Origin of the sequence: Paenarthrobacter sp. NPDC092416, assembly GCF_044755025.1 — a bacterium.
Taxonomy (GTDB): domain Bacteria; phylum Actinomycetota; class Actinomycetes; order Actinomycetales; family Micrococcaceae; genus Arthrobacter.
The window spans coordinates 56,190-98,409 of record NZ_JBIVQG010000015.1; the positions used below are offsets into that span (position 1 = coordinate 56,190).

Genomic DNA, 42,220 nt, shown 5'->3' on the forward strand with positions numbered 1-42,220 from the left:
CCGGGGCTTCAGCGACAGCTCACTCGCATCGCCCCCAGGGCCATAACAAACAGTCGGGGTTCGCCGCTCCGGCCATATTCTGGTGCGACGTTAGCTGCCATGATGGTCGTCACATCGTGCGGACCCACCGCGAAGATCCGGTACTCAAATGAGGAACGACATCATGCCCATCACCGTAGCCACCACAGATTCCGTCCCCCGATCCATACTCCGCCGAGTCGTCATCGCCAGCGGGCTCGGCACCTTGCTGGAGTACTTCGACTACGCCAGCTACAGCTACCTCGCGACCACCATCGCAATGGTCTTCTTTCCCCCGGAGGACCGCGCTGTTGCCCTGATGAGCACCTTCGCAGTGTTCGCGCTCTCGTTCCTTGTACGCCCTCTCGGGGCCTTCGTTTGGGGCAGCCTCGGCGACAAAATCGGCCGTAAGAGCATCCTCGCCACGACCATCATCCTCATGTCCGGGGCGACCTTCCTCATCGGATTCATTCCGAACTACGCCACCATCGGCATCGCAGCACCCATCCTGCTCCTCCTACTCCGCGTGACACAGAGTTTCTCTGCCTCCGGCGAGTACGCCGGCGCGGGCACCTTCGTCGCCGAGTACGCCCCCTCAGCCAAGCGCGGACTGCTCACCAGCGTCGTTCCGATAGCAGCAGCCGCCGGGTTCCTGGCTGCGTCGCTCATGGCCACCGTCCTCTATGCCAGCACCTCACCGGAGTTCATGCAGGAGTGGGGCTGGAGAATTCCTTTCCTCATCGCAGGCCCGCTCGGCATCGTTGGCCTCTGGCTCCGCCTGCGTCTGGAAGACACTCCGCAGTTCCGCCGGGTGCTGGAACTCGAAAAGAAACAGCGCCAGATACCCGCTGATCAGCAACCTGACTCGAAACGCTGGTCCGAGACGCGCCAGAGCCTCCCGTCGATGTTCAAGGCACTGCTCGTCATGTCACTCAACGCCGGAGCATACTACCTCCTGCTCAGCTACACGCCCTCGTTCCTCATCGAAGAAGCGGGAATGAGCGAAGCAACTGCCACGCTGGTCGTCACGATCGGCCTGGTCGCACACATCATTTTCATCCCCCTCGCCGCCCGCCTGTCCGACCGGATCGGCCGCAAACGGACGCTGATGATCTCAAGCGTCGCCTTCATCGTGTTGAGCTACCCGATCATGACGCTGCTCTCCTTCGGCGGTGTGATCCTAGCCTCTGCCGTCCTCATCGTGTCGCTGATGTTCTTTGCGATGAATGACGCGGTCTTTCCCTCCTTCTTCACCGAGCTGTTCGGCACGCGTTCGCGCTACCTCGGATTCGCGCTACCGTTCAACGTCGGGGCCATGCTCTTCGGCGGTGTCGCACCGCTCATCGGCACCTGGTTGATCGCCACCACCGGCAACCCCAGCTCGCCGGCGTTCTTCCTGATGGGCATCGGCGTACTCTCAATGATCGGACTGTTGATGAGCGCCGAAACCGCACGTAGGCCACTCGCCGATGAGCAAGCTGAAGTACGCAAGCAACCAACCCCTATGGTGTAGCGCCATAACACCGCAGGACCCGCCTTTCGGTGCTAACGCAGGGCCGGGCAGCAATTCTGAGTGATGCTGTCCGGCCCTCGCCGCGGATCCTATGGGCAACCCAGGCAATCGAGGGGGATCATTTGCCGTTGCCTGGTCCGCTGCGTTCGGTGAAGACAAGCTGGTCGTGCAGGCACCCAACACACGCTGCCTACACGCACACCCAGCAGTAGAGTCGCTGCCCGGAAGCTTCGGACCGTCGGGCAAGGCTGGCCAAGTCTTTCAAGAAACCAGCAAGATCGGCGGGGTCAGCTGCGTTCCAGAACTCCTCGGTTTCCGACCACGGGACCGCCACTTGCTCAAGGGCTTGATCCGAGGCGCTGGCCAACGCAGCGGAGAGGGCCTCTGTCAGGGTCAGTACGAGACGCTCCCCGCCGTCCCGGTCCGCGACGGCGTGACCGCTCCGTGGATTGTCCATGACGTCGTCAAAGGACCGGCCGGTGAGCAGCTCCTCGAGTGTTCCCAGCTGCACGACCGGATCGATGTTCTTGACCGATACCGTGTCGAAAACTGCCAGCGTCGGGTCAGTCCCGGTCGTACGTGCCGGCGGTTGGCGTTTGCGTCCGAAGATGCCTCGCTTGGGCTCTGCCGGCGGTACGATCGTCGCCTGGGATCCAGGACCGCCGACACGATCGATCACCGAGGCTGCTTCCTCGTCGGAGGCTGCAGCAAAGTAGTCATAGAGAACGCCCATGGTGGACATTCTCCATCACTCGAGGAAGAGTCGCCGCCAATGCACCTGGTTGAGCACCATCGACGCGGTTGACCACTACTGGACAGTGGACGTCGAAATCATCGGCATATGGGAGGACGGGCCGGCCGCCTGCATGGTGCACTGCCAAACCGCTTGGAACCTTGTTGGCCACGACCCCAGGACGAGCACGGCATCGTGTGGGTGGTGATTCCTAAGGACCGGCGGACCCCGGAGCCACCTGCCTAGGGTCCTGGCGAAGCTCGGCGATCCATAGGTAATGAAGAAGTCAGGCCTTTCCGCAGTTTGATGCTGGGAAGTTGGGGATCACCACAGCAGTTCCAGGCTGACGACCTCAACTGTCGGCCTTGACCGCCGCCACTCGTCTATTAGTTGGTCCAAGTCCGATTCGTGACCGGCCAAACCAAGTACGAACGCATCCGACGCAGGCGCAGCATGGTCGTGTCCTTCGCGCGGAGAGCCGTGGGAGCAGTCCGAACACATCATTCGTATTCCTGACCACTCGTCCACGCCGAGTCCCCGGCGCCCGAGCGTATCAGCCAACACCTGAAGGTCGCTTTGTTCAGCACCGGTGATCTGTGCTTGCCATGTGGGGATTTCGGACGCTTCGAGCCGTTCGAGCTCGTTGAACACTGACACTTCGCGCCCTTCATAGAGGCGGGTCCCTTGGGGTTCACCATCATGGAGAAGGACATCCCGGAACCTGTGCCCCGATTCGGGCATTGGCACGCTGCTGATCACGGCATGGGCAGGGCTCCGCCGCCAGCACCAGACCACCTCGGTTTCTCCGGCAGCGGGCAAAAGCTGGTGAGGAAGACTTGCCCGGTCCGGATTGATCCGCACCGGTGCCATCCCGCAATCGTCGTCGATGGGTCCGGCCCCGTCGTCGAAACCTGCCAGACCGTAGGCAGTCCACGCCGTCCTAGCCGTTGCCCAATCCCCCAAGGCCGTTGCGGCGATACCCAGGTTCCAAGCTGCAGGGCTGGCGCCGCCAAACTCGGCGGCCTCCCTTTCGGTGAACAATTCCAGTGCACGCTGATTCCGCTGGGCGCTTTCGGGCCAGTTACCACGGGCCTTCGACAGCAGGCCTGCCTCGAACCAACTAAAGAAGACTTCCGGGGCGACCTCGAGGAGCTCCGAGGCGTACTTTTCGGCGCTCTCAACGTCACTTGCCTCGTTGGCAGCCTGCCAGTCACCCCACACCTGACGGGGTGCCCGCTTCTTCTTAAACCCTGACCACACGCGTCCACTCATCCGACAAGTATGCAGCCCACAAATAGACCCTGTGCTCGTAGGAACCGCCTGAGGGACCGTGCGAGCTCTGCGACTTCCTCGAAAGCACGACCAGCGATCTGTTCGGACCGCATGAAATCCGCCGCCGACCTGCTCCAGCACGTCTCGCTGCCAGCCAGTGCATGAGAATGGCAGTTTCTTCGAGAACTCCATCCCCTGGCGGGTCCGGCGTTTTGCTTGTTGATCCACCTGTTGTGCCATAGACGCTCGCAGGTAGACCTTGGAATTGTGCGGATCGCTTGCGTTCGCTCAAGGTCACCCCTAGGGCTCCAGGCCATGGATCTGTTACTTAAGGTGGCCGTCCGTCTTGGGTGGCGTTATGAGAGGAGACCGCTAGCAACTCCTCCAGTTGGACTGCGGAGTGAGCATCAAAAGGCGCCTCTGAGTACTCATTTCTGCGCGTTGTTGTCATATTTCTTGCCTCTTGACCAAGCTTGTTGCGTTATGCGAGCATTGTATTGCGCGTTCAACGCAATTCCCTCGAGTTCTCGTGACCGAGGTGTGACATCGACGACAATGAGGTTGAGACATGGCCGTACCGATAAAGGCGACGCTGGAGAAAATCCCCGGCGGGATGCTTCTTATTCCACTTCTTCTCGGTTCCCTGATTGGGACCTTCGCGCCGGGAACTGCCCAGTTCTTCGGTTCGTTCACCGGAGCCCTATTCACTGGAGGAACGACAATCCTTGCGGTGTTTTACGTCTGCATGGGCGCAAGCATCGACATAAAGTCCACCCCGTACATCCTGAAGAAGGGAGGGGTTCTCCTAGGTTCCAAAGTTCTTTTGGCGATGGTCATCGGCTTGATCGCAGGGCGTTTCCTCGGCGAGCTCCCTATCTCGGGCGGCTTCTTCGCCGGCATTTCAACGCTCGCGTTGGTCGCTGCTTTCAACGACACCAACGGTGGGATGTACATGGCCCTCATGCGACAGTTCGGCAAGCCGAAGGATGTCGCAGCCTATTCCGTAATGACGCTGGAATCCGGTCCGTTCCTGACAATGGTCACCCTCGGTGTTGCCGGTCTCTCCGCCTTCCCCTGGCAGACACTCGTTGGAGCCATTCTGCCGTTGCTGCTGGGCGCCATCCTTGGGAACTTGGACCCTGAAATGCGCAAGTTTATGGCAAGCGCCGCTCCGGTAATGATCCCCTTCTTTGCGCTTGCCCTGGGCTTCGGCCTCAACCTTCAGATGGTGTGGACCGCTGGCCTGCTGGGCGTACTGCTCGGCCTGTCTGTGCTATTGGTAGGTGGGGCCGTGCTCTTCGTCGCCGATCGGCTGACCGGAGGCACCGGAGTCGCAGGTTTGGCGGCGGCAACCACGGCCGGCAACGCTGCTACCGTGCCGGCCCTGGTCGCCGCGGCAAACCCCGTTTACGAACCGGCGGCTGGACCCGCTACGGTCCTCATCGCAGCGTCTGTCGTAGTCACGGCGATTGGGGCGCCTTTTCTAGTCGCTCTCTGGGCTCGACGGGCAGAGAACAAAGCAGAAGCGACCCCGGCCGAGGTGGCGGCGTAGTGGAACTCCTCATTGTCGCGGACGACCTAACGGGCGCGGCTGACGCTGCGGTTCCTTTTGCCGGTACCCGAGAAACCGCGGTATTGGTCCAGGCCGGCGCCAGCTGGCCCGCTGCAGAAGTTCTCGCGATCAACACGGAAAGCCGCTACCTCGACGAGCGAAGTGCACGGAAAAGCGTCGGGGAAACCCTTCTCAAGGCAACCGTTCACAGCAGCGTCCGTGTTTTCAAGAAAATCGATTCGCTGATGCGGGGAAACGTTGGCGTTGAAATTGCAGCGACTCTGGAGGCGCTGAGCCGGCCCGACCGCCCGGTGCTGGCCATAGTTGCCCCAGCTTTTCCACGAACAGGACGCACGACGGTCGATGGGTGTGTCCATGTCGAAGGCTCTCGGGATTCTGCCAACATTGACATCGGGAAAGTCCTAGCTGACGTCGGATTGTCACACGCCCTCGTCTTGAGAGACCAATGGACCGATGCAGAATCGCTGTCCGAACTCCTCCGGCAGATTCTTTCGGCCCGTATCGACACCGTCATTGTTGACGCCCTGGACGACGTCGACCTGTCCGCCATTGTTGCCGCCGCAAAGGTCTTGGGAGAACAGGCTCTTCTCGTCGGTTCCGGAGGCCTGGCCGCCCGGCTGGCATTATCAATGGCAGAGGAAGACGCTACGACGGCTCCAGACGCGTCGCGCAGGGTGTGCCGCGCAGAAGGTAACACCCTTGTAGTCATAGGTAGCTATGCGCCGACCAGTGCCGCGCAGCTGAACGAGCTCGTTCGAGCAGGCTTTGAACACGTCCATCTGGACCATGCCGCGACTGGAAATTCAGAATCAATCAACCCCGATACCACGATCAGTTCTCTGCAAGCGGCACTCAGCCGCGGGCGTGCGGTGCTCACCCCCGACCCTTCAGCCCCCCTCGACAAGAAGCAGGCAAAGAAAATCGCGGCAGCGCTCGGGGCTGTCGTTCAAGCAGTTCACACCAACGTTTCATCCATCGTAATTTCAGGCGGTGAAACGGCGTTCGCCGTGCTGGATCGCCTCGACATACCCGTGCTGAACATCCGTGGGGAAATCCAGCCGGGGATAGTCGCCGCAGAGATGCCAGGACTGAGGCAGCCTTTTGTTACTAAATCAGGGGCATTTGGTGATGTTGATGCACTCACTTCAGTAGTTGAATATCTAGAAAAACCTATGCACAAAGCAACCAAAGGAATATAGCAATGACCCGTCCAATTGTGGCGATCACCATGGGAGATCCCGTCGGCATTGGCCCCGAAATCATCGCGAAAGCCATGCTGGACCCGATCCTGCATGAGCAGGCGCGCGTCTTCGTTATCGGCGATCTCGCACGTCTCGAACTCGCAATGAAAATTGTCGGCAGTCCGCTCCAGACCCGTCGAATATCCTCTGTGGAGCAGGCGTCGTTTGCTCCGGAGACCATCGATTGCTTCGACATTCCCGGCCTTGATCCCGAGCTGCCCTGGGGAATCCTCGCTGCGGAAGCAGGTCACGCCGCTTTCCTCTACCTGGAAAAGGCCGTTGAGCTCGCTATGAACCGTGACATCCACGCGATCTGCACGGCACCCCTGAACAAGGCCGCGCTTCATGCTGGCGGCCACAAGTATCCTGGACACACTGAGCTACTCGCCGAACTTACCGGCACACCCGAAGTCTCCATGATGCTGACTACACCTAAAATGCGCGTAATCCATGTGACAACACACATCGGGCTTATTGACGCAGTGGCAAAGATCGATGGGCCATTGGTCTACCGGACCATCCGTCGCGGATACGACCTGCTCGTCCGCGCTGGAGTCGAAAATCCACGGATCGCTGTGGCGGCTATTAACCCCCACGCCGGCGAGAACGGCCTCTTCGGCTACGACGAAGAGGCACAGAAAATTGCTCCGGGGATCGAACAGGCGCTGGCCGAGGGAATCGACGCCGAAGGCCCCCTCCCGGCCGACACGCTGTTCTTCAAAGCCGGACGTGGTGATTACGACATGGTTGTGGCCATGTACCACGATCAGGGCCACGGACCCGTGAAGGTCCTCGGCCTCGAGAATGGCGTAAACATCACCGTGGGCCTGCCGGTTGTACGCACATCCGTGGACCACGGAACTGCTTTCGACATCGCAGGTAAGAACATCGCCGATCACGCCTCCATGCTCCAGGCGATGAGAGCGGCTGTCGAACTCGCAAGTGTTCGAGAGGGAGTGGCACAATAACTAGACCATGAATGCCAAAGAGCGACGAACATCGATAGAGGCCACTCTCGGGGTACGCCCTGCTAGCGTCGAAGACCTCGCTGAGGAATTCGGCGTCTCGCCGTCGACCATTCGTCGGGATCTCGACCGCCTGACCAGCACCGGCAGAATTCACCGTACCTACGGAGGGGCTGTCCCCGCGGCTTACCCGCCACGGGAACGAAGCCTCCTCGAACGTGAACAGATCGCCGGCGACGCGAAACGGAAAATAGGCCGCTTTGCTGCATCTCTCGTCGCTCCGCATTCGGTAAATCTACTCGATGCTGGTACGACAGTCGGCGCCATGGCCGAGAATCTGACGAGTCGCAACAATCTCACGGTTATCACGAACGGAATGACCTGCGCCCGGATCCTTGAGCATGCCGAAGGTGTTGACCTCGTTCTGCTCGGAGGTTCCTTGCGACACATAAGTTCCGGAACCGTCGGCCCCCTCGCCGAGGCTGCGTTGCATTCCCTTACGGCGGATGCTGCGTTCCTGGGGGCCGACGGCGTCGATCCGAATCGCGGTCTCAGCGAAAGCACAGACCAGCAAGCTTCCCTCAAGCGTCTCATGATCGATGCCGCCAACGAGGTGTACGTACTCGCCGACGCCACCAAGCTAGGCGCTACGTCTGCCCATTGGTGGACCGCTATCGCCCGGCCATGGACACTCATCACGGATTATTCCGCTACGCCTGAACAATTGGATGCTTTCAGTAAGCGGCCCGAGATTACTGTATGCGTCGTACCTGAGTAGCCCACGTATTCTGCTTTATCACGCCGGTGCACCGGTAATTATCGCTGCGCTTGCGGCAGCCAGGAGGCATTTCTTCCGCCGAGTCCGATAGCTGCAGTTCAGCCTCAAAGCGGACGATCTCCGGTGGGAAGCTCGGCCAATGGGACACTTTTGGCCACGCTATCCTCTAACATCAGCATTGTTCACGCGGACACCGCTGATGATAGATAGATGCCAAGGGTTAGCCATGTGGCGTAAGTCGCCGACGTTTCCATGACGTCCACTTATTTGCTCGGGTAAGGGGCCCAGGGGGCAGTCGGTTCGGGAATTTCTTACAGCAGGTCGAGATCCCTGGACTTGCTCACCCTTGGTGCCTGGACGATTCACCTTTTCAACCGCGACACCCTGCACCCACCTCTACAACATCTGAATTAAATCAAATCCGTCGCGATCTGGGATATCTCAACCGCTGGCTGGCGACTCAACGGTGCCCGGAAGACATCCTCACGTAATTCTTTGAACGCCGCTTGGAAATGATAGATGGGCAATTCCGAAGCGTGCCGAATCGTCGGAATCAGCCGTAGTTCCGGCACGCGATGGCGTTCTGAAGCCCGGCGACGTCAAAAGGATCGCTCCCATCTCCCGTCTAAGACCAGCCGCGATTTCTGCCCGATTTCTCTCCGAGTCCGAACGGATCACGATCGCGGACCTCCTGCATGCCGGGCGGAGCATTCGCGCTATCGCAATGGAACTCGGGCGCAGTCCTTCCACCGTGAGCAGAGAGATTCGCCGGAACATTCACCAACCCTCTGGCAACTATCGTCCGCGGACAGCACAGCGCAACGCTGGAGCCCCCGCCAGATCAGCCACCGTCTACGCGCTGATCTCCCGGGAACAGACCGTCGTATTGGTCCCAGGTCTGGCGTCGAATTCCGCTCGTGCTGTCAGCCGCAACCATGTCCCCCTTGAGTCGACGACGACCTTTGGAACCTCAATGCTTGCGAGCCAGTTTCCCACTACCACGTTCAAAGTGGGGTTGGATGCGACTCGACCCGCTCGCTCTTGGCGTTCCCTCATGGATGCCAGCAGCGCGGTTGTGGCTTTGCCCTTGGTTGAACCGAACTTGCTATACGTCCGGGTGACACCGTCCCAGCCGCAGAACCTGCAACTGGCCCTCCACTTCCCGGTCGTCTAGTCCTTCGTGGCGCCGATCGTTCCCCAGGTGCCAATGGGGAGGCTGGACCTTCCCATCAGATGGTCACCCCCGATGCTTCAGAAGGAGTTGTACGCGTCCCTGCGGTCCGCATACTGCCTCTGTAACTCTGACGCTTTAAGGCATCGGCCCCACTCCTGGCATTCCTATATTCCAAGGCGACCGCCGTAATCGGTCGAAGCGTGCCGGCGGTATTACGGGTGTCCCTAAACTCCCTTGCGTTGCCTCGGTCGGTCGCCGGTCCCAAGGTCTTGTTGCCTGACTGCATGGCTCCTTCTATGCAGCTGAGAAGCCCGCCGGTGTCGTCCGGCTTCTTGAAAGAGTGTTGTAGACGTGTAGTGCCCTGCATTTCAGACACGAAAAACCCCTCCGTTCCGGGCAAAATCGCCGGAATGGAGGGGTTCGTGGAGCCCCCTGTCGGATTCGAACCGACGACCCCCGCTTTACAAGAGCGGTGCTCTGGCCAACTGAGCTAAGGAGGCATGCCCCGGTGACCGGAGGCATACGCCAAACGGCGCTAGATAAGGGTAGCCCAGACCGTCCCCGTCATGGAAATTGCGCCGGCCCACCACAACAACCATTCAGACAAAACAACGGCGGCCGCCACCCAAAACACAGGGTGAGCAGCCGCCGTCGTGATTCCCTAAGACTTAGCCCTTGGCGTCAACGGCGGTCTGGATGTCGGCGTTCAGGTCGGTGGTGCCGTCCCACTGCTTGCCATCAATAAAGATGGTGGGCGTTCCGGTGATGCCGATTGCGGCAGCTTCCTGGGTGGCGACCTTCACCCAGGGGCGGTATTGCTTGTTGTCGATGCAGGAGTCGATGTTCGCGGCTCCCACCTCCGTGGCCATGGCCTTCAGGTCCTTGTCCGAGATACCTGCGCTGCCTTCGGCCGGCTGGCGCTCAAAGAGCAGGTTGAAGAAGTCGGCGTACTTTTCCGGCGAGGCGTTCACTACACACGCCGCGGCGTTGGCTGCGCGGGAAGAGTAGTTGGTGCTGGACTGCTGGTCCAGGAAGCCCAAGGGGCGGTATTCGAGGGAGATCTTGCCTTCATTGCGGAGGCTGGTCAGTGATTCTCCGTAGGTGGTCTCGAACCGCTTGCAGACCGGGCAGATGAAGTCGATGTATGCGACAACCTTGACGGGCTTGCCGGCTTCGGCTTCGCCGCCGGGAACGGTCACGGTGGCGGGCTTGGTGGCCGGGGCGGAAGGAACGTCGGCCACGTTGACGGTGGCAGGTTCGGACTTGACCACTTCAGTGTTGGCGAGCAATGTTACGCCGCCGTGCACGTTGCCGTTTGCAGGTGTAGGACCTTGGTCAGCGATCGGCGCGTTCTGCTGAATGCTGGTGGTCACCACGAGCGCAATGACCGCGAGGATTGCTACGACGGCCACCACAATGCCCCAGCCGATCAGGAGCTTGTTGCGCTTGTCCTTTTTCAGCTGCGCTTCGCGGATTTCGCGCGCTTTTTCCCGTGCCTGGGCGGTGCGTTCGGCCTTGGACAGGCGTTGTTCGTTTGCGGGGCTCATCAGTTCCTCGGGGTTACTCGACGTCGTAGTGAATAGCTAGGGCAACGGGGTCAGTTTACGGGAGGTAACTTGGAGCTCCGCCGCGGACCTGCCGACCCGGTTGTTGAACGATCAAGTGCCGCTGAAGATTCCGCCGGTAGGCTGGGATGTGAGTCACAGCAACCCCAGGGAGCATTAATGCAGGAACCGGCAAGCGAAAAACTCACATCGGAAGAAAGCGCCAAAGCGTCGCCCCGCAAGCGCCCTTCCGCGAGCAAGTTCGACTTCATGGTGGTCTCGAACAGGCTACCCGTCGATCGTTGCAGCGGCGACGGCAACAGCGACGGCGGCGACGGCTGGCGCCGCTCGCCCGGCGGCCTGGTCACGGCCCTCGCACCGATGATGACAAAGTCCGACGGCGCGTGGGTGGGTTGGCATGGCGCGCCGGATGAAACTGTGCGACCGTTCAGCCACGAGGGCATGGACCTTATCCCCGTGCAGCTGAGCAACGACGACGTGGAGCTGTTCTACGAGGGCTTCTCCAACGCAACCATTTGGCCGCTCTATCACGACGTCATCGCGCCGCCGGAGTTCCACCGAACCTGGTGGGACAGCTACCGCAAGGTCAACCGGAAGTTCGCGGACGCCGTCGTGCGCCATGCCGCTGAAGGCGCCACTGTCTGGGTGCAGGACTACCAACTCCAACTGGTTCCCCGCTTGCTGCGCGAAGCGCGGCCGGACCTCAAGATCGGCTTCTTCAACCACATCCCGTTCCCGCCACCGGAGATCTTCGCCCAGCTGCCATGGCGCAAGGAAATCATTGATGGCCTCCTGGGCTCGGACCTCCTGGGCTTCCAACGCCCCAGCGATGCCAGCAACTTCATGCGGTCCGCTCGCCGCTTCCTGGGTGCCAGCGTCAAGCAGCAACAGGTCCACGTGAAGGGCCCGGACGGCGAGATCACGCACATCGCACGGGCGCAGGCGTTCCCCATCTCCATCGACGTGGACCAGATCCGGGATCTCGCGTCCCAGCCTGAGATCATTGAGCGCGCCCAGCAGATCCGCAGGGACCTGGGCAATCCGAAAACAATCCTCTTGGGCGTGGACCGCTTGGACTACACCAAGGGCATCCGGCACAGGCTCAAGGCCTTCGAGGAACTGTTGCAGGACGGTGCCATCAAGGTGGAGGACGCCACGCTGATCCAGGTGGCCAGCCCCAGCCGTGAGCGCGTGGAACAGTACAGGCTGCTGCGCGAGGAGATCGAGGGCACGGTAGGCCACATCAACGGCACCTACGACACCATCCAAAACACAGCCGTCCGCTACCTGCACCACAGTTATCCGGTGGAGGAAATGGTCGCGTTGTACCTGGCGGCAGACGTCATGTTGGTGACCGCACTTCGCGACGGAATGAACCTGGTGGCCAAGGAATACGTCACGGCCCGTTCGCAGGAGGACGGCGCGCTGGTACTGAGCGAGTTTGCAGGTGCCGCGGACCAGCTCAAGCAGGCTCTCCTGATCAACCCGCACGACATCGACGGCCTCAAGTCCGCGATCTTGCGCGCAGTCACCCTTCCGCCCAAGGAAGCACGCCGGCGGATGAAGTTGATGCGCAAACAGATCCTGGACCACGACGTCGACCATTGGTCTGCGGACTTCCTGGCCGCCCTTGAGGAGAAAGTGATTCGAGATGACAGCTGAGCAGACTCCCCTGACCTTGTCGCCGGAGCTTTTGGAAGCCATCAGGCGCATCGCCGCCACCGAACACCTTTTGGTAGCACTGGACTTTGACGGGACGCTGTCCCCGATCGTCGATCACGCAGGAGAAGCACGTCCCCTGCCGCGCTCGGCGGCGGCGTTGGAAAGCCTCGCCGAACTTCCGCGCACGACGACGGCACTCATCTCAGGCCGGGCACTGGACAGTTTGCGGCTGGTCGCCTCGCCCCCCGCCCCCACATTGCTGATCGGCAGCCACGGCGCCGAGGTCTGGCTGGGCAAGGGTTCCCTCGGGTTGGAACTCGATGATGAGCAGCGGACACGGTTGGAGGAAGTCCGTGAAGTTCTGCAGGGAATCGTGGACGTTGCTCCGGGGACCCTGCTTGAAAGCAAGCCTGCCGGCGTGGTCCTCCATACGAGGCTCGCCGACGACGACGTCGCGGAAGACGCCGTCGAAGCCGCCACCAGGACCCTCCGGGACGTTCCGGGCGTGTACCTGAAGACCGGCAAGCGCGTCCTGGAAACATCGGTGGTCCATGCCTCCAAGGGCGAGGCCGTGGAGTTCCTGCGGCAAGCGACGGGGGCCACCGCCATCCTGTTCGCGGGTGACGACGTCACTGACGAGGACGCGCTGGGCAGGTTGATGGGCGACGATGTCGGCATCAAGGTGGGCTTGGATTTCACTCAGGCCCCGTACCGCGTGGAAGCCCCGGGCCAAGTGTCCGAGCTGTTGGAAGCGCTGCTGCGGGAACGCCGCCGGGTGACATCGGGCACCTAAGGTGTGAGCAGCGCAACATGTGACGTTCGTAACATTTAGGTAAGTGGACCAAAAGTCTGACATACTCTTGGATGTGATGTGACGCACAGTAACCGTGCGGCGTCACGCGATCCTCCCCGGCCACTGGCCGGGGAGTTCAACTGAAGAAAATGAACCATTCACAACGGATCGTCCGGCACGTACCTGCCGGTGAAGGGATTGATAACTGTGGCTACAGTTACTTTTGATAACGCTACGCGTCTGTACCCGGGCACAGATAAGCCCGCCGTCGATAAGCTCAACATCGACATCGCCGATGGCGAATTCCTGGTCCTCGTTGGACCCTCCGGTTGCGGTAAGTCCACCTCCCTGCGCATGCTCGCAGGTCTTGAGGATGTGAACGCCGGCCGCATTCTGATCGGTGACCGCGACGTCACGGACGTTCCGCCGAAGGACCGCGACATCGCCATGGTCTTCCAGAACTACGCTCTGTACCCGCACATGACCGTTGCGGACAACATGGGCTTCGCACTCAAGATCGCCGGCGTCTCCAAGGAAGAGCGCGCAGAGCGTGTTCGCGAAGCCGCCAAGCTTCTTGACCTTGAGCAGTACCTGGACCGCAAGCCGAAGGCACTCTCCGGCGGTCAGCGTCAGCGTGTTGCCATGGGCCGTGCAATCGTCCGTAACCCGCAGGTCTTCCTCATGGATGAGCCGCTGTCCAACCTTGACGCCAAGCTCCGCGTTCAGACCCGTACGCAGATCGCATCCCTGACCCGCCGCCTCGGCGTCACCACGGTTTACGTGACGCACGACCAGGTCGAGGCCATGACCATGGGTGACCGCGTTGCAGTCCTGAAGGACGGCCTGCTGCAGCAGGTTGACACCCCGCGCAACCTGTACGACAAGCCGAAGAACGTCTTCGTTGCAGGCTTCATCGGCTCCCCCGCCATGAACCTGCTGGAACTGCCCGTCGTCGACGGCGGCGTTCAGTTCGGCGGAACGGTTTACCCCGTACCGCGCGACGTCCTCGAAGAGGCACACGGCCAGACCGTAACCGTCGGTTCACGTCCGGAAGACCTTGAGACGGTCGGCAACGGCGAAGGCCTGCAGGTTGAGGTTGACGTCGTCGAAGAACTCGGCGCCGACGCCTACGTCTACGGTCACACCATCCTGGATGGCAAGAGCCACGACATCGTTGCACGCGTCGACGGTCGTCGCCCCCCGATGAAGGGCGAGTCCATCTTCGTTCGCCCGCAGTCCGGCCACGTGCACCTGTTCGACACCAAGACCGGCCTGCGCCTGGGCGACTAATCGTCCAATAAATCCGCATTTTGATAGCGGCCCGACCCTTCCCGGTCGGGCCGCTCTCGCGTTAACCTTCTCCCGGAAAGAACGGCATGAACCCGACGGATAACCTGATCCCCCGGCCCTCGCACGTCGCGCTCCTGGACGGCCCTGGCTTCACGCTTTCACCCACCGCACAAGTCGCAGCGGGCCGCACAGCCCTGCCGGTCGCTGAACAGCTGGCCGCGCTGCTGCGCGTCGGTACCGGTTTCGCAGTTCCCGTCGTCCAGTCGGCCCAGGATGGCGACATCGTCTTCGAACTGGTTGAAAAGCTCGACGGCGGCCCCGAAGCCTATGCGCTGAGCGTCACCGAGGCTGGCGTCCGACTGACGGCCACCAAGGCCGCGGGGTTCTTCAACGCCGTCCAAACGCTTCGCCAGCTGTTCCCGGCAGCGATCGAAGGCCCCATCGCGACGGGCGCGGCACCGGTCGACGACGCGGACGAACACACCGGCACCTGGGTGATTCCCGCCGTCGAAATTCACGACGCACCGCGGTTCGCCTACCGCGGGCTGATGCTGGACGTGGCCCGAAACTTCTTCACCGTGGAGGAGGTGAAGGAGCAGATCGATGTGATGACTCAGTTCAAGCTGAACGCGCTGCATCTGCATCTCACGGATGACCAAGGCTGGCGCATCGAAATCCATGAACCTGGGGACAACCCGTCCGGATTGGCCTACAACAACCTGACTGCGATCGGCGGGCAAGGTGCCGTCGAGGTCCCCAGCGCACTGCCCGCCCTCGGCCGCGGGGGCTTCTACACGCAGCAGGATTTCAAGGAAATAGTGGCCTACGCCGCCACGAAAAACGTCCTGGTGGTCCCGGAGATCGACCTCCCCGGCCACGTCAACGCCGCCCTCGCAGCCATCCCCCAGCTCAACCCGGATGGCCAGGCCAAGCCCATGAGCACCACCTCCGAGGTTGGCTGGTCCACCCTGGACGTCTCGCTCCCCACAACCTACGAGTTCGTGCGCGAAGTCCTTGGTCAGCTTGCCGCCATCACGGCCGGCCCGTACCTTCACATCGGTGGCGACGAAGCCTTGGTGACCGGACACGACAACTACGTGACCATGGTGCAGGAATTCGCGCGGATCGGCGCTGAAACGGGCAAGACCGTGGTTGGCTGGAACGAATACGCCGACGTCGAACTCCCGGAGGGTGCCGTGGTCCAGTACTGGCACGGCGATTTCGCCCCGGTCGTCCAACAGGCTGAAAGCGGCGACTCGAAGGTCATCATGTCTCCCGCGGCCAATACATACCTCGACCAGAAGTACGACGCCACCAGTCCCATCGGCCTCGAATGGGTCAAAGGCGGACCGTTCACGTGGGCTGAATACTACGACTGGAATCCTGCCCAAGGCGGTCTGGATGAGAACCGGATCCTCGGCGTCGAAGGCCCGCTGTGGACCGAAACGGTTCGCGGCAACCAGCAGGCCTACTGGCTCATGTACCCGAGGGCAATTTCCTTGGCGGAAGTCGCGTGGTCCGGCCAAGAGGCCCGGAACCTTGATGACTTCCGACGTCGGCTTGGCGCCTTTGGTGAACGGCTCGCCAAGCAGGGAGTCAGCTTCCAGGCGGCGCCCGACGTCGAGTGGTCCGCAAAGCCGTTGTATCCCTTTGCCGAGACGATGACACCCAACAACACCGAGTACGGAACAATTGAGGCATGAGCGAGCAAAACGAAGCCCAGTGGCACGACGAACCCACCGACTATGGGCAGATCGGCAAGCTCCCCAGGACTGAAGCGGCCAGCGCACAGGACACCGCGCCGCCCGCGAGCGTCATCGGCTCCCTGAACATCACGGCCGCAGCAGCAGACCCGGAACTCCTGGACCTGCCGTGGCACATCGCTTTGGAAGACTGGCCGGCGGAAAACCTGGCTGCCCTCCCCCGTGGTATCTCCCGGCACATCGTTCGTTTCGCCCACTTGGGCGGCTCGGTGATCGCCATCAAGGAAACGTCCGAGCACGTGGCGCGGCACGAGTACCACATGCTGCGCAAGCTGGCCCGGCTCGATGTTCCCTGCGTGGAGCCGGTGGCTGTCATCACCGGCCGCACGACGCCCGACGGCAAACCGCTGAATCCGGTGCTCGTCACGCGGCACTTGAAGTTCTCCATGCCGTACCGCGCGCTGTTCTCCCAGATGCTGCGCAAGGACACCCTGACGCGCCTCATCGACGCCCAGGCGCTGCTCCTGGTCCGTTTGCACCTCATTGGTTTCTACTGGGGCGACGTCTCGCTGTCCAACACCCTGTTCCGTCGCGATGCCGGCGCGTTCGCTGCATACCTCGTGGACGCCGAAACGGGTGAGCTCTACCCGGACCTGTCCATGGGCCAGCGCGAGTACGACCTCGAGATTGCCCGCGTCAACATTGCCGGTGAATTGATGGACCTGCTGGAAGGCGGGCTCATTGAAGAGAAGGTCGATCCCGTGGCAACCAGCGAGCTGATCATGGACAGCTACCGCAGGCTCTGGGCAGAGTTGACCGAGAAGGAGTCGTTCGAGCTTGGTGAACGCTGGCGCGTGGGCGCCCGTATCCGGCGTCTCAACGAGCTGGGCTTCGACGTCGAGGAATACGCCATCAAGACCACGGCGGACGGTTCCACCATCCAGCTGCAGCCTAAAGTCGTCGACGCCGGCCACCACCAGCGGCGCTTGCTGCGCCTCACGGGATTGGACGCCCAGGAGAACCAGGCCCGCAGGCTCCTGAACGACATGGACCAGTTCCGGGCGGACAACAACCCGGACATGGACGAGGAAATCAGCGCCCACGTCTGGGTCAGCCAGATCTTCGAGCCGATCGTCCGCTCCATTCCGCGGCACCTCGCCGGAAAGCTGGAGCCCGCAGAAGTGGTGCACGAGGTCCTGGAGCACCGCTGGTACATGAGCCAGAAGCAGGACCGCTACATCCCGCTCGCCGAAACCGTGCAGTCGTACCTGGACACCGTGTTGCAGCACCGCAGGGACGAGGCAGCCATCATGCTGAACCCGGACACCGAGATGCTCAAGATCCTTGAGGTCGAGGTAGAGGAATCCGGCCGGTACGACGAAGTGGACGAGTACCCGGACGCGGACGATTAATGCATTTTTGTACAGATAACGCCCTGAAGAGCGCTGGCGTCCAAGGGCGTTATCTGTACAAAAAATCAGGGTTCGAGGGTTTCCGCGAGCCCGGCAAGGACGGGTTCGCGGCCCAACTCGATGTGCGAGTACGCCAGTGAGTAAGCCAGATCCGGTCGCCCTTTCAGGATCGCGTTGCAGAGTTCCGTATGCTCATCGCGTTGGAGCTCATTGCTGCGGTTGTGGGCAAGGCCGAAGATCCAGCGCATGCGGCCAAACAGGGGTTTCACGGAATCGATCAGCAACCGGTTGCCTGACAGGCGCACAATTTCAGCGTGCAATTCGGCACTGATGCGCACGACGTCGTCAGGCCGGTCTTCGTCGATGGCTGCAGTTGATGCGGCCATCAGTTCCTCGAGCCGCCCGCCGTCGTTGCCTTCAGCAACGCGGGTGGCGGCCATCCTGGCAGCAAAGGTCTCCAGGCAGAGGCGCACGTCGAAAAGCTCATTGACGTCCGTGAGGGTGAGTTGCCTGACCACGGCTCCGCGCCGTGGGAAGGTTTCCACGAAACCGTCCTGCTCCAACCGCTGAATGGCTTCGCGGACGGGAATCCTGGAGACGTTGTACATCTCCGAGAGTTCGCGTTCGCGCAACCGCACGCCCTGGGCAAACGTGCCAGTGACGATCCCTTCCAGCACCAATTGATAGACCTGCTCAGCACGGGCCTCGTCATCGCGGCCATTCCCGGTTTCCGGCGTCGCCTCAGCCACAGTCAAACTTCCCTTCATGCCCGTGTCCGCCCCATTCGGCGGACGACGCCGGTCAGCGTTCCAACCGAGCATACACGGGCGGAAAGAGCTCGTCGGTGGTCCGTTTTCCGGTGTCCCGCTGAGTGTAGGCATCACGCATCTTCTCGAAGAGCTCCTGGCCCTTGGCACGCCAGGATTCCAGGTCCACTCCCTCGATCCGGCCATCGGCCATGACCGTCCGCCCAGCCACCACGGACAGCACTGCCTGACGGGCCGTGCCGTTGAGGATGAGGGTCCGGAGCGGGTCGTCGTGGACACCGTCTCGGACATCGCCAAGGGAGAACGCCACCATGTCCGCCTGGGCGCCGGGCTCGAGGCGGCCCAGGTCAGGGCGCCGCAGCGCGTGCGCTCCGCCCAGGGTGGCGGCGTCGAAGTAACCGGCCACGTCCCCGGCGTCGTTGCTGCCGGCCAGGATCTTTGCTAACTGCACGCCTGCATCAATACCGCGGATCAGATCCGGCGGGAACGAATCAGTTCCCAGGGAGATATTGACGCCCGCAGCCTTGTAGGCGTTGAAGGAGTCGAGCGTGCTGCCGTACCGCATGGAGGTGAGGGGGCAGTGGATGATGGAGGCCCCGCTGTCCGCCAGCCGCGCCAGGTCTCCGCGGTCTTCGCCATGGACTGCTGGATTCCGGTCCGTGTACGTGGCGTGCGGGATCAGCAGGCGTTCGTTGAGCATCCCTACTTGATCCAGGAGTTCCAGCGGTGTGACGCCGTGCCAGTCCAGGATGAGTTGCCGTTCCACGAGGCCCTGCAGCGAGTGCAGGCGCACCAACAGATCCCGTTCCTGGGATGCTGCGGCCGTTGCCTTGAGCACTTCGAGGTCCAGAGTCTCGATGCGGCATGGGAGCAGGACTCCGTTAACCAACGGATCGTCGAGTTCCGTCACATGGTCAATGAAACGCAAGGCATCGGCGAGCCCCTCAAGGCCGCGAGCGCCGTCGAACATCACTGAACGTTCGCCGTTCTCCAACACGACGTTGACGCCGGAGCGGTACGCAGGGCCGAGGTAGGCGCGCAGGCCGAGCCTCCGACTGGTGGCTGCCATGCCCACCAGTTCCTCGAACGGCTCGGCCCATTCGGAATGCACCTCAGACGCGATGGGCATGTACGTGGTGATGCCGTGCAGGATCAGCTGGATCAGCGCGTACTCGCGGATTTGCTGCCGTTCTTCTGCGGTGAAGACATCAGCGCGGCGGTTGCGGAAGTAGTCCTCGGACCACTGGTGCCCCTTGGCCTGCTCTGGCCCGGCCCAGCTGTCCAGGATGAGGTGGTCGATGTCCGTGAGGGCGTCGAGGTCAATCAGGCCAGGCATCAGCAGTGCATCGCCGAGGTGCCGCTCCTTATCCATAGGGCCTTCATAGTGGTGCCCCACGTAGGTAATGGCGTCGCCGTCGTAGACCACGCAGGCCTCCTCCAGCAGCACGTGCTGTCCGTTGTTGAAGCCCAGCACATAGCGGGCAGTTACCTTGGTGGGCACGGTGGTTCCTTCTTCCTAGATCAGGCTCGCTGAAAAAACGCTATCTGGTATTCCAAACAGTACATTATTTGTGATTTACATCGCATGAATCGTGCTCTAGTCTATTTTGGTATACAAGAACTCACGGAGCCAGCTCCCTGGATCATGAAACGAGCAGAACCGTTGACCCAGTTACAGTCCGTCGAACCGAACACCGGCAGCCCGCCGCCAGCTTCGGCAATGACGCCGGAAAGCAAGGCCGCCCCTGCGGAGGCACGCTCCTTGCTCGCCACAGCCTGGTTAAGGATTCGGCGCAGCAAGATCGCGCTCCTTAGCCTGTGCGTGGTGGTGGCGATCATGTTGTTCGCCATCCTCGCCCCCGTGCTCAGTGCGATGTCCGGCAACGATCCCTTCACCTCCAACACCAGCCCGGAAGTACTGGACGACTTCCAGACTCCCGGGCTGCCGCTCCCCGGCTACATGTACCCGTCCGCCCAACACTGGTTGGGCGTCGAGCCCGGCTTGGGCCGCGACCTCTTCGCTCGTCTTGCCTACGGCGGGCAGGTTTCCCTCACCATCGCCCTGTTGTCCACCGCAGTTTCCGTAGTCCTGGGAACGGTGCTCGGCGCCGCAGCGGGCTACTTCGGTGGCAAGACCGACGCCATCATCAGCCGCATCATGGACCTGTTCCTTGCCTTCCCCCACCTCCTGCTGGTGCTCTCCCTGACGCCGATCCTGCAGTCGCGGCTCCGCGATACCCCACTGGGCGAAGGCAGTTTCCTGCCCATGGCCTCGCTGGTGATCATCCTGGGCTTCTTCGGTTGGGCGTACCTCGCCCGGATCGTCCGTGGCCAGGTGCTGAGCCTCCGCGAGCGCGAATTCGTCGAAGCCGCGCGTTCCTTTGGCGCCTCGCACATCAGCGTCCTGTTCCGCCAGATCATTCCCAACGTCATGGGCGTCGTCCTGGTGTACGCCACGATGTTGATCCCCACGAATATCTCGGCAGAAGCCGCCCTGTCCTTCCTCGGCGTCGGCGTCAAGGACCCCACACCGTCGTGGGGCCAGATGCTCAACGCCGCGCAATCAGGCAACTGGTATCTCAGCGACCCATGGTTCCTGGCCGTTCCGGGCATCATGCTGATCGTCACCGTCCTGGCCTTCAACCTTCTGGGCGACGCCGTCCGGGATGCCCTGGACCCCAAGGCTTCACGCCACTAATCCCGCATTCTTCTCCGTTTACCCAACCCTTATGAGGAGCATCATGAAAACCCCCACGAGAGCACTGGCGCTTTCCGTGCTGATCGCCATGGCCGCCACCGGCTGTGCCGCCGGCCAGAACCAGCCGAGCAATTCCAAACCCGCAGAGTCGGTCACAGAGCTGGCCCCCAACGTGGTCAAGTCCGGTTTCGCTGCCAAGGGCGGCAACATCAACGTCCTGATGTCCTCGGACTTCCAGACCCTTGATCCGGGCAACAGCAACTACGTACAGACCGCCAACGTCGGCCAGCTGTACTACCGCACGCTGACCATGGCCAAGGAAACCGCCGGCCAGCCACCAACAGTTGTTCCGGACCTCGCCACGGACACCGGCAAGGTATCCGATGACGGCCTCAGCTGGACGTTCACCCTCAAGGAAGGAGTGAAGTTCGAGGACGGCACGCCCATCACCTCCGCAGACATCAAGTACGGCGTGGAGCGGACCTTCGCGCAGGACGTCTACACCCAGGCGCCGCAGGAACTGAACGCAGCGCTCGACGCCGGTGGGTACAAGGGGCCGTACAAGGACCCTGCCGCTGTGCTCCAGGCAGTTGAAACGCCCGACGAGCGTACAGTGGTCTTCCATCTGAAGAAGCCGTTCGCTGAATTCCCGGCGTTGGCCTCGCGCTCCAATACCGCTCCTGTGCCCAAGGCCAAGGACACCAAGCTGGACTACACCAACCACCCGGTATCCTCCGGACCGTACATGGTGGAGTCCTACAACCGCGGCAAGTCCCTCAAGCTCGTCCGGAACCCACACTGGGATCCCGCAACGGACACCAACCGAACCGCTTTGCCGGACACCTTCAGTTTCTCGCTGTCCACCTCGCAGGCAACCATCAGCCAGCAATTGCTGGCTGACTCGGACCCCAACGCCATCACGCTTGACTCCAACGGCGCCCTCCAGACCTCCGATTCCGCCAAACTCGCTGACGCCAAGGTCAAGGACCGCGTGGCATCCGGCCTGCTGGGCTGCAACGATGTCCTCAGCCTGAACACGCAGAAGATCAAGGATCCGGACGTCCGCAAGGCGATCGCCCTTGCGCTGGACCGGCAGTCCATCCTGGTCCAGTACGGTGGACGCCGCTTCGGCGAGATCACCCAGAGCCCGCTGAACTCCAAGATGCGCGGCTACGTGGAAACCGAGCTGGAACTTGACCCCAGCGGAAAGCCCAAGCTGGAGGAAGCCAAGAAGCTTCTGGAAGGCAAGGACTATCCCAAGACGCTCACGTACGGCTACGCCAACAACCGTGACGCCTTCAAGAACACCGGCACAGTGGTGCAGCAGAACCTCAAGGCCCTGGGTATCGATGTGGAGCTGGTTCCGATCCCGGCACCGAACTATTACTCGATCCTGGCCAGCGAACAGCTCCCGGACATGGGCCGTTCCGGCTGGTGCGGCGGTGCCGATCCGGCATCCATCCGTACCTCTGCCGATCCCCTGCTGGGACCGAACAATGACGGCACCAGCTACGGCTTCTCCAACACGTCGCGCTACTTCGATCCTGTAGTTTCCAAGGCCATGTTCGATCTCCGGAATACGGACGGAACCTCCGAAGAGCTCGGTAAGAAGTGGTCCGAGGCCTTCGGCACCGCCCTGAAGACCTACCCGATCATTCCGCTCATCCGGAGCCACACCAACAGCGTGGTGGGTTCCAACGTCCGCAACGCACAGGTGGGCTACTTCTTCGGCGGCATCGACCTCTCGATCGTCGGCGTCGAGCACTAACCAGGCTTCGTCCAGAAGGAGAAGCGGGCCGCCCGTACGCACGGGCGGCCCGCAACCACCACAATGATCACTTTCATTCTTCGCAGGACCGGCTCGTTGGTCCTGCTGCTAGCCGCGGTCAGCTTCATCACTTTCACGCTCTTCCAGCTGGGCCCATCCGACCCCGCAGCAGCCGCCTGCGGTCAGGAATGCACGCCCGAACGCGTCGCCGAGGCCCGCGTTGCCCTGGGCATGGATCAGCCCTTCTTCATCCAGTACGTCGACTACATGCGCGGGCTCTTCTCGCCGCGGATGATCGGCGCTCCCGGCGCGCAAACACTGTGCGAATGGCCCTGCCTCGGCAAGTCCTTCCAAACGAATGAGAACGTAGCCGACATCATCGGCCGCTCGCTCCCCTACACGTTCTCCATGGCGATCGGCGCCTTGGTGCTGTGGACAATTTCCGGCGTCGGGCTTGGCCTTCTTGCCGCCCTCCGCAAGGGTTCGCCCGTGGACAAGTTCATTGTGGGCGCCGCCTCCGTTGGCGTCTCGCTGCCGATCCCTGTCACGGGCCTGTTCCTGCTGCTTCTGTTCGTCAACCAGTTGCATCTGCTACCCTTCACCACCAACGAGATCAACAGCCCGTTCGGCCCGCAAGGACCGGCCGCCTGGGTGGCCAACTACCTGTTGCCGTGGATCGCTTTGGCCGTCCTTTTCAGCGCCTCCTATATCCGGGTCACCCGGACCAACATGATCGAGACGTTCGGCGAGGACTTCATCAGGACCGCCCGTGCCAAGGGCCTTGCGCCACGCACTGTCACGTTCAAGCACGGCGTCCGTGCCGGCATTACACCCGTTGTCACCATGCTCGGCATGGACATCGGTTTGCTCTTGGGCGGCGCAGTCCTGACAGAACAGATCTTCTCCGTTCCCGGCCTCGGCTTCACCGCCGTGCACGCCGCGATATCCGGCGACCTTCCCGTCACCATGGCCATCACCATGCTCGCCGCCTTCTTCGTGATCGTCGCGAACGTCGTGGTGGACCTCGCCTATGCTGCCATCGATCCCCGAGTGAGGCTCCAATGACCCAGTTGCATACCAACACCGCGACGGCGGGTGCCACAGCAACAGCCCCGTTCCTCGAGGTCCGCGACCTCTCCGTGAAGTTCCCCACGGACGACGGCGTGGTCTCCGCGGTGAACGGCATGGACTTCGCTCTGGAGCGTGGCCAGACACTGGGCATCGTGGGCGAATCCGGTTCCGGAAAGTCCGTCACCAGCCAGGCGCTGATGGGACTGCTCAAAGGCACGTCCGCACAGGTCACCGGCCACGCCATGTTCCAAGGCCAGGACCTTGTGGCCCTGCCTGAATCCGCCATGCGCCAACTCCGCGGCCGCAACATTGGCATGATCTTCCAGGATCCCCTTTCGGCCCTGCACCCGTTCTACACGGTGGGCCACCAGATCGCCGAGGCGTATTTGGTCCACAACAAGGCGAGCAAGAAGCAGGCCCGGGCGGCCGCCGTCGACATGCTGGGAAGGGTAGGCATCCCGAGCCCGGACCAGCGGTTCGACGAGTACCCGCACCACTTCTCCGGTGGCATGCGCCAGCGCGCCATGATTGCCATGGCTTTGATCTGTGAGCCCGAGCTGCTGATCGCCGACGAGCCCACTACGGCCCTTGACGTGACGGTTCAGGCACAAATCCTGGACCTCATGTCGGAGCTCCAGGAAGAGACCAACTCGGCACTCATCCTCATCACGCACGATCTCGGCGTGGTGGCCGAGATCTGCGACAACGTGCTGGTCATGTACGGCGGGCAATGCGTCGAGTCGGGTCCCGTTGACGAGATCTTCTACGACACCCAGCATCCCTACACGCTGGGACTGCTTAACTCGATGCCCACGCTGAACAGCGCCGCCAGCCGGCTGAACCCCATACCCGGCCAGCCGCCGTCGCTCCTTGACCTGCCCCAAGGCTGCATCTTCAGCGCACGGTGCCAGTACGCCGAACTCGCCGGTGACGGCATCTGCGCCAAGCAGCGGCCTGAGCTGAAGGTCGAAGACGGCCACGGCAAGCGCTGCCACTTGAGCGGCCCCCAGATCATCACCATCCGGAATTCGCGTTAGGACCCGCCATGGAAAACCAGGCAATTCTCCAGGTGGAGAACCTCCAGAAGCACTTCCCCATGAAGGGCGGGCTGCTGCCGGGTGCAACGAAGCGTTCGGTCAAAGCGGTCGACGGCGTCTCGTTCAGTCTCGCTCGAGGCCAGACATTGGGGCTCGTGGGCGAGTCCGGCTGCGGTAAGTCGACCACCGGCCGCATGGTGGCCCGGCTCATGGACCCAACAGGCGGGCGCATCATGGTGGACGGCGTCGATATCAGCCAGTTGCGTGGCCGGGACCTGTACAACTTCCGGCGCAAGGTCCAGATGATCTTCCAGGATCCGTTCGCGTCCCTGAATCCGCGTCAGACCGTTGGCACGGCAATCGCCGCTCCCATGGTGGCGCAGAAGATCACTCCGGCGGGCGGCCTCAAGAACCGGGTCAAGGAGCTCCTGGACCAGGTGGGCCTCAAGCCGGAGCACTACAACCGTTTCCCGCATGAATTTTCCGGCGGGCAACGGCAGCGTGTGGGCATCGCGAGGGCAATTTCGCTGAATCCCTCGGTGATCGTGTGCGACGAGCCTGTGTCTGCGCTGGACGTTTCCGTGCAAGCGCAGGTGGTGAACCTGCTCCAGGAGATCCAGCGTGATACCGGCGTTTCCTACATCTTCATTGCCCACGATCTTTCCGTGGTCCGGCACATTTCCGACGAAGTTGCCGTCATGTACCTGGGGAAGATCGTGGAACAGGGCCCCCGGGACGAGCTGTTCAAGAACCCACTGCATCCCTACACCAAGGCCCTGCTCTCCGCTGTGCCGCTGCCGGACCCCCGCGCCGCGCGTGAACAAGTGAAGATCCGGCTCCGCGGTGACCTGCCCTCGCCGGCCAATCCGCCGAGCGGCTGTGTTTTCCGGACGCGCTGCCCGCTGATCGGCACGCTTCCCGAGGAGCAGCGGCAGCGCTGCATGAACCAGATTCCAGCACCAGCCAGTCCCTCCGCTCCGGCCTGCCACCACACGGGGGTGGCCGCCGCGGCCCTGGCGGGTGTGCAATAGTCCCACTATCAAAGGAGCAAACATTGAATACCTTGATCCGCGCCGTCCGTCCTTGGGGGCAAGCACTCAGCGACGTCACCGTAGCTGGCGGCAAGATCACCGGCGTCGAGCTTCATGACCCAGCCCGCGCCACACCGGACGGTGTGACGGTAGTGGAAGGACGTGGGCGGTTGTTGCTGCCCTCCTTCTCCGACGTCCATGTGCACTTGGATTCCACGCGGATCGGCCTTCCCTTCCGGGAGCACACCGGCGGTCCCGGCGTGTGGACCATGATGATGAACGACCGCGAAAACTGGCGCAACGCCGAGGTTCCCCTGCAGGACCGTGTCAATGACACGCTCGGCCGGATGATCGCCCGCGGCACCACCCGGGTCCGCTCCTACGCCCAGGTGGATGTGGATTGTCGTCTGGAGCGATTCGAGGCCGTTGCTGCTGCCAAAGAGAAGTTTGCCGATCAAGCCTCTGTGGACATCATCGCTTTCCCGCAGGCTGGATTGCTGCGTGAGGAAGGCACGGTGGAGCTCATGGAAGAGGCGCTCAAGGCCGGTGCCAACGTAATGGGCGGCATCGATCCCTGCACGCTGGACCGGGATCCGGCGCAGCACCTGGACATCGTCTTTGGGTTGGCGGAGAAGTACCAGGTGCCCATCGACATCCACCTGCACGAACCCGGCGAGCTGGGGGTCTTCAGCACGGATCTGGTGCTCGAGCGTACCCGCGCGCTGGGGATGCAGGGCAAGGTGACCATGTCCCACGCCTACCAGTTGGGCAGCGTCAACGAGGCAACCACACGCAGGCTCATCGATGCCTTCGCTGAGCTCGATGTCTCCATGGCCTCCGTGGCTCCGTCTGCGGCCGGCCAGTTGCCCATTCCGCTCCTCACCGAGGCCGGGGTCCGCCTGGGCCTGGGCGAGGACGGCCAGCGCGACTACTGGTCCCCCTACGGCAACACGGACATGTTGGACCGCACCTGGCAGCTGGCGTTCACGCACGGCTTCCGCAAGGACGAGCTGATCGAGCACGCCTTGGCGATCGCCACGATCGGTGGCGCCAGCATCCTGGACCCCAACGCCACCCGCCTCAAGGACACAGCCCACCGGCCCGGTGTCGAGGTTGGCGATCCTGCTGAGCTGCTCCTGGTGGACGGCGAGACGGTCGCCTCCACCGTGATGGACCGAGGCAAGGACCGCACGGTCATCCACGCGGGCAAGGTTGTGGCTGACCAGCTGGAACTCCTCTAGCGTCCAACAACAAGGCAGGTCCCTCCGAGTTGAACCGGAGGGACCTGCCTTTTGTGTCGCGAGTTCAGGCGCGTGCGGCTATTCGCTTCTTGCGGTGGGCGCATCATCCAACGGAGTCCACCAAGTATTGGGCGGCGTGACCTTGAAGCGGCGGCCCGAGACGGCAGAAGGAACGATCCTGATGAATTGGTCCTTCTGCCCGGCTTCCCAAGGGAACAGGAGCAGCCCGATGGTATCCAAGACGTCCTGCGTGAGTTGGACGGCTGAGGCCTGGCCCTTCACCACAACGCTCCAGGCAACCCCCGTTTCAGGGTTGACGCCGTCTGCCTCGATGGCAACCGGGGCGTCGCCAAGGGCTGCATGGAGTTTGGTTCCTTGGCCGGTGCGGAAAACCATGGTCCCGTGATCCACTTTGTAGTTCACAGGGAAGATGTCCGGGTGATCATCCACCACCACGGCAAGTCGCCCCACGGAGACTCCGCGGAGGAGCTCCCAGCATTCGTTGGTCTCCAGGATTTCCGTTGCCGGAGGGCTCGCTGGATTCGTCCCGCTTGAGTTCGTCATAACGCGAGGATACGCCGGGGATTTGCGCGCCAACAGGCCCCGGCCTCCCGTTGGCGCGGCGCGACACGGGCTTGTTCGATCATCTACGCGTTGTACGGCGCAATTATCGAACAAGCGAGGGCTTGGTGCCGGGCTCCGCGGACAGCGGCACCGGCTCCACGCCCACCACGGGCCCCCGGATGGCGAAGAAGCCGGCTCCAGCCAGCACCACAGCCTCGGCCGCGAGCGCCCAGAACGTCACTTCCCAGCCACCGGTCCAGGTATGGAGCAGCCCCGCCACCAGCGGACCAAGGGAGGCAAGTGCAAACCCGAGCCCCTGGCTCATCGCCGAGAGCTTCCCTGCCGCCTGCGGACTGGCAGAGCGGATCACCACCAAGGCCATGGCCAGACCGAACCCCGCGCTCTGGACCACGCCCAGCACGCCGACCATAAGGAACTGAAGCTCGGCTGGCGCTGCCATGACCCCAAGGAGCGCGAGTGCCACCGACAAGCCGAGGCCTGGAGCCAGGATTCGCAGAACAGCGGGACGCCCAGCCAGCACCGGCGCCAGGAGGCTCGCAGGGAGTCCGGCAAGGCTGAACCATGCCAGCAATGCTGCGGCATCGGCGGACGAGAGCCCTTTGGAGCCCAGGAACACGGCAAGCCACGACGTGATGGCGAAGTAGAGCATGGCCTGCAGCCCAAAGAACGCCGTCACGGCCCAGGCTGTCCGTTGCTTCCGCAGCGGCAGGCCGGGCTCCTGCGTGACGGGGTGCGGCGTGACGGGGTGCGGAATGACAAGTTCCGGCGCGACAGCCGACGACGGCGCATCCCGCGTCAGCGACGTAACTGCACCGGCCGCTGAGGTACTTTTGCCCGCGGTAGTGGATGCCGACGTCGGGCTTCCACCGGAGCGCTGGATCAGGACAGCGCCCAACAGCGCAGGCACCGCCCACACCGCCAGCGCCCAGGCGAGGCTGCCGCCCAAGGCATGTTCCAAGGGCTGTACGAGTCCAGCGCCCAGGGCGGCACCGAGTCCGAACCCCATGGTGCAGAGGCCCGTCCACCAGCCCGTGCCGCGGTTGGCCTTGACGATCTGCGGAACCAGGACGCTGGCTGTCATGATCGCCATGCCAGCCAGGAAGGTTCCGGGCAGCAGGAGTGCCGGGACCGCGACCCGCACAATGAGCGCGGCGGCCAAAACCAGCAAGGCGACAGCCACGGTACGCCCGGTTCCAAGCCGCCGCGCCAGCCTGGGCCCAATCGGCCCGGACACACCAAAGGCAAGGACCGGCAGCGTCCCAAGCAGAGGCAGCCAGTGCGGATCCAGCCGGAAGGCACCCTCGAGCTGGCTCATGACGCCGGCGATCGTGGTGATGGCCGGCCGGAGGTTGATCGAAACCATCACCAACGCGAGCAGCACCATGATTGTCCTCAGCCTCGGACCGCCTGCGGCTTGGCGCTTTTCTCCCACGTCAATCTCCTCATAGCCAATTTGGTATACCAAGTAAGACTATGAGGAGATCGCGCGTCTGTAAACATGCACTATTTCAGGAGCGGATTGTGACGAAGCGGAACCGTAGAAGTATTTGGGATACCAAAATTGCGATGGCCGACTATCGCAATCAGATCGCTTTGCCCGGATTCAGGATGCCGGCGGGATCGAACAGCTCTTTGATCCTTCGCTGCAGTTCGCGCACGGGCTCAGGCTGCTCGAGTCCCAGCCAGCGGAGCTTGTACTGTCCTACGCCGTGTTCACCCGTGATGGTCCCGCCCATCTCCAGGCCCACTCGGATGGACTCGTCCAGAGCCGCGTTGAGCCGGACCAAGGCGTCTGCATCAGTGGCGGAATCCACGCGGTCCATCCAGAAGGTCGGGTGCAGGTTGCCGTCGCCGGCGTGGGCCACAACTTTGAGTCGAACGTCGAAACGTGACGCCATTGCCTCCAGGGCGGCGACAAAGTCCACCAGCTTGGAGCGTGGGACGGCAATGTCCTCGCCCACGCGGAACTCGTCGTCCACCTCCACGCCCCGGCTGTTGCGGCGCAGCTCCACCAGCATCTCGGCCTCTTCACTGGCTTCTGTGGTGACAGACGCTCCCCCGGCCGCCAGCACCTCGCGGACCACGGCAGCCTCGGCAGCGGCGCCGAAACCATCCGTTTGGATCAGCAGCAGGGACTTTCCACGTGTTTGGAGGTCCGATCCGTTCATCTCATCCAGTTGCACCAGCGTTCCATTGTCCAGGAGCTCCATGATGGCCGGCTGCACGCGGGCCTTGCCCACAGACAACACTCCCGCCGCGGCGCTGCGGAAGTCCTGGTAGAAGGCGGCAATCGTATGCACTTCGCGTGGCAGGTACTTCAGGCGAACCGTCACACCCACCACGATTCCCAGCGTCCCCTCCGAGCCCACAAGGAGCGCTGTGAGGTCGTATCCCGCCACCCCTTTGAAGGTTTGATGGCCTGTGTGCAGCAATGAACCGTCTGCCATCACGACGTCCAGCGCCAGCACGGAATCCCGCGTCACGCCGTACTTGGCGCACCGCAGCCCCCCGGCGTTCGTGGCCACGTTGCCACCGATCGTGGAAATCTTGAAGCTTGCCGGGTCCGGCGCGTACATCAGTCCGTGCTCAGCGGCTGCGGCGTTCAGCTCGGCGTTGATCACGCCGGGTTCGACGACGGCGGTCTCGTCATCCGCGTTGAGGTCCAGGATGCGGTTCATCCGTTCCAGGCTCAGCACGATGCACCCCCGGGTGGCGTGTGCCCCGCCCGAGACCCCTGTTCCGGCACCGCGTGCGACGATGGGAACCCCATATGCGGAGCACGTGCGGACTATGTGCTGGACGTCTTCTACCGATTCAGCCCAGACGACGGCGAGCGGCAAGTGCCGTTCGAGCATGGGTCCCTGATCTGCTGAGTAGATAGTTTGGGTGGCTTCATCCTGGGCGAGCTGGCCCGGCCTGAGCCCTGCCCCCAGCTCCTCCACGAACCGTTGCTGGCCGACTCCCCGGCCCGTAGTGCTTTCCTCTGTTGTTGCGGCCGTAGCCGTTTCATCCGACAAGGTGGTCCCTTCACACTTGAGCACCGCGGACACGCCAAATCGGCAGTCTTCGCAGTGTTTTCAGTGGTCCCAGTCTAGCCAGTGCTCGCAGCCTGGTCCGGATCGCAGCCGGACGATGGTGAGGTCTATATGTTCCCAAGCCAGAGAGACCTGAATCGTGTGACCGTGTTGGGTGCCGCGTGGTTCCGCCCCTCGAAGACGCCAGGGAGTGTCTTACGAACGATCGTAATCGAACGCCACAACTCTTAGCGTCAGATAATCGACGAGTTCCCAAACCGTGCCCGGTCCTGTCACCAGCCAAACTTTGCGTAGACGGTTCCGACGTACCATGCCGCGAGACAGTAGCCAGCGAACCAGGTCACCGAGTGGGGCCATTTGCTTTGGCGTTGCTCTGCCACGGGCTTCGCCTTTGAACCAGTGGCAGGACTGAGGGACAAGGTGATGCTCTGAACTCTTATGGAAAAGAGTGCCAAGGAAACAAACAGTATTGCGCAGGCTACATAGGCGAGTTCAGGTCGTCCATCAAAGCCGGTCAGGGGGGGAAGCACGATCATGATCAGTGACAGGAGTGCGACTCCTGCAAGATGGATTGTTTCAAGGACCCGTTCGGTTCGGGAACCGCTTTTGAGAATCAACCTGAAGCGGCCGACCCAACCCAGCCCGTAGCCAAAGATCACGAAACACGCAAGAATCAGAATCCGGATCATCAGCAGTATTTTCGCACGAAATTGAAAGCGTGTACCCGGAATAGCCGCACTCGTCGGTCACCCTCCACTACGCAGTCCATGACCACACTCTTGCCATTCACGACGAGACCGGTTGCGGTCCGGGGAACCCGCAACCGGACTGGCGACTAGACCTGGCCACGCGCCAACCACCAAAAACCCGGCAACTACAGGCCCCTACAACGCCCCGCAAAACCTCAGCGTCGGATATTTCACTTTTTCGCAAGCCGCCCCCGCCAGGGTCATAGCCCTACGTCACTGCAGGACAGAGGGAAGCGGGGTTCCCGGGAGTGCCCACACGCCGGCGGAGGTCCCCGCCGCGTGCAGCACAACAACACCCGAGGCGACGCTGGTGCTCGTGATCTGCCCGACCACGTGCACCGGCGGCTCGCCAAGCGCCTCCAACTGCGCGGCGGACAGTACGGACGCATCCAGAATTACCTCGGAGGAGTCACGGGCCGCCACAACCAAAACGGAAGACTCCGGTGTTTCCCGGATGAAGACCAGTGCATCGCCTTCGGCATGAATCCAGCGAACGCTACCCTTCGCCAGCGCCTGATGCTCACGGCGAAGCCGGCCAAGACGTGCGTAATTGGCTCGGAGATCCTTGACGATTCGCTCCGGCCCCGGGTCCTGCCCCGGGTCCTGCCCCGCAGAGGACTTTTGCCCCGGCACGGACTCGCCCTCCACGGCCGCCCACGGCATCGGAGTCCTGGAATCCTCACCGTTGAACCCCTCGAGGCCGAATTCGTCGCCCGCGAACACCACCGGAACTCCGGGAAGCGTGAACATGAGTACGGCACCCAACTCCTGACCGCCGTCGATCATCACGGTCGCCGCCCGGGCGGTGTCGTGGGTGTTGAGCGCATTCATATTGTTTTTTCGCACACCCCAGCTAAATCCCGAGGCGAGGTCCTGGTGGGTGGCCAGGAAGTCCTCGGCGTCGATCCTGTTGGGACCCGACTGCGGTGAGCCAAAGAAGTTCACCTCCGGTGCATCTCCCGCGAGCCAGGACCACAGCGGGCGGGTGAAGTTGGAGTACGTCATGGCACCCTGCCAGTGTTCGCCGGTGAAGTCCGGCGCGGCATCGGACGTCGATTCTGCGAGGAGGGCAGCCTCCGGATTGATCTCCCGTACCCGCTCGGCGATGAGCCGCGCAACCTCGTGGTTGAGGTCCACGGCACCCAAGCGACCTGTCATGTTCCCAACGTCGATCCTCCAGCCATCCAGGTTGAAGGGCGGCTTCAGCCAGCGGGCCACCACCGAATCGTCGTCCAGAACGAACCTCCGGCGCAGCGCATCCGAGGCCCAGTTGAACTTTGGCAGCGACTGAACGCCCCACCACGATTCATAGGAAGAATGGTCCGGACTGAAGTAGTAATAGCCCGCCTCCTCAGAGCCGGGGTCCGCGACCGCCTTGACGAACCACTCGTGGGCATCACCCGAATGGTTCGCAGTGAGGTCACCCATCACGCGGATGCCCCGCGCGTGCGCCGCATCCACAAGGTCCACCAACGCTTTGTCCCCACCGAGGAGCGGATCCACGGAGTCAAACGTCGATGCGTCGTAACGGTGGTTGGACCGGCCAGGGAAGAACGGCGTCAGATAGACGACGTCCACGCCGAGGCTCTGGAGGTGGTCCAGCTTGTCCACGATGCCCGGCAGATCGCCGCCGTAGAACTGGACGGGCGTTTCAGGTCCTGCTCCCACCACAGGCGTCTCCCATGCGCAGCCGATGGCCCAGTCCGGCACCGGGTGCCCATCAGCCTGGGCGGAGCGGGCGAACCGATCCGGGAAGATCTGGTACATGGTTGCCTTGTGCAGCCAGTCGGGAGCCGGAGCGAAGGATGTGAGTCGAAAATCCGCGGAGTCGGCAACGTCGCGCTTGAAGAGGCCTTGCGCGTTGAGCGTCCAAAAGCGCGGGCCACGGGCGCCGCCGTCGTGCGCTTCATCGGCCTCCAGCAGGAAGCGGTACTTGGCCACCGGGTTGGCCACCAGCATCGCAGCCTCCCACCAGTCCCACCCATCGGCGGCGCCGAGCCGGATGGCGGCGTCGTAGCGCGGTTCGCCGTCCTGAACGGAACGGACCCAAACGCGCGACGCCGCTCCCCAGCTTTGCGGAACACGGATCCGGAGGCGGACGGTGTCGCCGAGAGAAACGGAGTCGGGTGCGTACAGCTCAGAACCGTCGTGGTGTGGGAGGACGATGGGCATGGTCAGCCTTTCACGGAGCCGGCGGTGAGCCCGCTGACGATGTACTTCTGCAGGAACAGGAAGAGTGCCATGACCGGGATGGCGGCGATCACGGCGCCGGCCGCAAAGACACCCCAGTTCTCGGAGCGCTGTTGGGCAACGTAGGAGTAGAGCCCCACGGCGAGTGTCTGACTGTCAGGGTCGGTCAGGACAACACTCGCGATCACGAACTCACTCGAGATACCGATGAATGCCAGCAACCCCACAACCGCCAGAATGGGGGTGACCAGGCGAAGGATGATGCCGAAGAAGATCTGCACGTGGCTGGCACCGTCGATCTTGGCGGCCTCGTCCAGCGACTGCGGAACCGTGTTGAAGAAGCCGTACATCAGGTATGTGTTCACGCCCAGCGCACCGCCAAGGTAGACCATGATCAGCCCGAGTTGACTGCCGAGCCCCAGCGCAGGGATGACCTGCGAGATGCCGCTCAGGAGCAGGAAGATCGCGACGACGGCCAACAGTTGCGGGAACATCTGCAGCAGGAGCAGGGACAACAGCCCGATCCTGCGGCCTTTGAAGCGCATGCGGGAGAACGCGTAGGCAGCCATGGCACCCAGGAAGACCGTTGCCGCCGACGTGACGACGCCTACTACAAGGGTGTTCACGAACCATCGTCCGAAGGGACGGCTCGGATCGCTGAAGAGGGCCACGAAGTTGCCGGTATCAAATCTGGAGAACAGTCCGTTGGACCCCACCAAGGTGCCGTTGGAGTCCAGTGCCGCGGACAACACGTACAGCAGCGGGAAGATCGCGAAGATGGTGGTGACAACCCCCACCACATGCCGCCAGCCTTTGTCCTTGAACCAAACCCCAAACGGCCTGCGGCGAGGCGCCAAAGGTGAGGGTCCGCCGTCGAGCGTTGCTTCCTCGGCGGCGGAGAGTGTGCGTACGCTCATGAGTTCACGTCCTCGAGTGCTTTGGTCTGCTTGAAGCTGATGGCCGAGATGGTGGCCACGATGATGAAGATGATGATGGCGAGAGCGCTGGCCAGGCCATAATCGCGCCCCGTGCCCTGGCCGAAGGCGACCTTGTAGACGAGCGTGATCAGGATGTCCGTGGCTCCAATGTCCCGGTCAGTGTCCGCGAAACGCGGGCCTCCACCAGTCAGCATGTAGATGACGTTGAAGTTGTTGAAGTTGAACGCGAAGGAGGAGATCAGCAGCGGAGCCACGGATACCAGGAGCAGCGGAAGCTTGATGGAGCGGAAAACGCGCCATGCCGACGCCCCATCCATACGGGCGGCCTCGTCCAGTTCGGTGGGCAACGATTGAAGAGCACCCGTGCACACCAGGAACATGTACGGGAAGCCGAGCCAGAGGTTGACCACCAGCACACTGATCTTGGCGAGGACCGGATCGGTAAGCCACCCGATGTTCGCACCACCGAGCAGGGTCTGGTTGAGCCAACCGAACTCAGGGTTCAGGATGCCGGACCACACAAGTCCGGACAGGAATGCCGGGAACGCGTACGGCAGGATCATGAGGATCCGGTACACCTTCTTGCCGCGCAGGTCCTCACGGTTGAATGTCATGGCCAGGAACAGGCCAAGGATGAAGGTCAGGGCAACCGATGCGATGGAGAACGTAAACGTCCAGATGATCACGCCCAGCAATGGTCCGCGAAGGCTCGGATCGGTGAATGCCCGGGCGAAGTTGTCCATGCCGACATCGATCTTCCACCCTGTGGTGAGAGTTTCACCGCTGGCGTTGGCGAAGGCGCCCTTGCCGTTGTCGCTGTACACGGCACCGGTCTCGCTGTCCGTGAAGGTGTCGGCAGCGGCGTCGTAACTCAGCGCCGGCTTGAACTGGTAGGCCGTGCTGCCGTCTGCGGTTCGCAACGTTCCGTCGGCGGCATTCTCGGACACCGGAACGGTGATCTTGAGGATCTCCTGCTGATGGGCCACGATCTCCTGGAACTTGAGCGTCTGGTAGCCGGGAAGGGAGTTGGCCTTGCCCGTGGAGTCCTTGGTGGCGTCCGTTACCTCAGCGAGGGGCTCAGCCGTGCTGCCCAACTGCACCTTGCCCGAAGGGTCCGTGAACAACAAGTAGTAGTCGTCGCCCTTGGTGAGCACCGAGGCCTTGTAAGCCGGCGAATCCGGGACGCGTTTCTGCGCAGTCAACTGGATGGCCGCAATCGCGTCTTCCTTGGTGCTGTTGTGACCGTCTCCGTAGTTGGTAAAAGCGATGTAACCGCTGAAGAGCACCACCAACACCTGGAACACCAACAGGAACAACACTCCCGGAGCCAAGTACTTGGCTGGAAGGCCGCCCTTGCGAAGGTAGATCCAGTTAATGGCGAGAGCCACCAACGACGACACTGCCAGCGCACCCCACGACTGGCTCAGGAACAGCATCATCAGGACGTAGACGGCCAGAGCATCCACAAGGCCCAGCAGGACGATCTTGATGATGATGCCCTTGAGGGAATCAGGTCCGCGTCTGACCTTGCGGGCTGGATTCCGCCCCTGTTCGGGAGAGGTACCCGGCCCGCGGAAGGACGCTTCGCCGCTGGCGGCGACGCGGCCGCCTGCGGCGAGCCTACGGCGTGATGTGGCGGGAGCACCGGCGTCGGGCGCTGGCGGTTCATGGAGGAGGTCTGGCTTAGGCATGGCGTTCCTTGGAGACAAAAGGGTGGCGTCTGCCGGGGCCGGGCGGTGGTGGGCCGCCCGGCCCCCGGCAGACCGGTGGAGTCACCGGTTGCGGCGTCAGCCGCCGATCTTGGACTTGATGCTGGCTGCCATCTTGGCCCAGGCTTCAGCGGGGTCTGCCTGGCCCTGGATGATAGAGAGCTCCGTGGCGCCCCAGTCAGCCCAAACCGCGCTCATTTCCGGGATGGCCGGCATAGGAACGCCGGTGGCGCCGATCTTGCCGAAGGCCTCCACTACCGGATCGCTGGCGGCCTTCTCAAACGAAGCCTTGAGCGCCGGAGGACGGCCGCCGGCCGTGTACATGGAGTCCTGTGCGGACTCGGATGTCAGGTAGTTGGTCACGAATTCGTTGGTGGCGAGGGCGTTGGCGCTCTTGGCGCTGATGAAGAATCCGTTGACGCCGATGAACGGCTGGGCTGCCTCGCCGCCGGCAGTGGGCAGCTCATCCACGGCGAACTTGATGCCCTTCTTCTGGACGTCCGGAACGTTCCACGGACCCGTCAGGAAGTACGGGGATTCCCCGGCCAGGAACTTCTCCTTGGCGATGTCACCGGTGATGTTCGAGTTGATGATCTTCTCGCCGGCATCGCCCCAGGCGGCCAGCTTCTTGGCGAATTCGACGCCGGCAGCGTCACCGATGAGGAGCTGCTTGGCGTCGTAGCCGCCGTCGGCGTTCTTGCCGAAGACCTGCGAGCCCATGGAAGACTGCAGCGGGTACAGGTGGTAAGGATCGCCCTGCTTGGGGTCCATGCCCACCAGGAACGGGAAGGTAGCCTTGCCGTCTGCCACGGCCTTCTTGCCGTTGGCCACTACTTCGTCCAGCGTGGTGGCCTTGGCGTCCACGATGCTCGTGTTGCGCAGGAGGGCGATGTTTTCGATCGCGTACGGGACGCCGTAGACGGCGCCGTTGTAGGTCATGGCCTTGATCGAGGAGTCCTGGAATCCGGCAGCCTTATCGCCGAGCTCGACGGGTGCGATCACGCCGTTCTGGACGAATTTGCCGATCCAGTCGTGCGGTCCGACGATGAGGTCCGGCCCTTTGCCCGTGGGGACCTGGGTGATGAAGTCATCACGGACGGCTGCAAAGTCCTTAACCACGAGCTTCACTTCGATGCCAGTGTCCGTCTTGAACTTCTCGGTGATTTCCTTCAGCGCCGGGGAGCGCTCCGCATCCACCCACATGGTGATGGTGCCCGCACCGGCGGCCTTGAGGTCGGGCTTGGCTGCTTCCGAACTCGGGGTTGTGGATGCGCTGCCACCACATGCGCTCAGCGCCAGGGCAGCAACAACGGAGATGGCGCCGGTGGCGAAGACCCGCCTGGTTGTGTGGGTCGCGAGGGTGTTGTGCACCTTCATTGGTGTCCCTTTCGTCATTCTGGTTCCACGGGAGGGCTCTATGCGCCTCGTGGCATCGTCGGTGATGTGGCTCACAAACTGCAAGCGCTTCCAAACACTACACGTCAAGTGGGTCATTGGGAAACGTCCGGCGTGTAACTCAATTGGAATCAAGGGATTGATGGGATTGGAAGCGCTTTCAATTCTGGTTGTTCTCTCATACGATGTCCCTATGTCCGTTGATTCCTTGCTCACAGCCGAGGCCCCCGCCTTCGCCACCTTGACGCCAGTCCACGACGCCTCCACGGCACACGGATGGTGGCGTTCCGCAGTCATCTACCAGATCTATCCGCGCTCGTTCCGGGATCTGAACGGCGATGGCATCGGCGACCTCCCAGGTATCACGGCTGAATTGCCCCAGCTCTCGGAACTGGGAGTCGACGCCGTCTGGCTATCGCCGTTCTACAGGTCACCGCAGCGGGACGCCGGCTACGACGTCAGCGACTACTGCGACGTCGACCCCCTGTTCGGCAACCTGGCCGACTTCGATGCCCTCATTTCGGAGGCGAACCGCCTGCAGCTGCGCGTCATCGCAGACCTCGTCCCGAACCACTGCTCAGATCAGCACGTGGCCTTCCAGGCAGCACTCTCGGCTCCCGCCTACAGCGCTGAACGGGACATGTTCATCTTCCGCGACGGCCAGGGAGCGGAGGGGACCGAGCCGCCCAACAATTGGCAGTCGCACTTTGGCGGGCCCGCCTGGACCCGCATCACCGAACCGGACGGGCAGCCTGGGCAGTGGTACCTGCACCTCTTCGATTCCTCGCAGCCGGACTTCAACTGGGACAACCCTGCAGTCCACGCCGAGTTCGAACGTGTCCTCCGCTTCTGGCTGGACCGGGGCATCTCAGGTTTCCGTGTGGACGTAGCCCACGCGCTGGTCAAGGCAACCGGCCTGCCCAACTGGGGTGGACGCGCCGACGGCAACAGCTCGGACGGCTTCCCGGGGCAGGACGCTCCGATGTTCGGCCAACATGCCTTGCACGACATCTACCGCCGCTGGCGCTCCATCCTGGAGGAGTACGGCCCGGACCGCATCCTCTGCGCAGAAGCCAACGTGGATCCGCTCCCCCGGCTGGCCCAGTGGGTCCGGCCCGATGAAATGCATCAGGCATTCAACTTCCCGTTCCTGCATGCGGGGCTGGATCTGGGCCGCCTGCGGTACGTCATCACCGACTCGCTCGTCTCACTGGACGCCGTCGGCGCGCCCAGCACCTGGGTGCTGTCCAACCACGACGTCGTACGGCACGCCTCACGCTTCGGTTACGACGGCCCCGGGCCCCGCGACGGCGACGGCATCGGTCCCAGCGATCCGCAGCCCAACGAACACCTCGGACGACGCCGGGCTGCCGCGGCCACCATGTTCATGCTCGGCCTGCCCGGTGGCGCCTACCTTTACCAAGGAGAAGAGCTCGGCCTCCCGGATTCCACCAGCATTCCGGGCAGCCTGCGCCAGGATCCAACCTTCGCCCGCACCGGTGGCGAACGGATCGGCCGGGACGGTTGCCGGGTGCCACTGCCATGGCGTTCTTCAGAGATGCACGCTGGTTTCGGTTCCGGTGAAGAGCCCTGGCTGCCGTTGCCCGAGTCGTGGGGCGATCTGGCGAGGGACAAGCAGCAGGTCGATCCGGCGTCGCACCTTAACCTCTACCGGGAGATGCTTAGCCAACGCTCCGCGCACCAGCTCGGCCGCGGTTCCTTGGCATGGGTGGAGGAGTACTGCAGCTACACCTCGCTCGCGTACCTCAACGGCAGCACGTTGGTGGTCATGAATGTCGGCTCTGAGCCGATACCGCTTCCCGAAGGCGAGGTGCTGCTTCGCAGTTCGGCAGCGGACCGCAACGATCCACTAGGCTCAGGAGAGACCATCTGGCTCACCACCAGCTAACTTTTCCACGGAGGAGCGCCATGACCGGCATCAAGGACGTGGCCGAACGCGCGGGGCTCTCCGTTGCCACGGTTTCGCGTGCGCTAAGCGGCAAGGGCAACGTCTCTGCGGCCAGTCGCGAACGCGCCCGTGCAGCTGCTTCCGAACTCGGCTTCGTGCTGTCCTATCACGCGTCGAGTCTGGCCTCCGGCCGCACCCACAATGTTGGCCTCGTGGTGCCCTCGGTGGACCGCTGGTTCTATTCGGCGGTGATCGAGGGCGCCTCGGCGGCGCTGCTTGAAGCCGGCTACGACCTCACGTTGTACAACATCGGCGAGAACCCCGCGCACCGGCACAGCGTCTTCAACGACTTCCTGCTGCGCAAGCGCGTGGATGCGGTCATCGCTGTTTCCTTGGAGCTCAGCGAGGACGAGATCCAGAAGCTCCTTGCCATTCACCGGCCGCTCGTTGGCATCGGCGGTCCCCTGCCCGGAGCGTCCACCATCCGGATTGACGACTTCACCATCGCCGAAAGGGCCACGAACCACCTGATCGGCCTCGGGCACCGCAACATCGCCCACATAACCGGCGACGAGGCGTACGAGCAGGATTTCAAGCTGCCCGGCACCCGCCGTGGCGGTTTCGAAAAGGCAATGAACGACGCCGGCTGTACAGTCCGCCCCGAATGGATCGTTTCCGCGGACTTCACCATAGAAGGCGCCTACGCTTCGGCCCGGCAATTGCTCGGCAGCTCACCCGAACGGCCAACCGCCGTGTTCGCGGCGTCCGACGAAATGGCTATCGGCACCATCCTGGCCGCCCGCGACTTTGGCCTGCGGATCCCGGATGACCTCTCCGTGATCGGCATTGATGGGCACGACCTCGGCACTGTCATGGGCCTGACCACGATTGACCAGGACGCCAAGGGGCAGGGCGCGCTGGCAGTTCGGACGCTCCTTGGTGCCATCAACAATGGGCTGGACCTGGAACCTGCCGACGCCGCACACCCCACCAAGCTCGTAATCCGATCGAGCACAGCTGTTCCCAAGGCCAGCGAGCCGCGGTAGGCGTCTCTTGGCGTTGGGGCTCTTGGCGTTGGGCCGCTGGCCCGCCGGCTTAGTCCAGACGGCGTTCCATGGTCAGCTCGAGTTTTGATGCATCCAGCGGGTAAGGCCGGCTGGCGCCAGTGGCGTGGAAGCCATGACGTTCGTAGAAGGACATAGCCCGGGAGTTGTCCTCATGAACACCGAGTTCAAGGAACACGGCTGAAAGCTCGGTCTTAGCTGTGTGGCATGCCTCGCGCAGGAGTTCGTCCGCCAATCCCAGGCCACGGTGCTCCGGGGCGACGTAGACGCTGATGAGCATGGCCTGCAGTGGCCTGAGCTCATCCTGCGGGTGTTTGACGACGACACGCATCAGGCCACAGATCCTGCTTCCCTCCACGCCTGCGTCAGCAATCAGGGTGACGCTCGAGTCCCCGGACATCGCCGAAGCCCGCTCCTGCCACTGGCTGTCCGTTTGCCGGCGGGCTGCCTTCAGGCTCTCCACATAGGCCATGGGCGTATCGGCCAACATCTCCAGGCGAACAGTCTTGAGCAACTGCCAATCGCCGGGATCCAGCCTCCGGATTCTAGGCAACGGCTCCGCCCATGAACCGTGCGAAACGCTCAAGAACGCCCGGCCAGCCTTCCGCGTACGCCGCTCTGGTGGCCGCCGGGTCCTCGGCACCTTCCCAGCCATCATGAACCAGGCGCACTTCCGTACCGCCCTCCACGGCACGGAAAGCAACACGAAGTTCCGTTGACCAGAGAGCCGTACTTCCCGGGTACCAGCTCGCGTGGAAGGACAAAGGTGGCTGCCAGTCATCGATGGTTCCCCACACAGACGTGCGGCCATCCTCAGCCGTCTCAAGGATGAGGTTCTCTTCAAACTCGACGTGCGATCCCGCCCCGAACACACCGTGGTCTTCAAGGGGCCACCACAGGTGCGGATGGTCCGTGAAGCCCATGAAGGTGTGTGCGACTGTCGATGGCACTACGACCGTGAGCACCAGAGGCTCAAGTTCCTGGCCGGCGTCCTGGGACTGCGATGACTCAGGTTCAAGGTGGCTAAAGAGACTGTCCATGACCATCAACTCTACCGGGGCCAGCTCCGCTTGGTTGCCCAGACCCTCGCCCCTCAGATTGCGTGGGTGGCCGGATCTCTGGGGTTCGGATGCTTTTGGTGTGGGTTGCTTTTGGTGTGGTTTCCCAAGGAGGGGACAATACATGTCCATTGAGTCTTAAATGCAGGAAGCCCCGACCTTCATGGTCGGGGCTTCCCGTTAATTTATGTCCGGCGGTGTCCTACTCTCCCACACCCTCCCGGGTGCAGTACCATCGGCGCTGTGGGTCTTAGCTTCCGGGTTCGGAATGGGACCGGGCGTT

General features: G+C 62.6%; 35 protein-coding genes, 1 tRNA gene and 1 rRNA gene (1 of these 37 running past the window's edge). 20 read left to right on the plus strand and 17 right to left on the minus strand.

Annotated elements, in window-relative coordinates; genetic code table 11:
- Both ACIQC5_RS21075 and ACIQC5_RS21080 read left to right on the plus strand, forming a co-directional pair.
- Positions 1 to 46, plus strand: the end of a protein-coding gene (locus tag ACIQC5_RS21075) for a helix-turn-helix domain-containing protein (RefSeq protein ID WP_400286990.1). The gene continues 1,520 nt to the left of window position 1, outside the view; the window shows 46 of its 1,566 coding nt (coding positions 1,521-1,566); the start codon falls outside the window, past its left edge; the stop codon is at positions 44 to 46.
- Positions 47 to 163: 117 nt separating this feature from the next.
- Entirely contained in the window at positions 164 to 1,531 is a 1,368-nt protein-coding gene (locus ACIQC5_RS21080) for an MFS transporter (RefSeq protein ID WP_400286993.1), read from the plus strand.
- 190 nt (positions 1,532 to 1,721) lie between these two features.
- Here ACIQC5_RS21080 and ACIQC5_RS21085 read toward each other — a convergent pair whose 3' ends face one another.
- Together ACIQC5_RS21085 and ACIQC5_RS21090 are read right to left on the minus strand one after the other, a co-directional pair.
- Positions 1,722 to 2,264 carry a hypothetical protein gene (locus ACIQC5_RS21085; RefSeq protein ID WP_400286995.1) on the minus strand — a complete coding sequence of 181 codons (543 nt, stop codon included), beginning with the start codon at positions 2,262 to 2,264 and terminating at the stop codon, positions 1,722 to 1,724.
- A 324-nt stretch (positions 2,265 to 2,588) separates the two neighbouring features.
- Entirely contained in the window at positions 2,589 to 3,536 is a 948-nt protein-coding gene (locus ACIQC5_RS21090; RefSeq protein WP_400286998.1) for a type IV pilus biogenesis/stability protein PilW, read from the minus strand.
- A 568-nt stretch (positions 3,537 to 4,104) separates the two neighbouring features.
- Between ACIQC5_RS21090 and ACIQC5_RS21095 the strand changes: the two genes are divergently transcribed.
- The 5 genes from ACIQC5_RS21095 to ACIQC5_RS21115 all read left to right on the plus strand — a co-directional run bounded on the left by ACIQC5_RS21095 (position 4,105) and on the right by ACIQC5_RS21115 (position 9,267).
- Positions 4,105 to 5,088: a 2-keto-3-deoxygluconate permease gene (locus ACIQC5_RS21095; protein WP_400286999.1), complete on the plus strand. Its 984-nt coding sequence runs from the start codon at positions 4,105 to 4,107 to the stop codon at positions 5,086 to 5,088.
- Complete coding sequence (locus ACIQC5_RS21100) at positions 5,088 to 6,308, plus strand: four-carbon acid sugar kinase family protein (RefSeq protein ID WP_400287001.1); 1,221 nt, start codon at positions 5,088 to 5,090, stop codon at positions 6,306 to 6,308. Before ACIQC5_RS21095 ends, ACIQC5_RS21100 begins: the two co-directional genes overlap by 1 nt.
- A gap of 2 nt (positions 6,309 to 6,310) precedes the next feature.
- Positions 6,311 to 7,318 carry a 4-hydroxythreonine-4-phosphate dehydrogenase PdxA gene (pdxA, locus tag ACIQC5_RS21105; RefSeq protein WP_400287002.1) on the plus strand — a complete coding sequence of 336 codons (1,008 nt, stop codon included), beginning with the start codon at positions 6,311 to 6,313 and terminating at the stop codon, positions 7,316 to 7,318.
- A gap of 7 nt (positions 7,319 to 7,325) precedes the next feature.
- Entirely contained in the window at positions 7,326 to 8,093 is a 768-nt protein-coding gene (locus ACIQC5_RS21110; protein WP_400287004.1) for a DeoR/GlpR family DNA-binding transcription regulator, read from the plus strand.
- A 709-nt stretch (positions 8,094 to 8,802) separates the two neighbouring features.
- A complete protein-coding gene (locus ACIQC5_RS21115) occupies positions 8,803 to 9,267 on the plus strand; it encodes a helix-turn-helix domain-containing protein (RefSeq protein ID WP_400287041.1) in 465 nt (154 codons plus the stop codon).
- Between the two features lie 423 nt (positions 9,268 to 9,690).
- Here the strand turns inward: ACIQC5_RS21115 and ACIQC5_RS21120 are convergent.
- Positions 9,691 to 9,767: transfer RNA gene (locus ACIQC5_RS21120), tRNA-Thr, on the minus strand.
- A gap of 168 nt (positions 9,768 to 9,935) precedes the next feature.
- Positions 9,936 to 10,814, minus strand: coding sequence for a DsbA family protein (locus ACIQC5_RS21125; RefSeq protein ID WP_400287006.1), 879 nt, complete (start codon positions 10,812 to 10,814; stop codon positions 9,936 to 9,938).
- 177 nt (positions 10,815 to 10,991) lie between these two features.
- Between ACIQC5_RS21125 and ACIQC5_RS21130 the strand changes: the two genes are divergently transcribed.
- From ACIQC5_RS21130 to ACIQC5_RS21150, 5 genes are all read left to right on the plus strand, one after another.
- Positions 10,992 to 12,494, plus strand: coding sequence for a trehalose-6-phosphate synthase (locus tag ACIQC5_RS21130; RefSeq protein WP_400287007.1), 1,503 nt, complete (start codon positions 10,992 to 10,994; stop codon positions 12,492 to 12,494).
- A complete protein-coding gene (gene otsB, locus ACIQC5_RS21135) occupies positions 12,484 to 13,287 on the plus strand; it encodes a trehalose-phosphatase (protein WP_400287009.1) in 804 nt (267 codons plus the stop codon). The genes ACIQC5_RS21130 and otsB overlap by 11 nt, the downstream gene beginning before the upstream one ends.
- Positions 13,288 to 13,494: 207 nt before the next feature.
- Positions 13,495 to 14,577 (plus strand): ABC transporter ATP-binding protein, encoded by a 1,083-nt coding sequence (locus tag ACIQC5_RS21140; protein WP_141285772.1) that lies wholly within the window; start codon positions 13,495 to 13,497, stop codon positions 14,575 to 14,577.
- Positions 14,578 to 14,663: 86 nt separating this feature from the next.
- Entirely contained in the window at positions 14,664 to 16,280 is a 1,617-nt protein-coding gene (locus ACIQC5_RS21145) for a beta-N-acetylhexosaminidase (RefSeq protein ID WP_400287011.1), read from the plus strand.
- Positions 16,277 to 17,692: a DUF4032 domain-containing protein gene (locus tag ACIQC5_RS21150; RefSeq protein ID WP_400287013.1), complete on the plus strand. Its 1,416-nt coding sequence runs from the start codon at positions 16,277 to 16,279 to the stop codon at positions 17,690 to 17,692. The genes ACIQC5_RS21145 and ACIQC5_RS21150 overlap by 4 nt, the downstream gene beginning before the upstream one ends.
- Before the next feature lie 65 nt (positions 17,693 to 17,757).
- On the opposite strand, the gene ACIQC5_RS21155 is transcribed toward ACIQC5_RS21150, so the two are convergent.
- Together ACIQC5_RS21155 and ACIQC5_RS21160 are read right to left on the minus strand one after the other, a co-directional pair.
- Complete coding sequence (locus ACIQC5_RS21155; protein WP_400287015.1) at positions 17,758 to 18,459, minus strand: GntR family transcriptional regulator; 702 nt, start codon at positions 18,457 to 18,459, stop codon at positions 17,758 to 17,760.
- 34 nt (positions 18,460 to 18,493) lie between these two features.
- Complete coding sequence (locus tag ACIQC5_RS21160; RefSeq protein ID WP_400287016.1) at positions 18,494 to 19,960, minus strand: chlorohydrolase family protein; 1,467 nt, start codon at positions 19,958 to 19,960, stop codon at positions 18,494 to 18,496.
- A 144-nt stretch (positions 19,961 to 20,104) separates the two neighbouring features.
- Here ACIQC5_RS21160 and ACIQC5_RS21165 point away from each other — a divergent pair, with 144 nt between their 5' ends.
- The 6 genes from ACIQC5_RS21165 to ACIQC5_RS21190 all read left to right on the plus strand — a co-directional run bounded on the left by ACIQC5_RS21165 (position 20,105) and on the right by ACIQC5_RS21190 (position 27,305).
- Positions 20,105 to 21,157: an ABC transporter permease gene (locus ACIQC5_RS21165; RefSeq protein WP_400287017.1), complete on the plus strand. Its 1,053-nt coding sequence runs from the start codon at positions 20,105 to 20,107 to the stop codon at positions 21,155 to 21,157.
- A 43-nt stretch (positions 21,158 to 21,200) separates the two neighbouring features.
- Entirely contained in the window at positions 21,201 to 22,925 is a 1,725-nt protein-coding gene (locus tag ACIQC5_RS21170; protein WP_400287018.1) for an ABC transporter substrate-binding protein, read from the plus strand.
- Between the two features lie 63 nt (positions 22,926 to 22,988).
- Positions 22,989 to 23,990 carry an ABC transporter permease gene (locus ACIQC5_RS21175; RefSeq protein ID WP_400287019.1) on the plus strand — a complete coding sequence of 334 codons (1,002 nt, stop codon included), beginning with the start codon at positions 22,989 to 22,991 and terminating at the stop codon, positions 23,988 to 23,990.
- Positions 23,987 to 25,033: an ABC transporter ATP-binding protein gene (locus ACIQC5_RS21180; protein WP_400287020.1), complete on the plus strand. Its 1,047-nt coding sequence runs from the start codon at positions 23,987 to 23,989 to the stop codon at positions 25,031 to 25,033. The genes ACIQC5_RS21175 and ACIQC5_RS21180 overlap by 4 nt, the downstream gene beginning before the upstream one ends.
- An 8-nt stretch (positions 25,034 to 25,041) precedes the next feature.
- On the plus strand, positions 25,042 to 26,064 hold the full coding sequence (locus ACIQC5_RS21185) for an ABC transporter ATP-binding protein (RefSeq protein ID WP_400287021.1): 1,023 nt from the start codon (positions 25,042 to 25,044) through the stop codon (positions 26,062 to 26,064).
- A gap of 23 nt (positions 26,065 to 26,087) precedes the next feature.
- Positions 26,088 to 27,305 (plus strand): amidohydrolase family protein, encoded by a 1,218-nt coding sequence (locus tag ACIQC5_RS21190; RefSeq protein WP_400287022.1) that lies wholly within the window; start codon positions 26,088 to 26,090, stop codon positions 27,303 to 27,305.
- Between the two features lie 78 nt (positions 27,306 to 27,383).
- On the opposite strand, the gene ACIQC5_RS21195 is transcribed toward ACIQC5_RS21190, so the two are convergent.
- The 8 genes from ACIQC5_RS21195 to ACIQC5_RS21230 all read right to left on the minus strand — a co-directional run bounded on the left by ACIQC5_RS21195 (position 27,384) and on the right by ACIQC5_RS21230 (position 37,888).
- Positions 27,384 to 27,869 carry a pyridoxamine 5'-phosphate oxidase family protein gene (locus tag ACIQC5_RS21195; protein WP_400287024.1) on the minus strand — a complete coding sequence of 162 codons (486 nt, stop codon included), beginning with the start codon at positions 27,867 to 27,869 and terminating at the stop codon, positions 27,384 to 27,386.
- A 103-nt stretch (positions 27,870 to 27,972) separates the two neighbouring features.
- Positions 27,973 to 29,322 carry an MFS transporter gene (locus tag ACIQC5_RS21200; RefSeq protein WP_400287025.1) on the minus strand — a complete coding sequence of 450 codons (1,350 nt, stop codon included), beginning with the start codon at positions 29,320 to 29,322 and terminating at the stop codon, positions 27,973 to 27,975.
- A gap of 151 nt (positions 29,323 to 29,473) precedes the next feature.
- The gene (locus tag ACIQC5_RS21205; RefSeq protein WP_400287026.1) at positions 29,474 to 30,907 is read right to left on the minus strand and encodes an FAD-binding oxidoreductase; all 1,434 of its coding nucleotides are present in this window, start codon (positions 30,905 to 30,907) and stop codon (positions 29,474 to 29,476) included.
- Positions 30,908 to 31,197: 290 nt separating this feature from the next.
- Positions 31,198 to 31,614 (minus strand): hypothetical protein, encoded by a 417-nt coding sequence (locus ACIQC5_RS21210; protein WP_400287027.1) that lies wholly within the window; start codon positions 31,612 to 31,614, stop codon positions 31,198 to 31,200.
- A gap of 273 nt (positions 31,615 to 31,887) precedes the next feature.
- Positions 31,888 to 33,846, minus strand: a complete 1,959-nt coding sequence (locus tag ACIQC5_RS21215; protein ID WP_400287029.1) for a glycoside hydrolase family 13 protein — start codon at positions 33,844 to 33,846, stop codon at positions 31,888 to 31,890.
- A gap of 2 nt (positions 33,847 to 33,848) precedes the next feature.
- Positions 33,849 to 34,781: a sugar ABC transporter permease gene (locus ACIQC5_RS21220; protein WP_400287030.1), complete on the minus strand. Its 933-nt coding sequence runs from the start codon at positions 34,779 to 34,781 to the stop codon at positions 33,849 to 33,851.
- Positions 34,778 to 36,493 (minus strand): ABC transporter permease subunit, encoded by a 1,716-nt coding sequence (locus ACIQC5_RS21225; protein ID WP_400287031.1) that lies wholly within the window; start codon positions 36,491 to 36,493, stop codon positions 34,778 to 34,780. Before ACIQC5_RS21225 ends, ACIQC5_RS21220 begins: the two co-directional genes overlap by 4 nt.
- Positions 36,494 to 36,589: 96 nt before the next feature.
- Entirely contained in the window at positions 36,590 to 37,888 is a 1,299-nt protein-coding gene (locus tag ACIQC5_RS21230; RefSeq protein ID WP_400287032.1) for an extracellular solute-binding protein, read from the minus strand.
- A gap of 211 nt (positions 37,889 to 38,099) precedes the next feature.
- On the opposite strand from ACIQC5_RS21230, the gene ACIQC5_RS21235 reads away from it, so the two are divergent.
- A complete protein-coding gene (locus ACIQC5_RS21235; protein WP_400287034.1) occupies positions 38,100 to 39,815 on the plus strand; it encodes a glycoside hydrolase family 13 protein in 1,716 nt (571 codons plus the stop codon).
- 20 nt (positions 39,816 to 39,835) lie between these two features.
- Positions 39,836 to 40,861: a LacI family DNA-binding transcriptional regulator gene (locus tag ACIQC5_RS21240; RefSeq protein WP_400287035.1), complete on the plus strand. Its 1,026-nt coding sequence runs from the start codon at positions 39,836 to 39,838 to the stop codon at positions 40,859 to 40,861.
- Positions 40,862 to 40,910: 49 nt separating this feature from the next.
- On the opposite strand, the gene ACIQC5_RS21245 is transcribed toward ACIQC5_RS21240, so the two are convergent.
- From ACIQC5_RS21245 to rrf, 3 genes are all read right to left on the minus strand, one after another.
- Positions 40,911 to 41,432: a GNAT family N-acetyltransferase gene (locus ACIQC5_RS21245; RefSeq protein ID WP_400287036.1), complete on the minus strand. Its 522-nt coding sequence runs from the start codon at positions 41,430 to 41,432 to the stop codon at positions 40,911 to 40,913.
- Entirely contained in the window at positions 41,425 to 41,919 is a 495-nt protein-coding gene (locus tag ACIQC5_RS21250; protein ID WP_400287038.1) for an SRPBCC domain-containing protein, read from the minus strand. Before ACIQC5_RS21250 ends, ACIQC5_RS21245 begins: the two co-directional genes overlap by 8 nt.
- Before the next feature lie 207 nt (positions 41,920 to 42,126).
- Positions 42,127 to 42,220, minus strand: a 5S ribosomal RNA gene (rrf, locus tag ACIQC5_RS21255); the annotation flags it as partial.

Coding starts and splice junctions, on each gene's coding strand:
- ACIQC5_RS21250 (WP_400287038.1), bottom strand. CDS start 41,919: ATGGACAGTCTCTTTAGCCACCTTGAACCTGAGTCATCGCAGTCCCAG.
- ACIQC5_RS21210 (WP_400287027.1), bottom strand. CDS start 31,614: ATGATCCGGATTCTGATTCTTGCGTGTTTCGTGATCTTTGGCTACGGG.
- ACIQC5_RS21185 (WP_400287021.1), top strand. CDS start 25,042: ATGGAAAACCAGGCAATTCTCCAGGTGGAGAACCTCCAGAAGCACTTC.
- ACIQC5_RS21225 (WP_400287031.1), bottom strand. CDS start 36,493: ATGCCTAAGCCAGACCTCCTCCATGAACCGCCAGCGCCCGACGCCGGT.
- ACIQC5_RS21175 (WP_400287019.1), top strand. CDS start 22,989: ATGATCACTTTCATTCTTCGCAGGACCGGCTCGTTGGTCCTGCTGCTA.
- ACIQC5_RS21145 (WP_400287011.1), top strand. CDS start 14,664: ATGAACCCGACGGATAACCTGATCCCCCGGCCCTCGCACGTCGCGCTC.
- ACIQC5_RS21150 (WP_400287013.1), top strand. CDS start 16,277: ATGAGCGAGCAAAACGAAGCCCAGTGGCACGACGAACCCACCGACTAT.
- ACIQC5_RS21170 (WP_400287018.1), top strand. CDS start 21,201: ATGAAAACCCCCACGAGAGCACTGGCGCTTTCCGTGCTGATCGCCATG.
- pdxA (WP_400287002.1), top strand. CDS start 6,311: ATGACCCGTCCAATTGTGGCGATCACCATGGGAGATCCCGTCGGCATT.
- ACIQC5_RS21125 (WP_400287006.1), bottom strand. CDS start 10,814: ATGAGCCCCGCAAACGAACAACGCCTGTCCAAGGCCGAACGCACCGCC.
- ACIQC5_RS21180 (WP_400287020.1), top strand. CDS start 23,987: ATGACCCAGTTGCATACCAACACCGCGACGGCGGGTGCCACAGCAACA.
- ACIQC5_RS21165 (WP_400287017.1), top strand. CDS start 20,105: ATGAAACGAGCAGAACCGTTGACCCAGTTACAGTCCGTCGAACCGAAC.
- ACIQC5_RS21095 (WP_400286999.1), top strand. CDS start 4,105: ATGGCCGTACCGATAAAGGCGACGCTGGAGAAAATCCCCGGCGGGATG.
- ACIQC5_RS21085 (WP_400286995.1), bottom strand. CDS start 2,264: ATGGGCGTTCTCTATGACTACTTTGCTGCAGCCTCCGACGAGGAAGCA.
- ACIQC5_RS21240 (WP_400287035.1), top strand. CDS start 39,836: ATGACCGGCATCAAGGACGTGGCCGAACGCGCGGGGCTCTCCGTTGCC.
- ACIQC5_RS21235 (WP_400287034.1), top strand. CDS start 38,100: ATGTCCGTTGATTCCTTGCTCACAGCCGAGGCCCCCGCCTTCGCCACC.
- ACIQC5_RS21230 (WP_400287032.1), bottom strand. CDS start 37,888: ATGAAGGTGCACAACACCCTCGCGACCCACACAACCAGGCGGGTCTTC.
- ACIQC5_RS21195 (WP_400287024.1), bottom strand. CDS start 27,869: ATGACGAACTCAAGCGGGACGAATCCAGCGAGCCCTCCGGCAACGGAA.
- ACIQC5_RS21215 (WP_400287029.1), bottom strand. CDS start 33,846: ATGCCCATCGTCCTCCCACACCACGACGGTTCTGAGCTGTACGCACCC.
- ACIQC5_RS21220 (WP_400287030.1), bottom strand. CDS start 34,781: ATGAGCGTACGCACACTCTCCGCCGCCGAGGAAGCAACGCTCGACGGC.
- ACIQC5_RS21090 (WP_400286998.1), bottom strand. CDS start 3,536: ATGAGTGGACGCGTGTGGTCAGGGTTTAAGAAGAAGCGGGCACCCCGT.
- otsB (WP_400287009.1), top strand. CDS start 12,484: ATGACAGCTGAGCAGACTCCCCTGACCTTGTCGCCGGAGCTTTTGGAA.
- ACIQC5_RS21155 (WP_400287015.1), bottom strand. CDS start 18,459: ATGAAGGGAAGTTTGACTGTGGCTGAGGCGACGCCGGAAACCGGGAAT.
- ACIQC5_RS21080 (WP_400286993.1), top strand. CDS start 164: ATGCCCATCACCGTAGCCACCACAGATTCCGTCCCCCGATCCATACTC.
- ACIQC5_RS21130 (WP_400287007.1), top strand. CDS start 10,992: ATGCAGGAACCGGCAAGCGAAAAACTCACATCGGAAGAAAGCGCCAAA.
- ACIQC5_RS21110 (WP_400287004.1), top strand. CDS start 7,326: ATGAATGCCAAAGAGCGACGAACATCGATAGAGGCCACTCTCGGGGTA.